This window comes from Micromonospora sp. NPDC050795 (assembly GCF_044456785.1).
GTDB lineage: Bacteria > Actinomycetota > Actinomycetes > Mycobacteriales > Micromonosporaceae > Micromonospora.
The window spans coordinates 1-57,671 of record NZ_JBITGE010000038.1; the positions used below are offsets into that span (position 1 = coordinate 1).

The 57,671-nt window shown below is 70.1% G+C and carries 48 protein-coding genes and 1 pseudogene; 27 read left to right on the plus strand and 22 right to left on the minus strand.

Translation table 11 applies throughout. The annotated features are described in order from the left end of the window. Window positions 1-1,770: 1,770 nt before the first annotated feature. Window positions 1,771-2,043 carry a hypothetical protein gene (locus ACIBEF_RS27030; protein ID WP_396795980.1) on the plus strand — a complete coding sequence of 91 codons (273 nt, stop codon included), beginning with the start codon at window positions 1,771-1,773 and terminating at the stop codon, window positions 2,041-2,043. Between the two features lie 285 nt (window positions 2,044-2,328). Beyond that, window positions 2,329-2,862 carry a hypothetical protein gene (locus tag ACIBEF_RS27035; protein ID WP_396795981.1) on the plus strand — a complete coding sequence of 178 codons (534 nt, stop codon included), beginning with the start codon at window positions 2,329-2,331 and terminating at the stop codon, window positions 2,860-2,862. 21 nt (window positions 2,863-2,883) lie between these two features. Here ACIBEF_RS27035 and ACIBEF_RS27040 read toward each other — a convergent pair whose 3' ends face one another. Both ACIBEF_RS27040 and ACIBEF_RS27045 read right to left on the minus strand, forming a co-directional pair. Continuing rightward, complete coding sequence (locus tag ACIBEF_RS27040) at window positions 2,884-3,537, minus strand: prepilin peptidase (protein ID WP_396795982.1); 654 nt, start codon at window positions 3,535-3,537, stop codon at window positions 2,884-2,886. A gap of 10 nt (window positions 3,538-3,547) precedes the next feature. Continuing rightward, window positions 3,548-4,576, minus strand: coding sequence for an EamA family transporter (locus ACIBEF_RS27045; RefSeq protein ID WP_396795983.1), 1,029 nt, complete (start codon window positions 4,574-4,576; stop codon window positions 3,548-3,550). 390 nt (window positions 4,577-4,966) lie between these two features. On the opposite strand from ACIBEF_RS27045, the pseudogene ACIBEF_RS27050 reads away from it, so the two are divergent. From ACIBEF_RS27050 to ACIBEF_RS27060, 3 genes and pseudogenes are all read left to right on the plus strand, one after another. Then, a pseudogene (locus ACIBEF_RS27050) lies at window positions 4,967-5,452 on the plus strand (hypothetical protein); the annotation flags it as partial. Window positions 5,453-5,985: 533 nt separating this feature from the next. After that, a complete protein-coding gene (locus ACIBEF_RS27055; RefSeq protein ID WP_396796021.1) occupies window positions 5,986-6,435 on the plus strand; it encodes a hypothetical protein in 450 nt (149 codons plus the stop codon). Window positions 6,436-6,580: 145 nt separating this feature from the next. Continuing rightward, a complete protein-coding gene (locus ACIBEF_RS27060; RefSeq protein ID WP_091396677.1) occupies window positions 6,581-7,822 on the plus strand; it encodes an ATP-binding protein in 1,242 nt (413 codons plus the stop codon). Window positions 7,823-7,829: 7 nt separating this feature from the next. On the opposite strand, the gene ACIBEF_RS27065 is transcribed toward ACIBEF_RS27060, so the two are convergent. Continuing rightward, complete coding sequence (locus ACIBEF_RS27065; protein ID WP_396795984.1) at window positions 7,830-8,378, minus strand: GNAT family N-acetyltransferase; 549 nt, start codon at window positions 8,376-8,378, stop codon at window positions 7,830-7,832. Between the two features lie 133 nt (window positions 8,379-8,511). Here ACIBEF_RS27065 and ACIBEF_RS27070 point away from each other — a divergent pair, with 133 nt between their 5' ends. Then, entirely contained in the window at window positions 8,512-9,057 is a 546-nt protein-coding gene (locus ACIBEF_RS27070; protein ID WP_357201811.1) for a DoxX family protein, read from the plus strand. A 215-nt stretch (window positions 9,058-9,272) separates the two neighbouring features. Then, window positions 9,273-10,739, plus strand: a complete 1,467-nt coding sequence (locus tag ACIBEF_RS27075) for a glycosyltransferase 87 family protein (RefSeq protein ID WP_357201814.1) — start codon at window positions 9,273-9,275, stop codon at window positions 10,737-10,739. Between the two features lie 3 nt (window positions 10,740-10,742). Here ACIBEF_RS27075 and ACIBEF_RS27080 read toward each other — a convergent pair whose 3' ends face one another. The 5 genes from ACIBEF_RS27080 to ACIBEF_RS27100 form a co-directional block, all read right to left on the minus strand. Then, window positions 10,743-11,171, minus strand: coding sequence for a molybdenum cofactor biosynthesis protein MoaE (locus ACIBEF_RS27080; RefSeq protein WP_130405760.1), 429 nt, complete (start codon window positions 11,169-11,171; stop codon window positions 10,743-10,745). Beyond that, window positions 11,168-12,427: a molybdopterin molybdotransferase MoeA gene (locus ACIBEF_RS27085; RefSeq protein ID WP_396795987.1), complete on the minus strand. Its 1,260-nt coding sequence runs from the start codon at window positions 12,425-12,427 to the stop codon at window positions 11,168-11,170. Before ACIBEF_RS27085 ends, ACIBEF_RS27080 begins: the two co-directional genes overlap by 4 nt. Window positions 12,428-12,526: 99 nt before the next feature. Next, window positions 12,527-12,997, minus strand: a complete 471-nt coding sequence (locus ACIBEF_RS27090; RefSeq protein ID WP_393218764.1) for a molybdenum cofactor biosynthesis protein B — start codon at window positions 12,995-12,997, stop codon at window positions 12,527-12,529. Next, window positions 12,994-13,485 carry a cyclic pyranopterin monophosphate synthase MoaC gene (moaC, locus tag ACIBEF_RS27095; protein ID WP_088987073.1) on the minus strand — a complete coding sequence of 164 codons (492 nt, stop codon included), beginning with the start codon at window positions 13,483-13,485 and terminating at the stop codon, window positions 12,994-12,996. The genes ACIBEF_RS27090 and moaC overlap by 4 nt, the downstream gene beginning before the upstream one ends. A gap of 262 nt (window positions 13,486-13,747) precedes the next feature. Further along, window positions 13,748-16,843, minus strand: coding sequence for a BTAD domain-containing putative transcriptional regulator (locus ACIBEF_RS27100; RefSeq protein WP_396795989.1), 3,096 nt, complete (start codon window positions 16,841-16,843; stop codon window positions 13,748-13,750). Window positions 16,844-17,550: 707 nt separating this feature from the next. Here ACIBEF_RS27100 and ACIBEF_RS27105 point away from each other — a divergent pair. From ACIBEF_RS27105 to ACIBEF_RS27125, 5 genes are all read left to right on the plus strand, one after another. Beyond that, the gene (locus ACIBEF_RS27105; RefSeq protein WP_396795991.1) at window positions 17,551-20,082 is read left to right on the plus strand and encodes a putative bifunctional diguanylate cyclase/phosphodiesterase; all 2,532 of its coding nucleotides are present in this window, start codon (window positions 17,551-17,553) and stop codon (window positions 20,080-20,082) included. Between the two features lie 50 nt (window positions 20,083-20,132). Next, complete coding sequence (locus ACIBEF_RS27110; RefSeq protein ID WP_396795992.1) at window positions 20,133-21,512, plus strand: glycosyltransferase 87 family protein; 1,380 nt, start codon at window positions 20,133-20,135, stop codon at window positions 21,510-21,512. A 41-nt stretch (window positions 21,513-21,553) separates the two neighbouring features. Beyond that, window positions 21,554-22,186, plus strand: a complete 633-nt coding sequence (locus ACIBEF_RS27115; RefSeq protein ID WP_357227162.1) for a phosphoribosyltransferase — start codon at window positions 21,554-21,556, stop codon at window positions 22,184-22,186. Between the two features lie 22 nt (window positions 22,187-22,208). Next, on the plus strand, window positions 22,209-22,592 hold the full coding sequence (locus ACIBEF_RS27120; protein WP_396795995.1) for a zf-TFIIB domain-containing protein: 384 nt from the start codon (window positions 22,209-22,211) through the stop codon (window positions 22,590-22,592). A 104-nt stretch (window positions 22,593-22,696) separates the two neighbouring features. Continuing rightward, window positions 22,697-23,374 (plus strand): maleylpyruvate isomerase N-terminal domain-containing protein, encoded by a 678-nt coding sequence (locus ACIBEF_RS27125; protein WP_396795996.1) that lies wholly within the window; start codon window positions 22,697-22,699, stop codon window positions 23,372-23,374. Between the two features lie 23 nt (window positions 23,375-23,397). Here the strand turns inward: ACIBEF_RS27125 and ACIBEF_RS27130 are convergent, their stop codons facing one another. Continuing rightward, the gene (locus ACIBEF_RS27130; RefSeq protein ID WP_396795998.1) at window positions 23,398-26,094 is read right to left on the minus strand and encodes a replicative DNA helicase; all 2,697 of its coding nucleotides are present in this window, start codon (window positions 26,092-26,094) and stop codon (window positions 23,398-23,400) included. Between the two features lie 381 nt (window positions 26,095-26,475). On the opposite strand from ACIBEF_RS27130, the gene ACIBEF_RS27135 reads away from it, so the two are divergent. Further along, entirely contained in the window at window positions 26,476-28,026 is a 1,551-nt protein-coding gene (locus ACIBEF_RS27135; protein WP_396796000.1) for a hypothetical protein, read from the plus strand. A gap of 116 nt (window positions 28,027-28,142) precedes the next feature. On the opposite strand, the gene rplI is transcribed toward ACIBEF_RS27135, so the two are convergent. The 4 genes from rplI to rpsF form a co-directional block, all read right to left on the minus strand. Beyond that, window positions 28,143-28,589, minus strand: coding sequence for a 50S ribosomal protein L9 (gene rplI, locus ACIBEF_RS27140; protein ID WP_396796001.1), 447 nt, complete (start codon window positions 28,587-28,589; stop codon window positions 28,143-28,145). A gap of 14 nt (window positions 28,590-28,603) precedes the next feature. Further along, entirely contained in the window at window positions 28,604-28,885 is a 282-nt protein-coding gene (rpsR, locus tag ACIBEF_RS27145; protein WP_051723758.1) for a 30S ribosomal protein S18, read from the minus strand. Further along, entirely contained in the window at window positions 28,885-29,421 is a 537-nt protein-coding gene (locus ACIBEF_RS27150) for a single-stranded DNA-binding protein (RefSeq protein WP_181518404.1), read from the minus strand. Before ACIBEF_RS27150 ends, rpsR begins: the two co-directional genes overlap by 1 nt. Window positions 29,422-29,502: 81 nt before the next feature. After that, window positions 29,503-29,793, minus strand: coding sequence for a 30S ribosomal protein S6 (rpsF, locus tag ACIBEF_RS27155; protein WP_036391391.1), 291 nt, complete (start codon window positions 29,791-29,793; stop codon window positions 29,503-29,505). A gap of 628 nt (window positions 29,794-30,421) precedes the next feature. On the opposite strand from rpsF, the gene ACIBEF_RS27160 reads away from it, so the two are divergent. Together ACIBEF_RS27160 and ACIBEF_RS27165 are read left to right on the plus strand one after the other, a co-directional pair. Then, complete coding sequence (locus ACIBEF_RS27160) at window positions 30,422-31,213, plus strand: deoxyribonuclease IV (protein ID WP_357201849.1); 792 nt, start codon at window positions 30,422-30,424, stop codon at window positions 31,211-31,213. Continuing rightward, entirely contained in the window at window positions 31,210-33,519 is a 2,310-nt protein-coding gene (locus ACIBEF_RS27165) for a hypothetical protein (protein WP_396796003.1), read from the plus strand. Before ACIBEF_RS27160 ends, ACIBEF_RS27165 begins: the two co-directional genes overlap by 4 nt. A 120-nt stretch (window positions 33,520-33,639) precedes the next feature. On the opposite strand, the gene ACIBEF_RS27170 is transcribed toward ACIBEF_RS27165, so the two are convergent. After that, entirely contained in the window at window positions 33,640-35,142 is a 1,503-nt protein-coding gene (locus tag ACIBEF_RS27170) for a glycosyltransferase family 87 protein (RefSeq protein ID WP_396796004.1), read from the minus strand. A gap of 126 nt (window positions 35,143-35,268) precedes the next feature. Beyond that, window positions 35,269-37,578, minus strand: a complete 2,310-nt coding sequence (locus tag ACIBEF_RS27175) for a transglycosylase domain-containing protein (protein ID WP_396796006.1) — start codon at window positions 37,576-37,578, stop codon at window positions 35,269-35,271. On the opposite strand from ACIBEF_RS27175, the gene ACIBEF_RS27180 reads away from it, so the two are divergent. Continuing rightward, the gene (locus ACIBEF_RS27180; RefSeq protein WP_396796008.1) at window positions 37,541-38,281 is read left to right on the plus strand and encodes a hypothetical protein; all 741 of its coding nucleotides are present in this window, start codon (window positions 37,541-37,543) and stop codon (window positions 38,279-38,281) included. The genes ACIBEF_RS27175 and ACIBEF_RS27180 overlap by 38 nt on opposite strands. Window positions 38,282-38,420: 139 nt before the next feature. Here ACIBEF_RS27180 and ACIBEF_RS27185 read toward each other — a convergent pair whose 3' ends face one another. Further along, window positions 38,421-38,870, minus strand: a complete 450-nt coding sequence (locus ACIBEF_RS27185) for a DUF5318 domain-containing protein (RefSeq protein WP_355004535.1) — start codon at window positions 38,868-38,870, stop codon at window positions 38,421-38,423. Window positions 38,871-39,045: 175 nt separating this feature from the next. Here ACIBEF_RS27185 and ACIBEF_RS27190 point away from each other — a divergent pair, with 175 nt between their 5' ends. Both ACIBEF_RS27190 and ACIBEF_RS27195 read left to right on the plus strand, forming a co-directional pair. Continuing rightward, window positions 39,046-39,684 (plus strand): PadR family transcriptional regulator, encoded by a 639-nt coding sequence (locus ACIBEF_RS27190; RefSeq protein WP_030331823.1) that lies wholly within the window; start codon window positions 39,046-39,048, stop codon window positions 39,682-39,684. Between the two features lie 23 nt (window positions 39,685-39,707). Beyond that, window positions 39,708-40,787, plus strand: coding sequence for an inositol-3-phosphate synthase (locus tag ACIBEF_RS27195; RefSeq protein ID WP_091396616.1), 1,080 nt, complete (start codon window positions 39,708-39,710; stop codon window positions 40,785-40,787). A gap of 62 nt (window positions 40,788-40,849) precedes the next feature. On the opposite strand, the gene ACIBEF_RS27200 is transcribed toward ACIBEF_RS27195, so the two are convergent. The 3 genes from ACIBEF_RS27200 to ACIBEF_RS27210 form a co-directional block, all read right to left on the minus strand. Then, complete coding sequence (locus tag ACIBEF_RS27200) at window positions 40,850-41,236, minus strand: hypothetical protein (RefSeq protein WP_357208243.1); 387 nt, start codon at window positions 41,234-41,236, stop codon at window positions 40,850-40,852. Further along, entirely contained in the window at window positions 41,233-41,439 is a 207-nt protein-coding gene (locus tag ACIBEF_RS27205) for a ribbon-helix-helix protein, CopG family (protein ID WP_088987059.1), read from the minus strand. The genes ACIBEF_RS27200 and ACIBEF_RS27205 overlap by 4 nt, the downstream gene beginning before the upstream one ends. A 202-nt stretch (window positions 41,440-41,641) precedes the next feature. Continuing rightward, a complete protein-coding gene (locus ACIBEF_RS27210; protein ID WP_396796010.1) occupies window positions 41,642-42,121 on the minus strand; it encodes a methylated-DNA--[protein]-cysteine S-methyltransferase in 480 nt (159 codons plus the stop codon). 98 nt (window positions 42,122-42,219) lie between these two features. On the opposite strand from ACIBEF_RS27210, the gene ACIBEF_RS27215 reads away from it, so the two are divergent. Together ACIBEF_RS27215 and ACIBEF_RS27220 are read left to right on the plus strand one after the other, a co-directional pair. Then, window positions 42,220-42,777, plus strand: a complete 558-nt coding sequence (locus tag ACIBEF_RS27215; protein ID WP_396796022.1) for a hypothetical protein — start codon at window positions 42,220-42,222, stop codon at window positions 42,775-42,777. A 28-nt stretch (window positions 42,778-42,805) separates the two neighbouring features. Then, window positions 42,806-44,329: a flotillin family protein gene (locus ACIBEF_RS27220; protein ID WP_396796011.1), complete on the plus strand. Its 1,524-nt coding sequence runs from the start codon at window positions 42,806-42,808 to the stop codon at window positions 44,327-44,329. Window positions 44,330-44,454: 125 nt separating this feature from the next. On the opposite strand, the gene ACIBEF_RS27225 is transcribed toward ACIBEF_RS27220, so the two are convergent. Together ACIBEF_RS27225 and ACIBEF_RS27230 are read right to left on the minus strand one after the other, a co-directional pair. Beyond that, entirely contained in the window at window positions 44,455-46,533 is a 2,079-nt protein-coding gene (locus tag ACIBEF_RS27225; protein ID WP_396796012.1) for a S8 family serine peptidase, read from the minus strand. A gap of 233 nt (window positions 46,534-46,766) precedes the next feature. Beyond that, window positions 46,767-48,227 carry a CCA tRNA nucleotidyltransferase gene (locus ACIBEF_RS27230; protein ID WP_396796014.1) on the minus strand — a complete coding sequence of 487 codons (1,461 nt, stop codon included), beginning with the start codon at window positions 48,225-48,227 and terminating at the stop codon, window positions 46,767-46,769. Window positions 48,228-48,352: 125 nt separating this feature from the next. Between ACIBEF_RS27230 and murJ the strand changes: the two genes are divergently transcribed. The 7 genes from murJ to ACIBEF_RS27265 all read left to right on the plus strand — a co-directional run bounded on the left by murJ (window position 48,353) and on the right by ACIBEF_RS27265 (window position 56,713). After that, window positions 48,353-50,092, plus strand: a complete 1,740-nt coding sequence (gene murJ / locus ACIBEF_RS27235; protein WP_396796015.1) for a murein biosynthesis integral membrane protein MurJ — start codon at window positions 48,353-48,355, stop codon at window positions 50,090-50,092. A 445-nt stretch (window positions 50,093-50,537) separates the two neighbouring features. Beyond that, window positions 50,538-52,145 (plus strand): protein kinase family protein, encoded by a 1,608-nt coding sequence (locus ACIBEF_RS27240; protein ID WP_396796016.1) that lies wholly within the window; start codon window positions 50,538-50,540, stop codon window positions 52,143-52,145. A gap of 43 nt (window positions 52,146-52,188) precedes the next feature. After that, complete coding sequence (gene sigM, locus ACIBEF_RS27245) at window positions 52,189-52,905, plus strand: RNA polymerase sigma factor SigM (protein WP_357205160.1); 717 nt, start codon at window positions 52,189-52,191, stop codon at window positions 52,903-52,905. Continuing rightward, on the plus strand, window positions 52,902-53,888 hold the full coding sequence (locus ACIBEF_RS27250) for a hypothetical protein (RefSeq protein ID WP_396796017.1): 987 nt from the start codon (window positions 52,902-52,904) through the stop codon (window positions 53,886-53,888). Before sigM ends, ACIBEF_RS27250 begins: the two co-directional genes overlap by 4 nt. A 183-nt stretch (window positions 53,889-54,071) precedes the next feature. Continuing rightward, window positions 54,072-55,022, plus strand: coding sequence for a thioredoxin-disulfide reductase (trxB, locus tag ACIBEF_RS27255; protein WP_396796018.1), 951 nt, complete (start codon window positions 54,072-54,074; stop codon window positions 55,020-55,022). 31 nt (window positions 55,023-55,053) lie between these two features. Continuing rightward, window positions 55,054-55,377 carry a thioredoxin gene (trxA, locus tag ACIBEF_RS27260; protein ID WP_030331849.1) on the plus strand — a complete coding sequence of 108 codons (324 nt, stop codon included), beginning with the start codon at window positions 55,054-55,056 and terminating at the stop codon, window positions 55,375-55,377. A gap of 172 nt (window positions 55,378-55,549) precedes the next feature. Further along, the gene (locus ACIBEF_RS27265; protein WP_396796020.1) at window positions 55,550-56,713 is read left to right on the plus strand and encodes an N-acetylmuramoyl-L-alanine amidase; all 1,164 of its coding nucleotides are present in this window, start codon (window positions 55,550-55,552) and stop codon (window positions 56,711-56,713) included. An 11-nt stretch (window positions 56,714-56,724) separates the two neighbouring features. Here the strand turns inward: ACIBEF_RS27265 and ACIBEF_RS27270 are convergent, their stop codons facing one another. After that, window positions 56,725-57,390: a GNAT family N-acetyltransferase gene (locus tag ACIBEF_RS27270; protein ID WP_355004547.1), complete on the minus strand. Its 666-nt coding sequence runs from the start codon at window positions 57,388-57,390 to the stop codon at window positions 56,725-56,727. Between the last annotated feature and the right edge of the window lie 281 nt (window positions 57,391-57,671).

Here is a 57,671-nt window from a genome sequence, read left to right on the forward strand (position 1 = left end):
GAAGACCACTCCCGCGTCCGCACCCGCTCCGGACCACGCGTACTGGCCTCGCTACGCAACCTCGCGATCAACGCCCTGCGCCAAGCCGGCCGCACCAACCTCACCGAAGCCACCCGATGAGCCAACCGCGACATGAACAGGCCATCCACCATCCTCGGCCTTACCGGATGATGTTGAAACGGCCGCGGTCGGTGGGGTCGGTGCTTCGTCGCTGTGGCCGGGGCGAAGTGCGTGAAGAGGCGTTCGTGGTGCGCGGGATGAACCGAACCGGCGACCAGCCGAGCTGACCCCGCACCGTCATCCCAGTTGGGCGCACCGGCAGGAATGGGCCGGGGCGCCCGCACGCGCGCCGGCTGATGTCCGGACGGTCCTCCCGACAGTAAACGGCCCAAAGACAACGACAACGCTGGTCAGAGCCGCCGCGCTACGCCGGATCCACTGCCGATAGCCCACCAGGGACCGCGTCGATCACGCGATGCGCCGGCTGGGGCAGGCGCTCGGCGACGTCGTCGACCACCAGGACGCGCCTGCCGGCGCGGCTCCGCGCGCCCGAACCGCGCCAACAGATCATCCAACCCTGCCCGCCAGCCCACCATCTCATCGATCAACATAAGCGCCCGCAGTCCGGCGGCCCTTCGCTGTTGGACCGCATCCTAAGGCTGGGTGAACCGGGAAGCGTATAACGCGTAGAACAGAGGTCCACCGCAGTGGCCTCGGCCCAAGGCGGGACTCGACAAGACGAGGGAGGCGCGGTGGCCGACACTGACGCGGATAAAGCCCGAGCGTTAGACGACTACTACGCAGAACATGGGGCCGCTGCCCCCCCGCCGAAAAGACAAGAGGAGAGGAACGTCAGGACTGGTGCCCTACCCGTGCTACTCGGTGCATACCTGAGCAGGTTACGGCACAATCCGGCGCTGTTGGATCCGCGTTCGCAGTTCGCCGCGCGGCTACAGGCACATGGGCTACTCACTCATCCTCCACAAAAGATCAGGGTCCTTACGCCCGATGAGTGGTGGGCGCCCAAGCTCGCTGCGGCACTGGACCTCTACTTGCAGCAGCACGGGCCGCGCGCGGCCCCGCCGATGGGTGCGGAATCGGTGCTCGTCGACGGCACCTCGGTCCCCCTCGGCAGAAGGATTAACATGCTGCGGCAATATCCCGAGTTGGATCCGGATTCGCCGTTCACCGAGCGGTTGCAGGCACATGAGATGACTGCCCCTACTCCGCAGGGGGGGCTTAGGCTGCTCAAACATGGCGAGTGGAAGGCCTCCGTGGCGGTAGCCGCAGCCGCAGAATCGACTGCCCTGCCTGGCCCTTCCAAAGCAAGCCAGCCAACCACCTCGCAGTCGCGGGAAACCCCGAACCGAACTCACCAAACCGTGGACGCCGCCTCTCTGAAAACTCTCCTGGCCGCCGCGTCGTCGGTGGAGAATTCTGCAGCAGCCCCACCCACCACCAGTGCCATCATGACCGGCGCATACCTGCCCTCCCTGCTGAACCAGTCAACATCGAATCCAGCGCACAACTTAGGGATCTCACCAGGACAAGCCGCAGCCCCAAACAACCACCCGACACCAACCAGCACCACGAAAATCGCGCAAGCGGCAGCGTTGCGCACCCCCCGCGACACCGCCCCTACCCACGCCCCCCGCACCCCCGAGGACCGACGCCGTTCCGCCTCCCCACCCTCGTTGTCGGCTCCCCGCACCCACCGCGCCAGATCCCCTCGCTGACCACCAACCTTTCTTAGCCTGAAGCCTGCCCCGGGTGGCCGCCACGCTGGGCGCGGCGCTGAGTCGGGACTGGACGGCCGAGATGCTGGACGCCTGGGTGCGGCGGACGCCTGGCGGCCGCGGGCTGCTGGACGCCCCCGACCACCCGTGCGGCTACCTCAAGTGGCTACTCGACGAGGCGCTCGCCGGTGACGTGACGCCGCCGATCCCGGCCCGCCGGCACGCCGAGCACCGCCGCCTGGTCGCCACGGCGGTCGCCGGCGAGGCCGCTCGGGCGGCTGGCCACCGCCCGAGCGGGATGGGATGACCGCGACCGGCGCGCCCTGCAGGAGCGCGCCGGGCGCGGGTCCGCCCGGCGCACGGCGCTCGCCGTCGCCGCGGCGGCCGCGCGCGGCGAGCACGCGCCCGCACGGGCGATGTTCGCCCACGTGGAGGACTGGCCCGAGGTGGCACAGCCCGGCGGGGGTCTGCCGCCGGACCAGGTGGACACGTAGCACCTGTCGCACACCGCCCCGGGCAGGTTGCTTAGGCGTCGGCCAGGCGGAGCCGGCGGTGAGCGGCGCTGGCCGCCAGGAGCACGTCACCGCCCGCGGTGCGGACCACGCCCGCGTTTTACGACTGGGCCTGGCTGGATGAGGTCACCACCGACGCCGATCCCGACGACGGCGGCAATCACAGCCTGCTGATCCGCCGCAACAACACCACCGGTGAGCTGGCCTTCTACCGCTGCTGGACCCCACGCCCGGCTACCCTGGCCCACCTCGTGCGGGTCGCGGGCATCCGCTGGACGGTCGAGGAGAGCTTCCAGGCCGCCAAGGGTCAGGTCGGCCTCGACCAGCACCAGGTTCGCCGCTGGGACTCCTGGCACCGGTTCACCACCCTCGCCCTGGCCGCTCTCGCCGTCCTGGCGATCTGCGCCGCCGACGCCGCCAACGACAACCCGGCCGACACCGGACTGATCAAGCTGACGGTCAACGAGATCCGCCGCCTGATCAACACCCTCGTCCTCAAGCCGATCCGCAACCTCACCCACCGTCTGCGCTGGTCAGACTGGAGCCGCCAGCATCAAGCCCGAGCCCGACAAGCCCACCACACCCGACGCCTTAACCTTGAACTCCAGCCATGATCCCGAATGGCGGCTGCCGTATTAGGGGAGGAGGGTGGCTAGCCAGGTGCCCGCCAGCAGGGCCGGGCCGAGGGGTAGCAGGGTGGTCCGGTGCACCTTTCGGGTGACGAGCAGGGCGAGCACCAGACCGCCGTGCAGCACGTGCGGCAGGAGCAGCCCGGTCAGCAGGGCGTCCCACCCCAACCAGCCGAGCGGCAGGCCGAGGACGGCGGCGAGTTTCACGTCCCCGAAACCCAGCCGTGAGCCGGGCAGCAGGGCCAACAGCACGTGCGCCGCTCCCGCGACGACCGCACCTGCCAGCGCGCCGAGCAGCCGGCCGGGAGCGCCGGACAGCAGTGCCGCTGTGGTCAGCCCCCCGATGGCCAGCAGCCCGGCGACGAGGACCAGCGGGTCGGGCAGCCGCAGGCAGGCCAGGTCGACCCGCGCCAGCACCAGACCGACCGCCGCGACCGCGAGGAAGGCCGGGAGCGCCGGGTCGTCACCCACGGCGACGGCAAGGCCGGCGAAGACGCCGGCCGCCACCACCGAGTCGACCCGGGGCCGCCGGACCGGCTGCGGCAGTGGAAACGCCGGTGGCCGCGCGGCCGCGGTGACGAAGCACCGCGACACCAGGGGTACGACGAGGCCGACCATCGCGCCGAGCAGCGCGATCGACACCAGCGCGGCGGCCGACACGGGCCGGACGTTACTGGCGGTCGCGCGCCGGTGTGTCCCCCGATCGTGATGCCGGCGTGTCCCCCGATCGTGATCCCGTGCCCGCCCGACGCGGCCGTTCGGTGGTCACCACCACGGCGACCCCGGCGACGATGACGGCACCGCCGAGCAGCACCTGCGGGGTGATCGGCTCGGCCACCAGCAGCGCGCCGAGCGCCACCGCGACCGCCGGGTTCACGTAGGCGTACGTCGACACCAGCGAGATCGGCGCGTTGTGCAGCAGCCAGACGTACGCGGTGAAGGCCACCAGCGAGCCGGCCACCATGAGGTAGCCCAACGCCAACCAGGACCGGGTGCTCACCGCCGCCGGGTGGAAGTCGGCCAGTTCGCCCCGACCGGCGACGAGGGCCAGCAGCACCAGCGCGCCGGCCAACATCTCGTACACCGTGGCCACGAACGGGTCGGCGGGCATCCGGATCCGTCCGGACAGGAACGACCCGACCGACCAGGAGGTGGCCGCCGCCACCACCGTCAACGCCCCGACCAGGGGCACCGCTGCCGAACTGCCGCTCGGCAGCACCAGCAGGACGAGGCCGGCGAAGCCCACTGTGACCCCGGCGAACGTCAAGATCGGCGGCCGGTCCCCGGTGGCCGAGCGCAACAGCACAACCAGCAGCGGCACCGTGGCCACCAGCAGCGCGGCGATACCGGAGGGCAGCGCCACTCCCGGCGGCCCTGATTCGGCGAGCACCACCAGGCCGTTGCCGGCGGTGAGCAGGAGCACCCCGACCAAGGCGGCCGAGCCGAGTTGCCGTCGGTCCACCCGCAGCGCGCCGGGGCCTCGACGCAGTCGCAGCACCACCGCCAAGACCACGCCGGCCACGGCGAAGCGGAGCGCGGCCGACAGCAGCGGAGGCATCGTCTCCACTGTGATCCGGATGGCCAGATAGGTCGACCCCCAAAGCACGTAGACCACGATCAACGCGGTCCAGATCAGGGTCGGTGTGCTGTTGGCACGACGGCCGGAGAGGGCCGTGGCGCTCGGTGGAGGTGAGCTCATCAGTGGACCACGCTACGGTGACCCCGGAGCCCGCGTCGCGCTTTGGTGGCCGGCCTCTCACCACTCGTGCAGGAGGGCGGCATGACGAACTACGGACAACCGGGGAGCGGCCACCCGGGGCCGTGGCGTGGGCAAAGGCCCGACGAGACGCCCGGTCGACCGCCGCAGCAGCCCTACCCGCCCGCGGCGGAGCCCTACCCGCCGGCGGTCCCGTCGTACCCGCCCGCACCGCAGGGACGACCCGGGGCGTACGGCGGCCCACCCACCCCGCCCTACGGTGCGACGCCCGACGCGCCCTACGGCGGCGGCACGGCTCCGCCCTACGGCCACGAGCCCCGCCCGCCGTACGGCGGCCCGTACCAGCCGACCCCGACGTACGGCGGGCAGCCGTACCGGCCCGACGACCCGTACGGCGATGATCCGGCACCGAGCCGGCGCAGTCGGGGGCCACTGATCGCGGTACTGGCCGTCGTGCTGCTGGTGGTGGCCGCCGCCGGGGCGTTCTGGTTGCGCAGGGGGCAGAGCGACCCGGTGCCGGCAGCCGCGCCGAGCAACTCGGCCGTTGCCGGTGAGCCCAGCGCGGACGCGGTCGAGCCCGCGCCGAGCGCGGCCGCGCCGGAGTCGTCGGCCGATCCCCGGTTCGCGAAGGTCGGCCAGTGCGTCCGCAACGACGGCACCGCCGGTGGCAAGCCGAAGCTGCTGATCAGCGGCTGTGCTGCGAAGTCGTACGAGGTGCTGAGCCGGATCGACGGCCCGACCAGCGGCGAGCGGGACGCCGAGGCCAAGTGCGCCAAGGTCGAGGGCTACACCAACTGGTATTTCTTCGACAGTGAGCTGGACACTCTCGACTTCGTCCTCTGCCTCAAGCAACGCTGAGACCACCCACCCCCGGGGATGACATGACGACCTACGGACCTGCGGGTTCCGACCAGCCGGACGATCCGTACCAGCGCCCGCCCGCCGGGCCTGACAGCTCACCACCAGTCGATGAGACGGTGCCCCTGCGCAGCACCCCGCCGCCGCCCGCGGACGACCCGACCCGGCAGCAGTGGGGTCCGCCACCGGCTGGCGCGGAGCCACCGACGGCACCCATGTGGGCTCCACCGCCCACCGATCCGGAGCCGCCGACCACGCCGATGTGGGCGCCGCCGCCCACCTCGGGCCCGGGTTACCCACCGCCCGGTCCGTACCCGCCAGCGGGTCCGACACCGCCGTCCGGCCCGTATCCACCCGCCGGCTCGACACCGCCAGCGGGGCCGTTCCCACCGGCCGGGCCGTTCCCACCGGCCGGGCCGTTCCCACCGGCCGGGCCGTACCCACCGGCGGGTCCGATGCCCGGTCAGCCGGCCGGGCCGGCACCGGGGCAGCCACCCGCGCCCTGGGGTCAGCAGCCTCCCGGCGGCTACGGGATGCCGCCCGTGGCGCCCGCGAAGAAGACCGGCCGCAACGTTGCTCTGATCATTACCGTGGTGGTGCTGCTCGTGCTCTGTCCGTGCCTCGGCCTGGCCGGATGGGCGGTCTGGAAGGTGGCCGACGCTGGCAGTGACGCGGCGCGTACCCCGTCGACGAGTGCCCCGGGCGTTCCACCCGCGCTGCCCAGCGACGCTCCGACGTCGGCCGCCCCGACTCCGGGCCCGGAGTTCGCCAGGGGTGACTGCGTGGTGAACGACGGCACTGAGAGCGACGCGGAGCTCCGCAAGGTGCCCTGCGGCCCGAACACCTATCAGGTGCTGCTGCGGATTCCGGCGACCACCGACGGCGACCGGTGCGAGATGCTCGCGCCGCAGGCGACCGCGAACTATGTGCACGACAACTCGGTCGACCTGTTCGACTACGTGCTCTGTCTGAAGGAGCGCTGAGGCCTGTTGGTCCGATTGCCAAAACTAGGGCTGTCTAGCGTGGACGCTAGACAGCCCTAGTTTGTGGTCGACGGTCTCGACACGCCGGTAGCCCCATCTATCCATGTCTAGCCTCGCAGCTAGACGGCCCGATAATCTGCGATGCGTGGATCCGGTCCGCAACCCGTACGCGCCGGGCGCCGGTCAGCGTCCGCCCGAACTTGCCGGGCGGGGGCGAGAGCTGGACGTCTTCGACATCGTGCTCGAGCGCATTGCCAGGGGCCGACCCGAGCGCAGCCTCATGCTCACCGGGCTGCGGGGCGTCGGCAAGACGGTTCTGCTCAACACGCTCCGGTCACAGGCGATCAACCGGCTCTGGGGCAGCGGCAAGATCGAGGCCAGACCGGACCAGTCGTTGCGCAGACCCGTCGCCGCCGCACTGCACATGGCAGTCCGGGAGCTGGCCCCCCGACACCGCGCACCGGACCGCATCGACGCGTTCCTCGGCGTCCTCAAGGCGTTCGCCCAGCGGTCCAACCCGACCGGCCGGGCCGGTGCCGCCACCAAGCTGCGCGACCGGTGGCAGCCCGGCATCGACGTGCCGGCCGCCAGCGGTCGGGCCGACTCCGGCGACATCGAGATCGACCTGGTCGAGTTGTTCAGTGACGCCGCCGCCGTGGCCAGCGACGTCGGCACCGGCATCGCCATCTTCATCGACGAGATGCAGGATCTCGGCCCGGAGGACGTGTCCGCGCTCTGCGCCGCCTGCCACGAGCTGTCCCAGCTCGGCGCTCCGCTGATCGTCGTCGGCGCCGGTCTTCCGCACCTGCCGGCGGTGCTCAGCGCCGCCAAGTCGTACTCCGAACGGTTGTTCCGTTATCAACGCATCGACCGGCTCGACCGGATCGCCGCCGACCGGGCGCTCTGCGCGCCCGCCGAGCGCGAGGAGGTCGAGTACGAGCAGAAGGCGCTCGACCTGCTCTACGAGAAGTCCGGCGGCTATCCCTACTTCGTCCAGGCGTACGGCAAGGCCACCTGGGACCACGCGCCACGCTCGCCGATCACCGCCGCCGACGTGCGGGTGGCCGCTCCCGAGGCGGAGGCCGAGCTGGCGGTCGGGTTCTTCGGTTCCCGGTTCGAACGGGCCACTCCCGCCGAACGCGAGTACATGCGGGCGATGGCCATGATGTCCGCGGTCGAGGGCGAGCCCGGCGCGGTCGTCCGCGACGACATGGACGCCGCGGTGCCCACCGCGGAGATCGCCCGTGCCCTCGGCCGCAAGCCGGCCAGTCTGTCTCCGGCCCGGGATGCGCTGATCAAGAAGGGGCTCATCTACTCCGGTGAGCGGGGCACTGTCGCCTTCACCGTCCCGCACTTCGGCCGGTACCTGCGGACGCAGCCAGCCTGAGGCCCGGTCAGACCTTTGACCAGGGGGCCGGGAAAAGCACCTCACCGCGAGGCGGGGGGCCCTCCTCGCTGGTGGACGGCGGCAGCACCAGCGCCTGCCAGGGCTCACCGAGGCCGGCCCAAGGGCTGGTCAGGCCCAGTTCACTCGCCGGGCCGAACCCGAACCTGCGGTAGAAGACCGGGGCACCGAGGACGACGACGAGCCGCTCACCCAACTCGGTGGAGGCATCCAGGACAGCCTGCACGACCGCCGCGCCGTGCCCGACACGCTGTCGGTGCGGCGCGACCGCCACCGGGCCGAGGGCCAGAACCGGCACGTCCGAGCCTCGCTCCGGCCGCAGCCGCACTCGGGTGAGCAGCGCGTAGCCGACCACCTCACCGCCGTACTCGGCGACCATGGCCAACTCCGGCAACCAGGCGGTGGTGTCGCGCAGCTCGTCGACCAGGCTGACCTCCGGCGGCGTCGTGACGTCCGGACGAGCGAAGGCGGCGGCCAGTACGCGGCGGACCGGGCCGGCATCGGCCGGGTCCTCGGGGCGTAGCCGCAGCGTGGTCACCCGCGCGACGTTACCCGCCAGCGCCCGTCCATCCGTGACGGTCGCTGGATTCGGCGTGGCGTACGTGTACGAACACCAATCCGATCCTGCGGTTGACGGGGTAGCAAACGTCGCGAGGGGGTATGACTGATCCATGACGCCCGTACGTTCCCTCGCCCGCGCCATGCTGAGCGGCATCTTCGTGGTCAGCGGGTATCGCAACTTACGCGACCCCGGCCGGCTCGCGGTGGCCGCCAAACCGGTGACCGACAAGGTCGCGCCGATGCTGAAGAAGGCACACCCGAGCTTCCCCACCGAGACCGAGACGTTGATCCGGCTCAACGCGGCTGTGCAGGTCGGTGCCGGTCTGATGCTGGCCACCGGCCGGTTCAGCCGACCCGCTGCGCTGGTTCTGGCCGGCACGCTGGTGCCGGTGACCGTCGCCGGGCATCCCTTCTGGAACAACGACGACCCGATCGCCAAGAACAACAACCAGATTCATGCCCTGAAGAACCTCGGGCTCCTCGGCGGTCTGCTCCTCGCCGCCGCGGACACCGGCGGCAAGCCGGGTCTGCGGTGGCGGACGGGCCATCGCATCGGCCACTCTCGACGTTCCATGCAACGCGCCGTCCGAACCGCCCGCCGCGAGGCCCGGATCGCCGTCCGCTCCGCGTCCACCGCACGTCGACTCCCCGGCTGACCTGCGTCGATCCGTCTCCGTCCCACCCCCACCCCTCGCTAAGGCCGCGAATTACCTGAACCACCCGGTAGGCGTTAACGCGGTGGAAATGTCAAAAACATGTGTGGGATCGGACACGGTCGCATAACGCGGGAGGCACTGACGTGAGGCGCCGTTCTAGGCTCCGTGCAGGACCTGGACGGGTAGGACGACCTTGGTACGGGGGTGGCCACGCCATGCCGACGGATGTCGGTAGACGGGCGGACCGCCTCGCCCCAATCCAACGTGTGACACGCGGGATCGACCGCGTGGCTCGCGGGATCGATCGCAGGAACGTCGTACGGGGCGCCATAGTGGCCGCCGTCGCCTATGCCGCATGGCTTGCCATCGGTGCCTTCGGGCGGCCGTACAACTTCTTCGACATGAAGATCTACCACGGTGCCGTGGTGTGGTGGGCGAGCGGTCACGAGCTCTACGAGTTCATCGCGCCCGAAACCACACTCGGGTTCACCTACCCGCCCTTCGCCGGGCTGGTCATGCTGCCGATGGCGCAGCTGCCGATCGGTGCGGCCGGCCTGGTCAACGCCGCTGCCAGCATCGCCGCCCTGGCGCTGGTGCTGGCCGGGCTGCTCCGACCCATCGTGGACCGACTGGGATGGCCACTGTGGTTCACGGTGGCCCTGGCGGTGCCGCTCGCGGTCGCCATCGAGCCAGGTCGGGAGACGCTCGGCTACGGCCAGGTCAACATCCTGCTGTTCGCCTTGATCATGGCTGATCTGATCGGTCTTCGCTGGCGGTCCCGCCGGGGCACCCACTACGCCGCCACCGACGGGCCGCTGCTGCGCTTCATCTACGGCGGCGCCTGGGCGGGAGCCGGTATCGGCCTCGCCACGGCGGTCAAGCTCACCCCGGCGCTGTTCATCGCCTACCTGCTGATCACCCGTCAGTGGCGGGTGGCGGCCACCGCCATCGGCACGACCATCGGCGTGACGTTGGGGACCTTCGCGATCGTCGGGGACGAGTCGCGGACCTATTTCGGCAGTGTGCTGTGGCAGACCGAACGCGTCGGCGCGGCGGACATGACGCCCAACCAGTCCCTCGCCGGCCTACTCGCCCGGCTGTACGACTCGATCGAGACCCCGGGGCTGCTGTGGCTCGCCTTCTCGGTGCTGGTCCTGGCGCTGGGCCTGTCCCGGGCGGCCAGTTCCCGCGCCGACGGTGACGAGTTGACCGCCTTCACGTTGGTGGGTCTCACCGCGAACGTGATCAGCCCGATCTCCTGGACGCACCACCTGGTCTGGGTGATCCCGGCGATCATCGTGCTGGCCGACGCCGCCGTGCGTCGCCGCGAGGCGAGCCGCGGGATGCCGCAGCGCACCGGCCAGGGGCCGGTGTTCGGCGGACTACCCGGTGTCAACGGGCTGCGCCCGCCGATCTGGTACCCGACGCTGACCGGGCTCCGCCACGGCTTCGCCGCGATCGGGCTCTACCTGCTCTTCCTGATCTCCCCGATCTGGCCGTACGAACACCAACTGCCGGAGATGTCGCACTACCAGGACGGTCTGTTCGGGGCGCTGATGGAGAATTCGCTCGCGCTCGCGCTGATCGTCCTGGTCGCCGCGCTGCCCTGGCGCCCCGGCGCGGAACCGGCGTTCTACGGCGACCGGCTCGCCCGCGCCGTGGTGGTCAACGGCCGCCGCTGAACGTCAGGGGCAGTTGACCCATTCCTCGGTGCCGTCGGTGAAGACCTGCCGCTTCCAGATCGGCAGTCGCGCCTTGACCTCGTCGACCAGCCGGGCGCATGCCGCGAAGGCCGCCGCCCGGTGCGCGGTGCTCACCGCGGCGACGAGCGCGACGTCACCGATCGCCAGGGGGCCCACCCGGTGCGAGACCGCCACCGCGTAGACGTCGGGCTCTGCGGCGATCTCGGCGGCCACCTCGCGCAGCACCTGCGCGGCGCTCGGGTGGCCCTCGTACTCCAGGCTGGTGACCTGGCGACCGTGGTCGTGGTCGCGGACCACGCCCTGGAACGACACCACGGCGCCGGCCCGCCGGTCGGCGACCGCCGCCTCGTGCGTGGCGAGATCGAGCGGCTGGTCGGTGACCTCGCCGAAGGTGATCGCTGGTGCGGTCACGACGCACGCTCCCCGGGAAACAACGGCAGTGGCACGATCGGCACCCGGTCGCCCGGCTCACCGCGGGTGCCGGGTCGGATGACCGCGAACCCGTCCGCGCCGGCCAGGCCCCGCAGCATCGCCGAGCCGACGTGACGGACCGGGAACGCGACGCCGGCGGACCGGTCCAGTCGGACCAACGCCAGGTGGGTGTGGTCACCTCGACCGGGCACCGCCTCGGCCAACGTGACCTGCGGCAACACCGGCATCGACCGGCCCTGGAGGCCGGCGAGCAGCGGGGCGACCAGCGACACCAGCGCAACGATGGCGGACTGCGGGTTGCCCGGCAGCCCGGCCACGAACCGGGCTCGCCCGTCGGGTCCGGTCAGCCGGGCCAGCAGCATCGGGAAGCCCGGGCGAACCGCCACCGTGTTGACGACGTAGTCGGCGCCGAGCGCCTCCAGGGTCGGGTGCAGGTGGTCGACCGGACCGTTCATCGTGCCGCCGGTGGTGCAGACCAGATCGGCGTGGCCAAGCGCCGAGCGTAGGGCCGCCACGTGCGCGGGCAGCGTGTCGGCCACCGGGCCGACCACGTCGGACGAGCGGACCTGGCAGCCGTAGCGCCGCAGCCAGGCCGGCACCGCAGGGCCCAGCGCGTCCCGGATGCGACCGGCCGCGGGCGGACCCGCCGTCAGCAGCTCATCGCCGAAGACCAGCAGCGCGGCGCGCGGCACCCGCCGGACCCGCAGCGTGTCGTGCCCGCAGGCGGCGGCCAGGCCGATCACCGCCGGGTCGACCGGCGTGCCGACCGGCAACAACTCCTCATCGGCGTACGCCTCCTCGCCGGGCTTGCGCCACTCGGGCGTCTCCCGGGGAACGCCGCTGACCAGGCCGGTGGTGGATACGGCGGACTCCTCGACGCGGAGCACGGCGGTGGCGCCCTCGGGCACCATCGCGCCGGTCGCGATCTCGACAGTGGTGTCGTCCTCGGTGAGCGGAGCGGGGGTGCTGCCGGCCAGGACCCGGCCGACGACGCGCCACGGCCCACGGCCGCGCACGGCCCAGCCGTCCACGCTGGAGGTCGGGAACGCCGGCAGGTCGGTGCGGGTGGTCAACGGCTCGGCCAGTGTCGACCCGTCGGTGTCGGCAAGTGGTCGGGCGGCGGCGGGCAGCGCGGCGGCCAGACCGACCGCGTAGACCCGCGAACGGGCTTCTTCCCACCCGGCTGGCGGGGGTGCGGTGACCCGATCCGCGGTGGGTGCGGTTTCCGTGCTCACCGACCGAGCCTATCGGCCCGGACCGACACCCGCCCGGGCCTGGCGCGCACCGGTCAGTGCTCGCCGCGGAGCGGTCAGTGGTCCCGTCGTGCGGAGCGGTCAGTGGTCTCCGCCACGGAGCTGGTCGACGGTGTGGCCGAGGATCGGCCCGAGAACGGCCAGGCCATCCCGGGCACCGCCGGTCGAGCCGGGCAGATTGACCACCAGCATCCGACCGATGACCCCGGCCAGGCCCCGGGACAGCACCGACGTCGGCACGCGATCACGGCTGTGCGCCCGGATCGCCTCGGCGACGCCAGGGATCTCGTAATCCAGCAGGCCGCGCGTCACGTCCGGGGTCCGATCCGTCGGGGTCACTCCGGTGCCGCCGCTGGTCAGCACCACGTCGACACCGTCAGCGCGGGCGGCCCGCAGAGCGTCGCCGACCGGCTCGCCGTCGGGCACCACCACCGGGTCGTCGACCTGGCAGCCCAGCTCACGCAACCCGGCGACGAGCAGCGGGCCGCTGGTGTCGGCGTAGACACCGGCCGCAGCCCGGTTGGAGGCGACGATCACCCGAGCCCGGATCACGGCCGGTCCTCCGGCCGAACCCACTCGCCGGTCTTGCCGCCCTCCTTGCGCAGCACCCGGACCGCCTCCACCGAGGCCGCCGGGTCGACCGCCTTGACCATGTCGACCAGGGCGAGACCGGCGACAGCAACCGCGGTCAGTGCCTCCATCTCCACCCCCGTCCGGTCCGCCGTGCGGGCGGTGGCCGTGATCTCCACGGTGTCGGCGGTCAGCCGCAGGTCGACGGTGACGCCGTGCAGCGCGATCGGGTGGCAGAGCGGAATCAGGTCAGGAGTGCGCTTGGCCCCCATGATCCCGGCCAGCCGTCCGACGGCCAACGCGTCACCCTTGGGCAGCCCGTCGCGATGCAACAGGTCGATGACCTCGGGCGTGGTCCGCAGACGGCCGGCCGCCACGGCCAACCGACCCGTCACCGCCTTGGCGGAGACGTCGACCATGCGGGCCGCGCCGGCGCGATCGACGTGGCTGAGCTGCGCGGGTTCGGTCACGGTCGTGAGCCTATCGGTGCGGTAAGACGGCGGCCGGAAGGAGCGGCGTCACGCTGGCGACCGCACCGGGTGCTGACGGCGCAACGGCCCCGACGCCGCTCCTCCCTCACCAGCCCGCCGCCGAGGTCGCTGGGGGGACCCGGCAGCGGGCGTGTGCCGACGACCCGGTTCTGCCCAGGGGCAGAACCTCCCCCGTTCGTCGATACGGCCGGTAAGTTACCGGGCCTGCCGATAAGAAATCGATAAACGCCGTTCAGGCTGGTCAGCGCTCCGCGGACACTGCCGCCCCGGTCAACTCGGCGAGGCGACGTCCGGCTTCGAAGCGCTCCGGCACTCCCATCCGCCGGAAGATCGCCAACGCCCGCTCCCAGTGACGTCGCGCCTCGGCCGGGTCGGTGCGGGCGAAGTGTTCGGCGAGCCCGGCCAACGCCCGACCCTGCTCGTGGGGATGTGCGATCCGAGTAGCCAGCCGCAACGCCTCCTGGTGCACCTCGAACGCCTCGCCGCCCCGCCCCTGCGCCAGCAGGGTACGGCCGAGTTCGTTGAGCGCAGCCGCCTCGACGTGTCGCTCCCCCGAACCGATCGACAGCTTCCGAGCCAACTCGTGCTCCTGTTGGGCCTCCACCAGTCGACCCAGACCCCGATAGGCGATCCCGAGGTCGTTGCGCACCTCAGCCTCGGCGTACCGGTGGCCGGTGCGATCGCGGAGGGCCAAGGAGGCCAGGAGAATGCGGATCGCCTGCGGAAGGTCACCCATTCGGAGGCGTACGGCGCCGATGTGGCTGAGGGCGTTGAGTGTGTGGAAGACGTCGGAGTTCGTCCGGGCCCAGGCCAGGTGCAGGCGATGCAGGCGCAACGCCTCCTCGTAGCGCCCCAGCGAGGTGAGTGCCATGCCGAGGTTCGGCAGCGCCATCGGCACCTTGGCTTTGCCGTATCCCTTGTAGTCACGCAGGCGCTCAAAACCGACCCTAACCGCTCCAGTCAGGTTGCCGCTCCAGTAATAGACAGCAGCGAGATTGGCGCGGTACCGCGCGGTCCTGAGCACGTCCCGCGAGTCTTCGGAGAGGGCGACAGCGCGGGTCAGATGGTGCAGTGCTTCCCGGTTGTCGCCAGTCCGGATATATCCGGAAGCGAGGTAGTTGTTCATCAATGCCGATGCACCGACGTCCCCGGATGCGTCCGCTGCGGTCAGCGCCTGCCGGTGGGTCGTGATGATGTCCTCGAAGTATCCGCGGATGTAACAGAATCGCCAGAGGGCACGGGCCAGCCGCCACGAATGCTCGTGGAAGCCCTCATCGAGCGCTGCCCCCACCATCGTCACCAGGTCCGTCCGCTCCGCTTCCAACCAGTCAGCAGTGGGCTCCCCGATAGCGTCGACCAACTCAGGTCGCCCGAGCGGGAGATGTGTGACGCGAGATTCCAGGTCGTTGAGCTCCAGCGTCTTGGCGACCCTCAACGCCACCGCCAGAGTGAAGTCGAACAGGTGAGCCAGCCCGGCCTTTCGGTCGCTCGCGGAGTCGGTACGCGAACACAGCTCGATGGAATACTGCCGCATGAGGTCGTGCAGTCGGTATCGCGTCGAGTCCAGGTCCTCGACCAGGTTCCGGTCCACGAGGTCGTCGAGCGCCGCGCGAGCTTCCGCGATCGTCAAATCGGTGAGTGCGGCGACCGCCGGCACGCCGAAGCGGCTGCCGGGGTACAGGCCCAGGAATCGGAACACCCGCTTGGTCGGAGGTGCAAGCGGTTCATAGGAGGCAGCGAAGGCCCCGGTGACAGTGCTCTCCTCCTGAGCGAGATGGTGCAGCACCGGAGCGTCGCCAGCCATCTGCTCGACCAGGTCCGCCAACCGCCAGCCGCGCCGATGCGCCAGTCTCGCCCCGGCCAACCGAATTGCCAGTGGGAGATACCCGCACCGGCGTACCACCTCGGCGGCGGCATCCGGCTCGGCATCGACCCGGTCCCGACCGACGCTCAGGCGGAGCAGATCCACGCTCTCCTGCGGGCTCATCACCGGCAACGTCCGCGACGGCCCGGCATCCGGGTGGGACAGCCGCCGTCGCGAGGTGACCAACACAACGGTGGTCGGCTCTGCCGGCAGCAGGGGCATGATCTGCTCGCTGCTCGCGGCGTTGTCGAGGATCACCACTGCCCGGCGCCGGGCCAACTCCTGTCGCCACAACTTCACCCTGTCGTCGAACTCCACCGGAACCCGGTCGGCCGGTACCCCGAGCTGTCGGAGCAGGGTGAACAAAGCACCCGCCGGCTCGATCCGGTTCTTGTCACCGTGCCCGCCCAGGTCGATGAACAAGGCGGCGTCCGGGTACCAGGCGGACAACCGACGGGCGAGGTGCACGGCGAGGGCCGTCTTCCCGCTGCCCGCCATGCCGTCGATGATGTGTACGGCCGGCACCCGCTCCTCGACCCGCCGGGTCTCCGTGAGAATCCGCACCACCACGTCCGCTCGCCCGACGAAGTCGGTGACAGCTCGGGGAAGGTGATCCACCGGGTTGAGCTGAGCCGCCGGCTCCGCTGCCGCGCTGACCGCCACGCCCGCTGGCGGGCGCGCCCGGTCAGGTCCGCCAAGCCGTACGGCGGTACGCGCCGAACCGGGGCGTGACATGGCCGTGACGATGGAACGGCGCAACTCCTCGAGATTGCCCCCGGGGCCGACACCCAACTCCGTGGTCAGCGTTGATCGAATCTCGTCGTACACCGCCAGCGCCCCCGCGTTGTCCCCGCGCTCGTGCAGTGCACGCATGAGCAGGACGTAGGCCGGCTCGCGCAGAGGATGGCGAGCCACCACCTCCCGCAACAGGGCAATTGCCAGGTGGTCGCGGCCCGATCTCAGTTGTACGTCGGCAAGAAGTTCCACTGTCAACAGCCTCTCCTCCTCGGCTGCAACAGTTCGGGAGGTGAGGACGGGCCCGAGCGGTACGCCGGCGAGCATCGGTCCCCGCCACCGAGCCAGGGCGCGCCCCAGCAGTTCACGGGCATGGTCGAGGTGGCCCCCGGTCAGCGCTTCCCGACCCGCGTTCCGCTCCAACTCGAAGCGGAAGACGTCGACCCGTTCCGGGGCGACCACGAGCCGATAGCCGCTGCGCTGGCGCTCGATGGCACCGCGCCCGGCCGGGAAAGCCTCGAAAGCCCGGCGCAGGTTGGCGGCGTAGGTGCGCACATTAGCTACTGCCGATCGCGGTGGGCGATCGGCCCATAGCTCATCGACGAGGTCGTCCACTGTCACAAGGCGTTCGGGCGCAACGGTGAGCATCGCGAGGATTGTCTGCTGTTTGGGTGTGCCAAGGCGCAGCGTGTGGGTGGAGAGTTGCACCGAAAGGCCGCCCAGAACCCGAATCTCCACCCGCCCCCGCCAGCCCTATCAGGTATTCAGCCGATCACGCAACGGAGTGTACGACCCCGTGGCGTGGTGTTCCGCTCACGGGGCGATACGAGCGACCGTGGGGTGTCCAAGAGTGACGCGCGGAGCGGTGCGAATGCCGGTCCGCGACGGGCACGGTGCCGGCCGCAAGTTGCATCCCAGCCTGCTGAAACGCGATTATCCACCTGTCGCCAACGACCGTGGCGAAGGCTGTCACCCATTACCTGCCCTCGCTGGGCGTCTACGACCGCGCCAACTCTGCCCATGCCGCCCTTACGCCTGACCAAACTCCGGATGAAGCAACTCCTCAAAGAGCCTCAGACTCAAGGAATAACGCGTCCCATAACCTCGTCGGATACCGTCCGCAGTTGCAAGGTGCCACTTGAATCCATCGCCGGCAAGCTCGACCGCACTCCGTTCAGTAACGATGGACAGAACGTAATAAACGGGCTTCAACTTGGCTAATGTTGCGCATACCGACATATAATTCTTCTAGCCTGCCCTTCCGACTCTTAAGCTGCCTTTCGGAGGAAGACCTCCCCATCGGGGACAGGTACTCCCATTGACGCAGCGGGAGAAGGGGGCAACGCGATGCGTGGCACCGACTGGAACTGACAAGTTCGACACAGGACTTCTAAGGGCCCGAGCAGTAGGCTGCGAGAACGCGCAGGCAGTCCTCCGGGAGCGGCATGACCCTTCCTCAACGACGAGAGATTGAGACCGATCGGCGGTTGTTGCTGCTCGTCGGTCTCGTCGTCGTTGTTGCCGCCGTCATCGTCGCCACGTCATTCCCGGCCGCGTTGAGTTCGGCGAAGCCGGAGACGGTGAACGACGCTGCGGTCCTGGTCATGCTTACGCTCATGATCGCGTTGGGCACGCTGGTCAAGGCCCGTGTACGGATCCGGTCGACGACCCAGTCGATCAGCTGGAACGAGACAGCGATCATCGTCGGTGCAGCCATCGCGCCAACGTCGGTAGTCGTGCTCTGCACCGCTGTCGGGATCGCCCTCGCCTCGATTCGCCTCACACCGATAAAGCTGGCTTTCGGTATCGGCAAGAACGTCATCGTGGCTTGGGGCGCCGGCACGGCACTCGCGATGACGACCTGGACCTGGCCGCCCACGGAAACGGGCCCCCTGATGCTGCTGGGGCCGTTGGCCCTCGCCTACCTGGTCGCGGCACTCCTGGACGACGTGCTCGCCATCCCAGTCATCGCGCTCGCCTCTCAGACCAGGATCGCGAAGCACTTCCGCAGCAACCTCGACCTTCGGCTCGCTGGCTTCGCCGTGCGGTTCGCCGTCGCGGCCTGCACGCTGCTGATCATCCGGATCGACCCGCGGCTCCTGCTCGCCGTGCCACCCCTGGTCCTGAGCCTGCACCTCGCCTACTCCGCGCGCATCCGAGGCCGCACCGAGCAACAGGCGTGGCAGCGGCTCGCCCGCACCACCGACGCGCTCAACGTGGTCGACCTCGACGACGTCCTCACCACCGCCGTCACCCAGGCCGCCGAGCTGTTCTCCGCCGACGAGGTCGAGATCGAGTTGAGCGACGGCAGCCGCACCGTACGCGGCGGCACCGGCGGCATCACCTTCGACGGCCCCCCCGGCACGCCCACCGACGTGAACGGCACGATCGTCCTGGCACCGCTGGAAGGCCATGACCGGACGGTCGACGTCGGCATGCTTCGACTGCGTTTCCGCGGCCCGGTGCAGCTCTCCGAACGGGAGCAGTACACCCTGCGCACCTTCGCCTCCGCTCTCTGCACCGCCGTCCGCAACGCCCAGGCGTACGCCGAACTGGCCCGGGTCGCCGGAGAGCACGCGTACGCGGCCTCGCACGACGCACTGACCGGCCTGGCCAACCGCCGGCACCTCCTCGACGAGGGCACCGAACAGTTGAGCACCCGCCATGCCGAAGGGGTGACCGCGCTGGTGCTGATCGACCTCAACCATTTCAAGGAGGTCAACGACACGCTCGGGCACGCCGCCGGCGATCAGGTGCTGGTGCAGGTGGCCGACCGGTTGCGGGCTGCTGCCCAGCCGAGCGACCTGGTGGCCCGCCTCGGCGGCGACGAGTTCGCCGTACTCATGCGCGGTCTGCCGGCCCCGGCGGTCGCCGCGCACCGGGCCGAGACGCTGCTCGCCGCCCTGCACGAGCCGTTCGAGTTGGACGGCATGCGCATCAGCGTCGAAGCCAGCGGCGGTATCTCCGCCGCCCCGTCCAACGGCGGCATGGCCGAGTTGCTGCGCCGCGCCGACGTGGCCATGTACCAGGCGAAGCGAGCCGGGCAGCGGATCTCCACGTACGCCCCGACCCGCGACACCGCCGACCTCGGGCGCCTCACCCTCGGCGGTGACCTACCGCGCGCGGTCGCCGACCACGAGTTCGTCGTCAACTTCCAACCCATCGTCGACCTGGGCACCGGTGAGGTGACCAGCGCCGAGGCCCTGGCCCGCTGGCACCACCCCACCCACGGCCTGATCGACCCACTGCGGTTCCTGGAGGCGGTGGAACGGTCGGGCCTGCTACCGGCCTTCGCCGAAGCGATCCTCGACCAGGCGCTGATCGCGGCGGTGAGTTGGCACGACGCCGGCTTCGACGTACCGGTCGCGGTCAACGTGTCCCCGCGCAGCCTGCTCGACGCGCGGTTCCCCGGCTCGGTGCTGGCCCGCCTCCGCGCCCACGACCTACCACCGGACCGGCTGATCCTGGAGTTGACCGAGACGCTGACCCTCAGCCAACTCGACGTGGTCGACCGGGTGCTCAGCCGACTGCGCGACGAGGGCGTCCGGTTGGCGTTGGACGACTTCGGCACCGGCTACTCCTCACTCTCGCTGCTCTCCCGAATCCCGGTTCACGAGCTGAAGATCGACCGGAGCTTCGTGACGACGATGGAGAGTTCGGCGGAGGCCGCCGCCGTCATCCGCTCCACCCTCGACCTGGGTCGCAGCCTCGACCTGGACGTGGTGGCCGAGGGGGTGGAGAGCGAGCCGCAGCGGCGGGCCCTCTGGGAGTTGGGCTGCGTCGCCGGCCAGGGGCATCTGTTCGCCCGGCCGATGCCGTCCGGCACCCTGCTCGCGGCGATGCAACGCGGCTCGGGCGGCCGACCGGGCACTCTCGCCGCGCCGCTGCACGACACCGGGGCGGTGATCCGGTTGAGCCAGAACCGCCGCCAGGCCGGCCGCTCCAGGCCCGACCGCCAGCCACACCTGCCCGCCTGAGCAGGCATCGGCCCGCTGCGCGGGCAGCCCGGTCTGCCAGACTGTCGCGCGTGATCGTCGACGACCCGACCGTCCACCGCAGTCGCTGGCACTGGCGCTCTGTCGACAACGCCGCCGGCGGGCTCGCCCTCGACCTGGGCCTCTACGCCGTGTCGGCCACGTTCGCGGCGATCACAGCTGTCACGTCCACCCTGCTGCCGCACCGCGCCTGGGGCGCGGTCGCCGCCGTCGGCTACCTGCTCGCGACGCTGACGGTGATCGCCCAGCTTCTGCTGCGTCAACGCTCTCCAACCTCCCGGCTGACCGGTCTGCCAGCCCGCTGGGCGGTCACCGGTCTCGCCTGGGCCACCACCACACTGCTGCCCCTGACCTGGCAGAGCATCGACCGGGCCGGTGGGCGCACCGACCGGGCCCAGGAGGAGGTGCTGGTCGTGGAGCAGGCCGGCAGCCGCCTCCTGGAACACGGCACGCCGTACCTCGGACCGGACGCCATCGCCGCCCTGCCACCGGGCGAGCAACTGATGGGCTACACCCCGTACCAGCCCGGCATGGCGATGTTCGGCCTGCCCAGGGCGCTGCTCGACACCTGGTGGACCGACTCCCGGGTCTGGTTCGCGGTCGGCACCGCGCTGGCGCTCGCCCTGGCCGTGGCCGCCCTGCGCCGAACACCGGCCACCACGGGCGAAGCCACCGCCGGCCAGGCCACCACCAGCGAGGCCACCAACGCCGCGACCCGCCGACGGGACGCCGCCCTGCTGCGCGGTGTGCAGGCCGCCACCGTACTGCCGATCTGCGCCCTCACCCTCGCCACCGGCGGGGACGACCTACCCGTACTCGCGCTCTGCCTGCTGGCCCTCGCGTTCGCCGCCGCCGACCGGCCCGGCCGGGCCGGCGTCGCGGTCGGACTCGCCGGCGCGCTGAAGTTGTTCGCCTGGCCGGTCGCCCTGGTCCTGATCGTCTGGGGCCTGACCCGACGCGCCGGCACCCGGGTCGCCGTCGGCGCGATCGGCCTGCCCATCGCCGCACTACTGCCGGCGCTGCTGGTGGACCGCGACGCCCTCACCGAGAACGTGCTGCGCTTCCCCCTCGGCCACGGGCTGGTCACCAGCCCCGCGCAGTCCCCGTTCCCCGGCTACCTGATCGCCAACGCGCTACCCGCGGGCCGGCTGGTCGCCGCCGGGCTGCTGATCGCCGCCGGACTGGCCATCGCCGTCCGGCTCGCCCGCCGCCCGCCCCGCACCGCCGTCGCCACCGCGCTGATCTGCGCGTACGGGCTGCTCGCCGCCATCGCCCTCATGCCGACCACCCGCTTCGGCTACCTGCTGTACCCGTTGGCCCTGCTGACCTGGGCCCCCGCCCTGCACCGCCCGGTCGACACACCGGCCGCCACCGTTGCCGACGAACCCTCCGGTCGGAGCACTTCGACCTAACTTCCGGGCGGAACGGCACGTCAGGGCGTAGACCTGAAGGCATGACCACGTACCGCGACCGGGCCGACGCCGGCCGGGTGCTCTCCGAACGGCTCACCGCGCTCATCGGCGAACCGGACGTCGTCGTCCTCGGCCTCGTCCGGGGCGGCCTGCCGGTCGCCCGGGTCGTCGCCGAACGGCTCGGCGCACCACTCGACGTGCTTGTCGTCCGCAAGCTCGGCGTGCCGTGGGCCCGGGAGGTCGCCTTCGGCGCACTCGGTCCGGGCGGTGTCCAGGTGCTCAACGACCCGGTGGCCAGCCGACTCAGCAACGACGACATCGCCGAGGTCCGTCACCGGGAGCAGGCCGAACTGGAGCGCCGGGAACGGCTCTACCGGGGCGACCGCCCACAGGTGGACCTCACCGGGCGGACCGCCGTGATCGTCGACGACGGCCTCGCCACCGGCGCGACCGCCCGCGTCGCCGTCGAGGTCGTCCGCCAACTCGGGGCACACCGCGTCGTGGTCGCGGTCCCGGTCGGCGCGCAGGAGGCGTACGAACTACTCTCCGCCGAGGCCGACCAGGTCGTCTGCGCCCAACGCCCCGCGGACTTCGGCGCGGTCAGCGCCTACTACGACGACTTCCACGAGGTGACCGACGAAGAAGTCACCGAGGCGCTCACAGCAACTGCATAGGTACACCAGGTACCGTCGGGCGATGAGTAGCCTTACCTGCCCTAAATGTCGCGGAGAAATGCGCCAGTACGAACGCAGTGGCGTCGTCATCGACCAGTGCGGGGAGTGCCGAGGCATCTTCCTGGACCGCGGCGAGCTGGAGAAGCTGTTCGAGGCGGAGGCCAACTGGAGCCGCCAACAGACCGGAGGCGCGCCTGGGCAGCCCGCGCAACAGCCGGCCGGCTACCCACCCCCGCCGCCCCCGCCGCACCAGCCCGGTTACGGCACCGTCCCGCCGCCCCCGCCGCCCGCCCACGGCTACCCGCCGCAGCCGGCCTACGGCCACCAGCAGCAGCAGCACCACGGCTACCACGGCCACTACCGGCAGAAGAAGCGCAAGGGCTTCCTCGACGACATGTTCGGCTGACCCCGGGCCGACCTTCCGCCCGGGTCGATCACGCGTCGACCCGGGCACACCGCCCGCGCCATTGATCGTTGGCGCGCGCCACGCTTCGTGCGAGGCTCAATCGCATGACCGCGATCCGACCGGATGAGGCGCTGGCCCAGGCGTACGACGGCATCACAGCGGTGGTCGGTCGCCTCGACGACTCCGGCCTGCAACAGGCCACCCGCTGCCGGGGCTGGCTCGTCGCCGACCTGCTCCTGCACGTGCTCGGCGACGCCCAGCGGGCACTCGTCACCCTGGCCAGCCCCGTCGACGGCCCTGCCGATGTCGACGACGTGAGCTACTGGCGCGACTTTCCCGGCGGCGACGACGAGGCCGCCCGCCATGCCTGGTGGGTCCGCCGCTCGGCTGCCGCCTTCGACCGCCCGACCAGGATCGTCGACCTCTGGCGGGACACCGCCCCGGCCGCGGTCCGCGCCGCCGCGTCAGCCAACCCCGACGGGTACGTGACCACCCAGGGACACGTGCTGCGCGTACCGGATTTCCTCGCCACCCTGACCACCGAGGCCGCCGTCCACCACCTGGACCTGACGCTGGAACTGCCCGACGCCCCGCCGCCCGGCCCACTGGCCGTACAGGTCGCGGTAGCGACAATGGACGGCCTACTCAGCGACGACACCGTTCGACCCGCCGCGTGGGACGACAACGACTTTCTACTGAAGGCCACCGGGCGCGTACCGCTGACCGACCGGGACCGGCTGGAGCTGGGTGAGTCGGCAGGCTGGTTCCCACTGCTCGGCTGACCGACGACAGGCGGGCGCGTCGCTCAGCCGATGGCCATGTCGACGAAGCGGGACAGGTGCAGCTGAGCCGCGACGGTCACCGTGTCGGTGGGTCCATTTCGATGCTTGGCAACAATAAAATCCGCCTCCCCGGCCCGCGGCGACTCCTTGTCGTAGTAGTCGTCGCGGTGCAGCAGGATGACGACGTCGGCATCCTGCTCGATCGAGTTGTGGGTGGCGATGCCGTTGGCGATGAAGTTGTGCTTTCCAAGCACAGTTGCGTCGAACACTTCTTGCTCACCCAGCGACTCGATGGACACGATCGAGTCCCAGAAGATGTCGTTGGTCGCGTGCAGGTCAAGGTCGGCCGCGTCGAGGACGGTGGCGATCGCCGCCAGCCGGGAGCGGCTGGGCGCATGCTTCCAGAGGGTGCTGCCGCAGAACTGGGTGCCGATGGCCTTCGCGAACTCACGGTGCGTCATGCCCTGCTCGACCAGAATTTCCTTGACTCTGGTCCACACCTCGCGCGGCACGGTGTCAACGTTGGTGTTGCTCTCCGTCGACTCCAGAGCAGCAAGCAGAGCAGCGCAGCCCTCCGAGCGTTGCCCGTAGACGCCAATCTCGCGCAGGAACCTCAACTGGTCGTCCCGACCGGAGATGTCGAGCGTGTACTGAGGGCGATGTCCTACGACTGGTACGGCCCGCAGCCGGGCTGTGATGCCGTACCTGAGGAGCAGTCGAGAGATGTCCTCAAGCATTCGACGGCTCGTGGAAGCGAAATATACGCGCCCTCCGCGGCCTGTGCCGTTGACGGTCACCGAACCGTCCGTGGCCCAGAGATGCCGCAGGAAGCTGGTGATCTGTTCCTTGGGCAGGCTGAAGACAGCAGAAGGAAGGAACTTTTCGTGTGACCTCAAACCGAAGAGACCCAGCTCGTCCAGCCAAGACGCGATCGGGTTACGCCGACCGCGAGCCAGGCGATAAGGCCCCGGCAGGCGGAGGGTTGTCACACTCGCAGCCGCATAGTCGTCGCGCACGGCGGCGATCCCGAAGTGCTTCGCTGCTTCCGCCACGGCCTGTAGGTTCAGCTCATCACAACTTGCGTACCGGATGGGTTGGTGCCGCACGAAGGACCCGTCGCCCAACAGGTGCGCCAACATGACCACCTCGGCGTCGACCCACGGGCGGGTGACCATGGGAGGCGGTAGGTGTCTGGGCGTAGCAATGCGATCTCCGGGCGACAGCTCACCGAGCGGCAACCAGCCGGTGAACGCTAGGAACGGATGGTTCGCTGTTGCGTCGATCTGCTTGCCCGACGCGAGGGTCAGCCGGAACACCTCGCGAGTGCCGCTCGGGAAGACGTGGGTCATGGTGCGAGGCGTATAGCGAAGGCTCTCGTCCAACGCCCAGACCGGGATGTCCTTTGCGCCGCTGGACAACAGCTCACCGAGCGTGATCTCGGTATTGTCATCCGCTCGAACCACGCGGGTCTCCGCCGTGAGGCAGCCTGATTCACGCAGGTCGGACAGCTGGGGTCGCTTGTCGGTGCGCTGCTCCGGGCCACGGTTCAGCTGACTGACCGCGATCACCGGGCACTCGACCTCCTTGGCCAACAGCTTCAGGCCACGGGACAGGTCGGCGACCTCCTGCTGGCGGCTCTCGGTGCGCTTCGGTGAGGTCATCAGCTGGAGATAGTCGACGACGATCATCTTGAGGTCGTGCCGCTGCTTGAGCCGCCGGGCCTTGGCCCGGATCTCCATCAGGTTCATGCTCGGCGTGTCGTCGACGAAGAGTGGGGCCTCGCTGATCTCGCCCATGCACCGGGCCAGCTTGGTCCAGTCGTCGTCGGAGAGCTGACCGCTGCGCAGCACGTGCAGCGGCACCCGCGCCTCGGCGGAGAGCAGCCGCATGACGATCTCGACCTTGCTCATTTCCAGCGAGAAGATGGCCGCGGCCTGGTTGGCGCGAATAGCTGCATTTCGGGCAAAGTCCATACTTGCCGTAGATTTACCCAAACCAGGCCTGCCTGCCACGATGATCAACTGTCCGGCGTGCAGGCCGTTGAGCAGCCGGTCCAGGTCGCTGAAGCCGGTCGGCACGCCGGTCATCATGCCGCCGGTCGCGCCCACCGCCTCGATCTCGTCCAACGTCGGCTGCAACATGTCCGCGAGGATCGCGAAGTCCTCGCTGACCCGCCGTTCGGTGACGTCGTACACGGCCTGCTGGGCGAGGTCGACGACGTCGTCCACGTCGCGGCTGCCGCCGCTGGCGGTGCCGTAGCCGAGCTGCACGATCTTCGTGCCGGCCTCGACCAGTCGGCGTAGCACCGCCCGCTCGCTGACGATGCGGGCGTAGTACGCGGCGTTGGCGGCGGTGGGCACGCTGGCGATGAGTGTGTGCAGGTACGGCGCGCCACCGATGCGTACCAGATCACCGGAGTCGGCGAGGGCCGCCGCGACGGTGATCGAGTCGGCCGGCTCACCCCTGCCGTAGATGTCGAGGATGATGTCGAAGATGGTGGCGTGCACCGGCCGGTAGAAGTCGTTGGTCTTGAGGATCTCGACGACGTCGGCGATGGCGTCCTTGGAGAGCAGCATGCCGCCGAGGACGCACTGCTCGGCGGCGACGTCCTGGGGCGGGGTCTTGTCGAACTGGCCATCCCGCTGGGCGGGTGGCTGGCCTCCGCCGGAGCGTGGCTCTGCCCGCATGTCGTCGGTGACCGACACGGGTCCCCCCTCCACTGCGCCGGATCCAACCCCAGCTCTACTGCTGGGGTGCGACACTTCTCCTCCGACCGGGCCGGTCGATCGGGGGCCATCGCCGGCGGTCGAGGGCCAACCATACGGACCCCGAGGTCAGAGACTCAACAACGCCGGTGGACGAGCCTCGGGACAACCTGTGGATCCCGGTGGACAGCATGTGCGCAGCGTGTGCACAGCCTGTGGATAACCATTGGGGAATTCTCGGCCATAAGTCGTTGACCTGCTAAGACATACTCCCCAGCCTGTGGAGGAGAATATTTCGGTCGGGCCTGTGACACGATCGTCCCGTACTATCTCCAGCGAACGGCTACACCTGGACAGCGGATTCCGCTTTCGGTTCAGAAGGGTCACACTCCGGCCGTGAATTACCGGGACTGGGGACGCGGCGATGGCAGCCCGCGCGAGCGCCAGCCAACCGCCTCGTGGAGTGAGCGCGCGGCGTCTGTTCCGGTTGATCCGTACGACGAGGACGGGCGCTACCGCACCTCCAGCCGTCGACGTGCGTTGGAACGCGGCCAGGACGAGCCTGTCGACGCCTACCTGCCCCGGTGGGCGCTGGAGTCAGGGGTCCGGCACGCGGACGGCGCTGGTCGGCACGCGGCACCGGACGACGACGAGGACGAGCCCGAGCGGCCGATCTCCGGGGCGGGCCGACGGTCCGCCGAGTCGTCGGGTGGTCGGCGGCGGGGCAGCGAGCCGCGTCGACGGGAGCAGGCAGCGATCGGCCCGGCACCGGACTCGGACCACACCCGGGAGTGGACACTCGACCGTCCGCAGGACCAGGGTTATTCCGGCCGCCGACGGGCCGACGCCGGGGAGGACGAGCCGATCTCTGGTGCTGTCTCGGAACGGCGTCCCCGCCGCGCGCCGGTTGGCCGTCCGCAGGTGATCTGGTCGGGCGGGGAGCCGGAGTCCCCCCCGAGCGAGCAGGTCCCGGACCAGGAGCCGAGCCGTCCCACCCGGCGTAGCCGTCGTGCGGCGGAGGAGTCCTGGTCCCGTCCGGCGGCCGACCCGTGCGTCCGCAGTTCGGAGCAGGTGTCGGAGCCGGATCCGTCGTACCCGCCTGCTGTGGACCCGTGGGATGCCTCGGGCGTGCACGCGTGGCCGCCGGCGGACAGCGGGGACCTCAGCGGGCAGTGGTCGGCGGTGGAGAGCGTCGGTGGCTGGGAACGGTCGGACCGCACCGGCCAGTGGGAGCGGTCCGCGATCGAGGACGACCAGTGGGACCGTACGATGGCGCCGCGCTCCGATCGACCGGCGGCTGCCGAGGGGTGGCCGAGCCGGGAGGACGGGTTCTGGTCCGGCACCCGGTTGGCTGATGACGACCCGCGTTGGATGGACCCGACGACGTCGGCGCCCCGGTCTCCGGTGGTGGGATACACCGCCCCACGGCCGCGCAGCGCGCCTGCGCCTGCGCCGCGTACGGGCACGCCGCGTCCGGGTACGCCCCGGCGGAGGGCGGACCGGCCGGCGGTGGGAACGGCGTCGGTACGTCGGCGGGTCGAGTCGGCGGCCACGGGTGCCTGGGCGCGGCGCCTGGAGGACGACCTGCTCGACCCGGATCCGGGTGGATCGGTCCGGCCTCTGCTGTATACGGCGGCCTGTTACCTGGTGCCGGCGATGCTGATCTTCGTTTGGCTGTTGACGTTGGACAGTCAGGCGCCGGCTGGTTGTGTGACCGACATCAGCGGAGGCGGGTGTGAGTCCGCCCGGTCCCGCGCGCTGGAGTCACTCCTGGCCGGTACGCCGCGCTTCGGTCTGGCTCTGGTGAGCAGCCTGGTGGTGGCGGCGCTGCTGCGGCGGGTGGGTACGACCTGGCGCTCGGCGACCATCGCGGTGGCCGCCGCGGTGGTGGGCGGCGGCCTCTCCACGGTGTTGATCAGCGCGGTGACGGGCCAGCCCATCGGGTGACCCGTCGTCGGGTCGGGGGACGCCCGGCCGTGGCCCGGGTTGCCGCGTTGGACGACGTACGCACGAGAGCCCGCACCGATCGCTCGGTGCGGGCTCTCGTGGTGGTGTTGCGGACGTCAGCCCTGAACGACGTTCAGGTTGAACGACGCGGTCACCTCGGGGTGCAGCTTGATCTTCACCGGGTAGGTGCCGGTCGACTTGATGTGACCGGGCACCTCCAGCCGACGCCGGTCGAGGACCGGGCCGCTGGCCGTCTTGACGGCGTCGACGATCTCGGCCGGGGTGACCGAGCCGAAGAGCCGTCCGCCGTCGCCGGCGCGGACCTTCAGGTTGACCTTGAGACCCTCGAGCTGAGCCTTGACCTCGTTGGCGTGGTCGAGGTCGCGGATCTCGCGAGCCCCACGGGCCCGCTTGATAACCGTGACCTGCTTTTCCGCGCCCTTGGTCCAGACGATCGCGAAGCCCTGCGGCAGCAGGTAGTTACGGCCGTAGCCGTTCTTGACCTCGACGATGTCGCCCGGGGCACCGAGGCCGGACACTTCCTGAGTCAGGATGATCTTCATATCGGTGCCTCCTCTCAGCGGGTGGTGGCCGTGTACGGCAGGAGCGCCATCTCACGGGCGTTCTTGACCGCACGGGCGATCTGCCTCTGCTGCTGCGAGGTCACGCCGGTCACCCGACGAGCGCGGATCTTGCCGCGATCGGAGATGAACTTGCGCAGCAGAGCGGTGTCCTTGTAATCGATGTAGGCGATCCCGTCCTTGTCGAGCGGGTTCACCTTCTTCTTCGGCTTGCGCAGTGCCGCAGCCTTGGCCGTTGCACGTGCTCCTGGTTTGCGATCGCGAGCGCTAGGCGCCATTAGAACGGTGGCTCCTCGTCAAAATTGGCGCCCGAACCGGCACGCGCGGGAGAGGGAGCGGCCGAAGCCCAGGGGTCGTCGAAGTTGCCTCCGCCGCCGCCCTGGTTGCCACCACCACCGCCGCCACCGAAGCCGCCGCCACCGCCGCCGGAGCGGGACATCTTCTGCACCTTTGCCGTGGCGTAGCGCAGCGACGGGCCGATCTCGTCGACCTCAAGCTCGATGACTGTGCGCTTCTCACCCTCGCGGGTCTCGTACGACCGCTGACGCAGCCGGCCCGACACGATCACCCGGGCGCCACGCTGCAGCGACTCGGCGACGTGCTCGGCGGCCTGCCGCCACACGGTGCATGCGAGGAACAGCGGCTCGCCGTCCTTCCATTCGTTCGACGCCTTGTCCATGAAACGGGGCGTCGAAGCGACTCGGAACTTGGCGACCGCAGCCCCGGAGGGGGTGAACCGCAACTCGGGGTCATCGGTCAGATTGCCGATGACCGTGATGGTGGTGTCTCCTGCCATGACCATCTCCTCGCGCACTCAGCGTCTCGTCGTACAGGCTCTCAGAGCCCTCCGACAGAGTCGCGGAGGCTGATCCGGACGAACCGGGGGTTGGAAGGCTTAGCGCATTTCCGGTCGGATGACCTTGGTGCGCAGCACGGACTCGTTGAGCCGGAGCTGACGGTCCAGCTCGGCCACCGCAGCAGGCGTGGCCTGCAGGTCGATGACGGCGTAGATGCCCTCGGCCTTTTTGTTGATCTCGTACGCGAGGCGCCGGCGGCCCCACACGTCGGTCTTCTCAACCGAGCCACCCGCGGTCCGAATCACGTTCAGGTACGTGTCGAGCGACGGTGCGACGGTGCGCTCCTCGAGGCTGGAGTCGAGGATGACCATCAGTTCGTAGTGACGCAAGACGTGCTCACCTCCTGTGGGCTAAGCGGCCACGGTCCTTCCGTGGCAGGAGGTCTTGTGTCGCTGCCCGCACGCGCCGAGGGAACCCGGCCGGACGCGGACAACCTGACCAGGATACCCGGTCCGAACGATCATGCCCGGGGTGGTCGGGTCCGGACCTGGACGAGCCGGCGGGGGCCCACCGTCCGACCGTCAAGCGGTCGGTGGTGAACCCCCGTCTACGAGGCCGCGGGGCGTCCGGTCCGCATTCCTTGGGTGGGACCTGGGGAGGAACGACCACACCGATGAGGTTGGACCGAAGACGCCCCGCGGAGCTTTATCGTGTTGTTATCTGACGATACAACAGCACTCGTACCTTGTAGGGGGGAAAAGCACAATTTTCCGAGATCTGTCGTTGCTCGGTACCCGTTGTGCGATGGGTCGCCCCCGCTGCGCCGGGCCGCGCCGCGGGGGTGACCTCGCTGTCGGCCGTCGACCGCCGGTCGCCGTGTGCGACGCTCGCGCCGCTGGCGGCACCGGGACGCTGGTCGCCGGTTCACACCCATCAACGATCGTCGGTCCCTCCGGTGACGCGACACCGCCCCGGCCGTCGCCCCGGCGGTCGGGGGCGCGACGTAGGCTCGCTCGCATGCGTATCGGAGCCCACGTCGACTCGACCGACCCGCTGGCGGAGGCGGCCGCCCGGTCCGCCGAGACCGTGCAGTTCTTCCTCGCCGACCCACAGGGTTGGAAGGCACCCAAGCCTCGCGAAGACGCCGATCGGCTGCGCGCCGCCGAGGTCGACCTCTACGTGCACGCGCCGTACGTCATCAACGTGGCCACACTCAACAACCGCATCCGGATCCCGAGCCGCAAGCTGCTGCTCGGGCACGCCAACGCGGCCACCGCCATCGGCGCCAAGGGCCTGATCGTCCACGGTGGGCACGTCAACGCCGGCGACGACCTGGCCGTGGGCTTCGACAACTGGCGCAAGACCTTCGCGTACGCGGCGGACTCCGGCGGTTTCGGCGTACCGGTCCTAATCGAGAACACCGCGGGCGGCGACAACGCCTGCGCCCGACGGCTGGACGCTCTCGCCCGACTCTGGGACGCCATCGGCGACTACGAGGTCGGCTTCTGCCTGGACACCTGCCACGCGTACGCGGGCGGCGAGGAGCTGCTCGGCCTGGTCGACAGGGTCAAGGCGATCACCGGGCGGATCGACCTGGTGCACGCCAACAACTCCAAGGGCGCGTTCAACTCCGGCCAGGACCGACACGACAACCTGGGCGGCGGGACGATCGACCCGGAGCTGGTGGTGGCGGTGATCCGGGCGGCCGGCGCGCCGGTGGTCGTCGAGACACCGGGCGGCGTGACCGGCCAGGCCGCCGACATCGACTTTCTGCGTGAGCAGCTCGGAGCGGAGAGCCCGGCGGCATGACGAGCGGACAGCCCGGGACCGGCAACGCCCGGCCCACCCCCACCGGCGCGGCCGGCGAGAGTCAACCCGCCACCACTGCCGCGGCCGGAACCCCCACCCAGCCGGCTCGCACCTCCGACAAGGCCCCCGCCGGGACCACCGCGGACCAGTCCCCGCCTGTCGGCGGCGACACGACCGGAGCCACCCCGAAGGGCGACGCCGGGGCAGAGCGCGCGACGAATGGTGCCGCCAGCAAGGACGCGGTCCGGCACGGCGACAAGCAGGGCAACTCGGCCGAGAAAGACAACGCGGCCGAGAAAGACAACGCGGCCGAGAAAGACAACGCGGCCAAGAAGGACGACACGGCCAAGCAGGACGCTGGCCAGGGCGGCACCGCAACCGGCGACAGCACCGCCACTGGCACCGACGCATCCAAGAACAGCGGCACGACCAAGGACAGCAAACCGGCCAAGGACAGCGACCCGGCCAAGGACGCGAAGGCGGACGGCGCCGACGCTACGGACAAGGCCGACAGCGAGGCGAAGCCGGTCGGCCCGGAGCGTTGGGAGGCGTTCGCCTCCGCACCGGAGCCACGGCCCTCCATCTTCAGTCGGGCGGGCCGGGCGGTCGGGCGGTTCCTGATCCACGAGTGGACCCTGGCCGCCCTCGGCGCGTTGGCACTGGCCGTGCTGATGACCTGGCCGACGCTGCGCTATCCGCGCTACACCCTTCCGCAGGACTACTGGGACCCGAGCCTGCAAGCCTGGCAGATGGCCTGGTCCGGGCACATCCTGCTGGCCGAGCCGGCGCGGCTGTGGCAGTCCAACACGTTCTTCCCCGAGCTGTGGAGCTTCGCGTTCTCCGACACGCTTCTCGGGTACGCCCCAGCCGGGATGCTCGGCAGCGGTCCCGAGGACGCCGTGCTGCGCTACAACATCATGTTCGTGCTGGCGCACGCGCTCGCCACGCTCGGGGCGTACGCGCTGGCCCGACAGCTCGGGGCCGGCCGGATCGGCGCGGCCGTCGCGGGCGTGAGCTACACCTACGCGCCGTGGCTGCTGGCCCAGGCCGGGCATCTGCACGTGCTGTCCAACGGGGGCATTCCGCTGGCGCTGGCGATGTTGGCGCGCGGGCACGGGTGGTCGCTGCGACACGGCTACCGGCCGGAGCGCCGGCACGACGGTTGGGTCTACGCGGGTTGGCTGGTGGCGGCCTGGCAACTCAGCCTCGGCTTCGGCATCGGGCTGCCATTCGCGTACTTCCTGGCCGGTGCGGTGCTGGTCACTGCCGTCTTCTTCTTCGCGCGGCGGCTGCGCACCGGGCAGGCCGTTCCGTTCGGTCGCCGGTTGTTCGCCGCCGACGTGCTCGGTGGGGTGTTGTTCGCCGGTGTCGGTCTGCTGATGGCGTTCCCGTTCTTCAAGGTGACCGAGCTGCACCCGTACGCCGAGCGCACCATCGGCGACATCAGCCTCTTCTCGCCACCGGCGTCGGGCTTCGTGACAGCGCCCGGTGAGTCGCGGATCTGGGGTGGGCTGCACGAGGGGGCCCGGGCGGCGCTGCCGTGGCACCCGGAGATGACCCTGCTGCCGGGCTTCGTGCTCTACGCGCTCGCCGCAGGCGGGTTGTTCTTCTCGGTCTGGCGGTTGCGGCACCGACTGCTGCTGCTCGCCGGGGTGGTGCTGACGATGGTCTTCGCGATGGGCACCCGTTTCTTCGACGGCACCTTCACCTACGTTCCCCTCTTCGAGCACCTGCCGGGCTGGAGCGCGTTGCGTACCCCCGGGCGGTTGATGCTCTGGACCACGTTGTTGCTCGGCCTGCTCGCGGCGGGCGCGGTCACCGCGCTCACCGACCGGGTCCGCGAGTTGACCGCGCAGCGGATTCCGTCGTGGCCGGGGCCGTGGCTGCGGATGGCCACCCTGCTGCCGTTGCTGCTGGTCGCCGTCGAGGGCCTGAACACCACCCCGCACCCGGTGGTGCCGACCCAGCCGGCGGCGATGCGTTCGGCGGAGGGTCCGCTGCTGGTGCTGCCCAGCAACCAGAGCCTGGACCAGCACGTGATGCTCTGGTCGACCAGTGGGTTCCCCGACGTGGTCAACGGCGGGAGCGGCTTCACACCGCGCCAGCTCGACGATGTTCGTCGGGTGAGCCAGTCGTTCCCGGACCAGACGAGCATCGACTACCTGCGCACGCTCGGCGTTTGCAGTGTGGTGCTGCTGCGCGGCCAGGTGGCTGGCACGCCGTGGGAAATCACCATCGACGCGCCGGTCGAGTCGCTCGGCATCAGTCGGCAGGAGGTCGGGGAGGCCGTCGTCTACCGCCTCTGAGGCTTCAGGGCGGGTTTTCGGGGGAGCCCGCCCGGCTCCGGGCGGTCAGGCTTGATCCCTGCGCCGGGCGGGCTCCCCCGAAAACCTGACCTGGTCCGGGCCGCGTTCGGCCTGAAGGGGTCAGGTGGTGATGGGTTCCACGGAGGGTTCGCTTCTCGCGGGGCGGCGCCAGCGGTCTATCCAGGGGGCGTCCGGGGCGCCGTCGAGAACGCCGCCGTCCGGGTCGTCCGGGTAGGTGGCCCGCACCGCGTCCTGCTCAGGGTGCAGGATCTCCTTGACGACGAACACGCAGAGCACCACCACAGTGGCCAGTCGGAACGTCGAGGCCAGCACGAACACCCCCTCCGGGAAGACAGGCTTGCTGGTTGCCGCGCCGAGCAGTTCCCCGTAGAAGGCGACGAAGTAGCAGACCTCGGCGATCTGCCAGGCCAGGAACGCGCCCCACTTCGGCCGGGCGAGCACCACGAGCGGGAGCATCCAGAGCACGAACTGCTGCGACCAGACCTTGCTGAAGATCAGGAACGCGGCGACCACCAGGAAGGCGAGCTGACCCAGCCGGGGTCGGCGCGGTGCCCGCAGCGCCAGCACGGCGATGCCGAGGCAGGCCAGCCCGAACAGCGCGTACGAGACGGTGTTGAGGGTCGGGATGTTGGCGTTGAGCCACTCGAACGGGCCGAGGCTGGCGGGGTCGTTGCCGACCTTGCCGTCAAGGTAGCGCCCGATGTACCAGAGCGTGCCCCAGTCGATCGGCCGGGTGGTGTTCAGCTCGAAGAACCGGTCCCAGTTCTCCGGGTACGCCCGCGCGGCCGGCAGGTTCACCAGGACCACCGCCGCGACAGCCGTCCCGATGGCGATGAGCGCGGCCCGAACCCGGTCGGCCCGTAGCGCCAGGATGAGGATCGGCCCGAGCAGGAACAGCGGCCAGAGCTTCGCCGCGCCGGCCAGACCGAGCAGCACGCCCGCCACCGCCGGTCGTTTTCGGGCCCAGGCGAGCAGGCCGAAGGCTGCCAGCCCGATGGCCAGCAGGTCCCAGTTGACGGTGGCGGTGAGCACCAGAGCCGGGGCGAGTGCGAACATCGCGGCGTCCCAGGGTCGTCGTCGGCGCAACGACAGGATCACCGCCACCGTGGCCACCGCGAGCGCGCCCAGCACCAGCGCGTTGAGGTTGTAGAACCACTGGCCCTGGTTGATGCTCGGGTCGCCGTCGCCGATGGCGTGCACCGGCAGACCCAGCGCGCCCATGAAGTAGCCGGTCAGCACCGGGTACTCGACCGGGTGGTCGCGGTAGGGCACCTTGCCTTCGTTGAGCCCTTCGGCGTAGTAGAGGGCGAGGACGTCGGTGTAGCAGAACCGCGTGTACTGGACGTTGTTCTGCCAGGCGCCGTTCTGGCAGGGCGATTTCTGCACCCAGTGCAACGCGAGCGTGAGACATACCAGCGCCAGCACGATCCGCGCGGCCGTCCAGAAGCGATGCTCCCGACCGGCCGGCCGGTTCAGCGTTGTCGCGTGGTCGCCGAGCGGCCCGCCGATGACGCTGGACATGCCGCGGACGAACCCGTCGGAGCGGGACGGGTGATCGGTGGTTCCGGCGTCGTCGATGCCGGGCGTCGACTGGGTGCTCATGAAGAGGCATCCTGCCGTACGACAGGGGTGCCCGTCCCATCCCGGCGCGGAGTTCCGGGTACGAAAACGCCGCCGCCGGCCGGGACGTGTCGTCCGGCCGGCGGCGGCGTCGTGTGCTGGTGCGGGTCACTCCCGGTTGGGTGGCAGGCTGGGCAACAGCCCGCCGCCACCACCACCTGTGCCGCCGCCACCCGGATTACCGCCGGGGTTACCGCCAGGGTTGCCACCGGGGTTACCGCCTGGATTGCCCCCAGGGTTACCGCCGCCGGGGTTGTTGCCGCCAGGGTTGCAGAGAATGTCGATCAGCGGGTTACAGGGTTGTCCCTGGCCGGGCTGACCCCCCGGGTTCGGCGGTGGCGGCGGGGGCGGCGGCGCTTCGCCGTTTCCGGAGTCCTTGTCGCCGATGTTCGCCGCCGGCGGGAAGTCCACCTTCGGTTTGCCCTTCAACGCCTCGTTCATGAACCGCTCCCAGATGTCGCCCGGGAGGTTGCCACCACTGACCTTGCGCTTGTCCTTGAGGATGAGTGGCTTCCGGTTCCCCACGTTGCCCACCCACACCGCGGTGGCCAACTGTGGCGTGTAACCGATCATCCAGGCGTCGCCGTTATCCTCGCTGCCGCCCTTGAGTTCCCAGGTGCCGGTCTTGGAGGCCGCCTTGCGACCGTCGTCGAGCCGGTGGTTGACAGCGGCCGGGTAGTCCTTCAGGACGGACGTCACATCGTCCACCACGCTCTTCTCGATTCTCCGCTTCGAGTCGAGCTTCTCGCTGTAGACCTTGTCCCACTTACCGGTGTTCGGGTTCTGCTTCTCCACCGAGTAGAGGAAGTGGGCCTTGTTGTAGACGCCCCCGTTGGCGAAGGTGGCGACGCCGTTCGCGTGGTCCAGCACGGTGATCGGATACTGGCCATAGCCGACCACGTTGAAGAACGGCTCCGGGGTGATGTCCTTCGGGTCGGTCTTGGTCAGGTCGTAGGACTTCGCCGGGTTGGTGTCGGTACGCCACATGGTGGTGACGCCCGCCTGCTTGGCCATGTCCACGACCTTGTCCGCGCCGATCTCCTCCGTGACGTAGTAGAACGGCACGTTCAGGGACTTGAGCGTGGACACCCGCAGTGTGCAGGAGTTACCGCAGTCGGGGTTGTCGTCGCCCGCGTTGCTGACCTTGAACTCGGTGCCTTCCGGCTTGAATGCCTTGCCCTTCCAGCGAGACTCGAGCGCCTTCTTCTCCTTGAGCGCCGCCGCCAACGTGTAGATCTTGAAGCTTGATCCGGGCGAGTGACCGCCGCTGATCGCCCCGGTGGAGTCGGTGTTCTTGCCGGCGTAGTCGGTGCCGGTGCCGTTGTCACCGCCGTAGTACGCGACGACCCGACCGTTGGTGGGGTCGATCGAGACCACCGCGGCCATGAGGTTGGACGGCTGACCGGCCAACTCGGAGCCCTTGGACTTGCGCTGGGCCGTCTCGACCGCCGCCGCCTGCATCTTCGTGTCCATTGTGGTGCGGATCCGGTAACCGCCGGACATCAGCGCCTGGGAGCACGACGGCTTGGCATCTGTCACCTCCGTGTCCTTTTCGACACAGATACCCCTGTCCCGCATCTCCTGCCGGACGTAGTTGATGACGTTGCCGTATGGCGTGTCGACGCCGAAGTCGACGCCGATGCCGCCCTTCTTCGGGGCCTTGATGGCCTTGATCGGGTACTCAGCAGGACGCGGCTCCATGCCGGGCACACCCAGCCAGCCCTCCTTGACCATGCCGTCGATCACGTAGTTCCAGCGATCCTGGGCCGCGGTCGGGTTGATGGCCGGGTCGTACCCCTGGTGCGTGGAGCTGGGTTCCGGCTGCTTGATCAGAGCCGCGAGGACGGCACCCTCGGCCGGGTTGAGCTTGCTCACCGACTTGCCGAAGTAGGTCTGCGCTGCGGCCTCGATGCCGTAGGCGCCCCGGCCGAAGTAGATCACGTTGAGGTAGTGCTGCATGATCTGCGGCTTCGTGTACTCGTCGTTGAGCTTGGAGGCGAAGATCGCCTCCTTCACCTTCCGGGCGTACGTGTCGTCCTTCAGGTTGTCGTAGGCGTTGCGCGCGTACTGCTGGGTGATGGTGGAGGCACCCTGCTTGTCGCCGCCGGAGAGGTTGTTCCAGCCGGCCCGGGCGATGCCCTTGTAGTCCACACCCGAGTGTCGGTAGAAGTTCCGGTCCTCGGCCGCGGCCACCGCCTTCTGCACGAAGTCCGGAATCTGGTCGATGGTGACCAGGGTCCGGTTCTGATCGCCCACCTTCGCGATGATCGTCTTGTTGTCGAAGGCGTACAGGGTGGTCGCCTGCGGCGGAGTGATCTCGTCCGGAAGCACCACGTTCGTCGAGTAGTAGGTGAACCCGACCACGCCGATGCCGGCGAGCATGACGAAGACGGCGAACCCGGCGATCAGCAGGTTCATCCGCTTGCGCTTCTTCGCCCGCGCCGCGGCGCCCGAGTCGCCCGGACCACGGCCGCCCCGACCGGGACCACCCGGGCCGCCCGGCCCACCGGGACCCCCAGGGCCGCCCGGCCCACCGGAGACCGGTGAGACGCTCGCGCGCGCGACCGCCGCACGACCACCGACCGACGCGGATCCGACGCTGGCCCGGCCCGCCGAGGCGGTGCCGACCGAGGCCGCACCGACGGCGGCGGCACCGACTGCGGCCCTACCTGCGGGCGCGCCCGGCGCCGGGGAGACGGGCACCGAGGCCCGACCGGCACCCGCGCGGCCAGCTGCCGCACCCGGTGCCGGCGACACCGGCACCGAGGCTCGACCGGCCCGGCCGGTCGCTGCCGAACCCACCGACGCGGACCCGGCGGCCGCGCTGCCACGCGGCGGCACCGAGGCGGAGCCACCGACCGTGGCGCGGCCACCGGCAGCCCGGGGCGTCACCGAGGCGCGGCCCGGGGTGGCCGCGCCGCCCTCCGAGGCTGACCAGCCGCTCCCGCCAGATTCACCGCCGGGTCGGCGGTACGCGTCGTCCGCGCCCGGTCCGGGGTCACCGTCCGGACCCGAGTACTGGGCCCGCCCGCGCGCAGAACTGGGATCACCGTACGAGTTCATTCCTCACACCCTGCCGGTCGCGGTGGGGCGCGGCTGCGCCGCCACCGGGTTGCCGTGAGTTGCTTCACCCGGGACGCCGGCACGGGGGTGCCGGCCGACCGGGATCATTGCCGTATCAATCGGGCCAATCGGGCGACCAAGCGGTCGGCCGTCCCGGGTTTCGTCTGCCACTCCGGGGCCGGTCCAACCAACTGATGTCACCGTTGCGCCTCTCGCCTCCGCCGACCGGCGCCTTCGGCGCCCGCCGCGTCCTGCTCGCTCGTGCCGTCGCTGTCGCCGGTCAGACCGTCCCGGCCGAGCAGGTACTGCTCGACGAGATGGTTCCAGTCACAACCGAGGCACACCTCCACGACGAAGACCTGGAACTCACGCAGCGTCATCGCCAGCACGGGCAACTCGGCAAGTGTCCGAGCCTGGCCGGCGGACTGCTTGAGTTCGTCACCGTAAATGTAGTGGACCAGCGTCAGGTTTTCGCTGCGGCAGATCGGGCAGCGCCGGTCCGTCGGCTCTCCGTGGAACCGAGCGGCGTTCTTCAGGTACGGCGACGCGTCGCAGACGTCGTACGTGCCGACCCGGCCGGCCAGGAGCTCACGCAGCACTGCTCGCTTCTGAAGCGAGTAGTCGACGACCTGGCGCTGCGTACGCATGCGGAGAAGGGTACGCGGTCCGACCGGAGCAGGCGACCACGCTCACAATCCGTGACGACGACATCTCGGAACGGGGGTTTGCCCTGGCCCACGCGACCCGCTAACGTGCGATGTATCGGTCCGATACATCGCGGCGGTTACCACTCCACGCCGGAGGGTAAAGAGAGGGTGGCCAGTGCTTGAGTTCGCCATCCTCGGCCTCCTGCAGGAGTCTCCGATGCACGGCTATGAGCTGCGCAAGGAGCTGACCGCCAAACTCGGCGCGATCCGGGCGGCGATCAGCTACGGCTCGCTCTATCCCACGCTACGCAGGCTGCAGGCGGCGGGATGGATCACCGAAGCTGCTGAGACACCCGCCACTGCCGAGGAGGTTCCCGCGCTGACCAGCCGACGAGGTCGGGTGGTCTACAAAATCACCGCGGAAGGCAAGGAACGCTTCGCCCAGCTGATCGCACAGGCCGGACCCGAGACGTACGACGACACGGGCTTCGGAGTGCACTTCGCGTTCTTCGCCCGGACCGACCAGGCGACCCGACTACGCATTCTGGAGGGTCGCCGCCGCAAGATCGAGGAGCGTCGCGAAGGGCTTCGTGACGTGCTGGGCCGGGCGGCCGAGCGCCTCGACGCTTACACGCTGGAACTGCAGCGCCACGGCCTTGATGCCTGTGAGCGCGAGGTCCGCTGGCTGGAGGAGCTCATCGCCAACGAGCGCTCCGGCCGAGCCCCGACGGTCCCGAACATAGGGACAGCCGGCGGCCGACGAGAAGACAACAGCCCGCCTCCGCCTGGAGAGACCAGGAATGAGCGGCCGTGACAGAAAAGAAGGAGGCAGACGCTATGGGCTCCGTCCGCGTCGCCATCGTCGGTGTGGGTAACTGCGCCTCGTCCCTGGTTCAGGGCGTCGAGTACTACCGGAACGCCAACCCGAACGACCGCGTCCCGGGTCTCATGCACGTCGCCTTCGGCGATTATCACGTCAACGCCGTGGAGTTCGTCGCGGCATTCGACGTGGACGCCAAGAAGGTGGGCATGGACCTCGCGGAGGCGATCGTCGCCAGCGAGAACAACACCATCAAGCTCTGCGACGTGCCGCCGACCGGCGTCAGCGTGCAGCGCGGCCCGACCTTCGACGGTCTGGGCCAGTACTACCGCGAGATCGTCGAGGAGTCGGACGCCACCCCCGTCGACGTGGCGCAGGCGCTGCGCGACGCGCAGGTCGACGTGGTCGTCTGCTACCTGCCGGTCGGCTCCGAGCAGGCCGCCAAGTTCTACGCCCAGGCCGCGATCGACGCCGGCTGCGCGTTCGTCAACGCCCTGCCGGTCTTCATCGCCTCCGACCCCGAGTGGGCCAAGAAGTTCGAGGACGCGGGCCTGCCGATCGTCGGTGACGACATCAAGAGCCAGGTCGGCGCCACCATCGTGCACCGTGCCCTCGCGAAGCTCTTCGAGGACCGCGGCGTCGAGCTGCTGCGCACGTACCAGCTCAACTTCGGCGGCAACATGGACTTCATGAACATGCTGGAGCGCAAGCGCCTGGTCTCGAAGAAGATCTCGAAGACCCAGTCGGTCACCTCGCAGATCCCGCACGAGATGAGCAAGAGCGACGTGCACATCGGCCCGTCGGACCACGTGCCGTGGTTGGACGACCGCAAGTGGGCGTACATCCGCCTGGAGGGCCGCTCGTTCGGTGACACCCCCCTCAACGCCGAGCTCAAGCTCGAGGTGTGGGACTCTCCGAACTCGGCCGGTGTCATCATCGACGCGGTCCGGGCTGCGAAGATCGCCCTGGACCGGAAGATCGGCGGCCCGATCCTGTCGGCCTCGTCGTACTTCATGAAGTCTCCGCCGGTGCAGTACGCCGACCACGACGCCCACCAGGCCGTCGAGGAGTTCATCGCCGGTGAGGTCACGCGCTGACGCGCTGAGTCATCACGCACGTGGAAGGGCCGGGTCCGTGCGGACCCGGCCCTTCGCCGCGTTCAGCTCGACATCTCCAGGTACGGCGACAGCCGCAGCGCCAGCTCGTCGACCGAATCGATCTCACCACTGGCCAACGCGTCGGTGAGCGCCATCCGCTCCTTGGCCGGCATGTGTAGCACCACGCCGCAACGGACCAGGAAGATCCGCATCGCTGCCCAGGCGAGGCCGGCGTTCCACATGTCGAGCGGCCGCCAGATCATCAATCCGTGCATCAACGCCGCCGCCCTCTCCAGCACGGTCGGGTAGACGGCCCGCCCCAGCATCCGGGCGTGTGGGCGGGCCGCCGCTGCGACGAGGATGCCGCCGTCCCTGACCCGGCTGTGCTGGCCCGTGTGCTCGGACAGGAGAATCAACAGGTCTTCCGGCTCGGGCCACGGTTGATTCACCGGTCCCCCAACATCTCGAAGAACTCGGCGTCTTCCTCCAGGACCCGCCGGGCGGCCTGGCGGGTCCACTCGTTGCGCTCCTGACGCTCGAGGTATTCCTGGATCGCCACCTCGACGGTCTTGTGCATCGAACGGTGTTCCGCCTCGGCCAGCTCCCGAAGGCGCTGCTCGACCTCGGGCTTGAGCGTCAGGGTGAAGGCCATACCGTTTTTGTATAACTCTTCCGGGGGTACGTCAACCAGACTCGACACCATCTCTTGCCTCCATCTCCGCAGCCAGCACGTTCGCGTTTCGACCAACGCACATGCAGAGACCGAGGTACGGAGACAAAGGGTCAAAATGTGTAGCGATCGTCACGTGTTCATCTCCGGCGCGGCGGCCAGGCGTGACGGGATCGGTCGAAGGTCAGGACCACGCGTGTCGCAGCGCGACAGCGGCCTCCAACTCCAGCAGCTTGACCTTGCGCGGCAAGCCTCCACCGAAGCCGACAAGCTTGCCGCCCGCCCCAACGATCCGGTGACACGGCACGATGACCGGGACCGGGTTGCGGTTGCAGGCCATTCCCACCGCCCGCGCCGCCCCCGCATCGCCGACCAGCCGCGCCACCGCGCCGTACGTCAGCGTCTCCCCGTACGGGATTCGGGTCATCTCCCGCCACACGGCGCGCTCGAAGTCGGAGCCCCGGGGCATCGACACCGGGATGCCGAACGCGGTCAGCTCACCGGCGAAGTACGCCCGCAGTTCGTCGACGGCCTGCTGGGACAACGCGTCGCCGGGCTCGTCGACCGCTGCCTCGACCCGGCCGAAGGCGGCGCCGCAGACGTTCGTGCCGTCGGTGGCGACGGAGAACTCGCCGATCGGCGAGTCGAGCACGGTCCAGCGCATCCACCTATTCTCCCCGACGCGGACCATCTCGCCGGCCCGGCCTCCGGCAGCGGGTCGAGCGCCACTCCCGACCCGCACCGCTAGATCATCTTCGCGTCCTGCCAGGCCGTTCTGCGTTGCGCGGCGTCGATACCGTCAAGGTCGTGGCAACGGGGACGCTCATCTTTCTGATCATCGGCGGGGCGGGCATCGGTGTGCTCGCGCTCGCGCTGCTCGGCACCGAGCTGCTCCACTTCGGGCACGCCGACGTGGACGGGCCGATCTCGGTCGAGACGGTCGCCGGCTTCGCCGGGGCTTTCGGGTTCGGCGCGGCCATCGTCAACGAGCTGCTCGGTGCGCGTACACCTGGCATGGTCGTCGGGGCGGTGGCCGGCGGCGTGCTCGCGGCCGTGCCCACCGGCTGGTTGGCATCCCGGCTGAGTCGGGCGGCGCGGAACATGCGCACCGACCCCACCCCCACCCGCGACGACCTGGTCGGCGCGCTCGGCCTGGTCGTCACCCCGGTGCCGGCCAACGGGTACGGCGAGGTCCGCATCCGCCTCGCCGGCCAACCGGTCAAGCTCAGCGCCCGCGCGGACCAGCCGATCCCGATCGGCGCTCAGATCTTCGTCGTGCAGGCGCTCAGCGAGACCAGCGTGCACGTAGAGACCTACTGATCTCCCCCTCACAGACGGGACTCTTTATATGGCCCTACTCATCGCCATCGGTGGCGCGGTCCTCCTCGTGCTCATCCTGGTGCTCTTCGTGCTCTCCCGGATCAAGGTCGCCGGTCCGAACGAGGCGTTCATCGTCACCGGTCGCAAGGGCCGCACCACCCAGACCGCCGACGGCGGGCGGTCCACCGACACCTCCGGTCAGAAGGTCGTGCTGGGCGCCTCGGTGTTCGTGCTGCCAGTGGTGCAGAAGCTCCAGTCGCTCGACCTGTCCAGCCGGCGGATCGACGTCGGCATCCGGGGCGCGGTCAGCAAGCAGGGCATCCGCGCCGACCTGCACGGCGTGGCGATCGTCAAGGTCGGCGGGACCGAGGACGCGATCCGGGCCGCCGCCCAGCGGTTCCTGCACCAGCAGGACGAGATCGACAACTTCACTCGGGAGGTGCTGGCCGGCGCGCTGCGCTCGATCGTCGGCCGGCTCAACGTCGAGGAGGTCATCCGGGACCGGGCGGCGTTTGCCAGCGCCGTGGCCGAAGAGGCCGAGCACTCGATGACCAACCAGGGTCTGGTGCTGGACACCTTCCAGCTCCAGGACATCCTCGCCGAGGGCTCCTACCTGCAGGACCTGGGTCGACCCGAGGCCGCCCGGGTGCTCAAGGACGCGGCGATCGCCGAGGCGCGGGCCCGCCAGCAGGCCGAGCAGGAGCGCCTGCTCGCCGAGGAGGCCATCGCCGAGGCAAACCGGAACCTGGCCCTCAAGCAGGCCGGCATCCAGGCCGAGATCGACGCGGCGAAGGCGAAGTCCGCGGCGGCCGGACCGCTCGCCCAGGCCGAGCGGGACCAGGCGATCCTCTCCGAGCAGCAGAAGGTGGCCGAGCGCAACGCCGAACTCAAGCAGCGCCAACTCGACACCGAGGTTCGCAAGCCGGCCGATGCCGCCCGGTACAAGGTGGAGCAGGAGGCCGAGGCTTCCCGCAACGCGGCGGTGCTGCACGCCGACGCGCAGCGCCAGGCCGTCATCGCCGCGGCGCAGGCCTCCGCCGAGCAGGCCCGCCTCACCGGTGAGGGTGAGCGGGCCCGCCGGGCCGCGCTCGCCGAGGCCAACGCCATCGAGGGCGCCAAGGAGGGTGAGGCCGAGCAGCGGCGACGCTCCGCCATCGCCGAGGCGGTGGAGCGGGAGGGCCAGGCCGAGGCCGCGGCCATCCTCGCCAAGGGTGAGGCCGAGGCCGACGCGATGGCGCGCAAGGCCGAGGCGTTCGCCGCGTACGGAGAGGCGGCCGTGCTCGACCTGCTGGTCAAGGTGCTGCCGCAGGTCGTCGAGGCGGCCAGCGCGCCGATCGGGGCGATCGACAAGATGACCGTGATTTCCACCGACGGCGCGTCGTCGCTCACCAGGTCGGTGGCCGGCAACGTGGCCCAGGGCCTCCAGCTCGGCAGCGATCTCACCGGGATCGACCTGCCCGGCCTGCTGGCACGGCTCGGTGCCGGACGGGGCGACGCCACCGCGCCGGTCACCGGGGGCGGGACTGTGGACGGCAGCACCGTCTCGCGCTGAGCGCGCAGAACCGGCCGACAGTCAGGGCTCTGCCCGGCACGGATCTACCCACCAACGGCCGGCGCCCGCCGGCACCGCCTCCCGAGGGAGAGGTGCCGGCGGGCGCCGGTGATTCGGTGGCTGATTCAGGCGAGGCCCAGGACGAAGCGCTCGCCCGCCGAAAGGCCGAAGTCCTCGCTCCAGAAGTCGAAGTCCTTGTTCGGGACCAGCTGGCTGGTGCCGGCACTGCCGGCGCTGACCGCCTGCCCGTCGACGTTCGCGTAGATCCAGCCCGACCCGTCCGTGGCCCCGACACCCCGGTGCCAGAAGGTGAAGGCCTCCCAGGCATTGATTCCGGCGGCCGAGGCAACCATCGGCTTCGATCCAGCGGAGGTCGCCGAGACGAACTTGCCGTTGGCCAGCGAACGCAGGCCGAAGTAGCCGTAGTAGTCCAGGTCGTACAGTTCGAACTTCTCCCAGGTGCTGACCTTCGTGGCCACCGGGATCAGCGGCTTGCTGCCGGCACCGTCAGCGGAGACGTACTTGCCGCTGGCGGAGGACTTGAAGCTGACGATCAGGTTCGTCTCGAGGTCGAACTTCTCCCAGGTGCTGGCGTTCGTCGCGCTGGCAATCAGCGGACCACCGTTGCTGGGGGCACTGACGTACTTGTTGTTGACAGTGGCCCTCAGGCTCACGGTGCCGTCGATGTTGTGAACAAGCTGGAACCTCTCCCAGGTGCTCACCGATGCGGCAGCGGCGATCAGTGGCTTGCTGCCGGCACCGTTGGCGCTGACGTACTTACCGTTGACGTTCGCCCGCAGTGCGACCAGGCCGTTGCCGGCGTCGACGATGTCGAGCTTCTCCCAGCCGCCCAGCACCGGGCCGGCGGCGGCCAGAGGCTTGCTGCCCGCACCGTCAGCCGAGACGAAATAGCCGTTGGAACGCGCCAGCAGACCGTGCGCGGTGCGCGCGGGAGTTAGGGCCGACGCGACGTTGAGCAGACGGTCCACCCCGCCCTGCGGGTTCAACACCGCGCCAGCGAGCCCCCGGGTCACGATCGCGTTGCGCACCTGCGTCGGGGACCACGTCGGGTTCGACTGAAGCAGCAGCGCAGCGGCGCCGGCCACGTGCGGAGACGCCATCGAGGTCCCGCTGAAGGCCACCGATCCGTTGGTGGTCCCGCTTGCCGCCGAGACGATGTCCACGCCCGGAGCCCAGACGTCGACACACGGACCGTAGTTCGAATCGAAGTACTCGGTCGAGGCCCGACGGTCGAACCTGTCGGTGGCTCCGACGGTGATCGCCGCCGACACCTGGGCAGGGGTGTAGTAGCAGGCATCGTCCGCTTCGTTGCCGGCGGCCACCGCGTAGGTGAGACCGGTGGCGATGGAGTTGCTGACCGCCATGGAGATCGCCGGGTAGTCCGGGTTCTCCGGCCCGCCGAGGCTCATGTTGACCACGGCTGGCTTCTGCGCGTTGGCGGTCACCCAGTCGATCCCGGCCACGACTTCCTCGGTGGTGCCAGCACCATCGCAGTCGAGGACCCGGACGGCGACCAGGCTCACGTCCTTGGCCACGCCGTACTTCGTGCCGCCGACGGTGCCCGCCACGTGCGTGCCGTGACCGTGGCAGTCCTGCGCCACATTGTCCCGCTCGATCGCGTCGTAGCCGTTGGAGGCACGGCCACCGAAATCGCTGTGACTGATGTCGATGCCGGTGTCGACGATGTACGCCTTCACCCCGGCACCGGTGTTGGGGTACGTGTAGCTGCCATTCGGCTTGGGCGAGACCTGATCGATCCGGTCCAGGCCCCAGGAGGGAGGCGAGCTCTGCGTTCCGCTCGTGTGCACGCGGGTCACCGGCTCCACGGATGCGACATCCGGGTCGGCGGCCAGCCGGCCGGCCTGCTTCGCGGTCATGGCGGCGGAGTAGCCGTTGACGGCGCTGCCGTACAGCCGGCGGACGCTGCCGCCGTTCTCCTTGGCCAGAGCCGAAGCAGCGGCCTTGATCTTGGCGGGCGTGGTCTTCTTGCCCTTGAGGACCACGATGTAGCGACCCGGTACGACCTCCGCGGGCTTGGCCTTGGCCAACCGGCCGTCCGCCTTGGGGGCGGTCAACTTGCTGGCGGGCTTCGGGGCCAACGGAGCGGTCGGTTCGGCCATGGCGGCCCCACCGGTCGCAGCGGTGACGATGATGGTTGCGGAGGCGAGAGCAACGCTCGCCACCGCCGAGCGGCGTATTACGCCACGGCGTTTCACTAGGTGTTCTCCCCGTTTGATCGTCGCCCGTCCAATCCGGACGGCCGGACGGGCGGTGGGGTCGGCGGCGGTGTCGATGCACCGGTAGCCGACGGACGCCCAGACATCATGGACGACGATGAAAGCGCTACACCTCAGCCATTCGGTCGATCCGCTCGCGTTTCGTCGTCGACCGGACAGCTGCGCATCCGTGGAGCGCGTTAGCCGAGGATGCCCTCGGCGCGGGCCCAGCGCAGCAGCTCCGCCTCGGCGGCGTCGCGGTCCAGCGGACCCTGCTCGAGGCGTTGCTCCTTGAGGTGCTTCCAGGCCCGCCCGACCACCGGCCCCGGCGGTACGCCGAGCAGCTCCATGATCGCGTTGCCGTCCAGGTCGGGTCGAACCCGCGCCAGGTCCTCCTCGGCCGCGATCCGCGCGATCCGATCCTCCAGCGCGTCGTAGTCCGCCGCGAGCTGCGCGGCCTTGCGCCGGTTGCGGGTCGTGCAGTCGGAGCGGGTCAGCTTGTGCAGTCGGGGCAGCAGGTCACCGGCGTCGGCGACGTATCGGCGCACCGCCGAGTCGGTCCACTCGCCCCGCCCGTACCCGTAGAAGCGCAGGTGCAGCGCGACCAGCGCGGTCACCTGCGCGGTGACGTCCTTGGGGTAGCGCATCGCCTTCATCCGGGCCTTGGTCAGCCGGGCGCCGACCACCTCGTGGTGGTGGAAGCTGACCCGGCCGTCGGACCCGACCGCCTTCGTCGCCGGCTTGCCCACGTCGTGTAGGAGGGCGGCCATCCGCAGGATGAAGTCGCAGCCCTCCTCCTCGTAGGAGACCGCGTTCTCGACGACGGTCAACGTGTGCTCGTAGACGTCCTTGTGCTGGGCGTGCTCGTCGATCTCCAGCTTCAGCCCGGTCAGCTCCGGCAGGAACTGCTCGGCCAGCCCGGTGTCGACCAGCAGCCGCAGCCCGGTGATCGGGTCCGCGCCGCAGAGCAGCTTGGTGAACTCGTCGCGGATCCGCTCGGCGGTGATCCGGTCCAGGTCGGCGGCCATCTCGGTCATCGCCAGGTGCACGTCCGGGTGCACGGCGAAACGCAGCTGGGCGGCGAACCGGGCGGCCCGCAGCATCCGCAGCGGGTCGTCGCCGAACGACTCACCAGGCGTGCTCGGAGTACGGATCACCTTCGCCGAGAGATCGTCCAGCCCACCGTGCGGGTCGGTGAACCGGTGGTCCGGCAGGCTGACCGCCATCGCGTTGATCGTGAAGTCGCGCCGCTTCAGGTCCTCGTCGAGGCTGGTGCCGTACACGACCACGGGGTTGCGGCTGACCTGGTCGTACGACTCGGCGCGGAAGGTGGTGATCTCCAGTCGGAGGCCGTCGCGCTGAGCGCCGATGGTGCCGAACTCCCGACCGGTCTCCCAGATCGACTCGGCCCAGCCCTTGATGATCCGCAGGGTCTCGTCGGGGTGCGCGTCGGTGCAGAAGTCGAGGTCGTCCCCGAGTCGACCGAGCAGGGCATCTCGTACCGAACCGCCCACCAGGTGCAACTCGTGACCGGCGCGGACGAAGCGGCGGCCCAACTCGTCGGCGACCGGAGACACCCGGAGCAGTTCGGCGACGGCGTTGCGCTGCGCGGCGGTGAGTTCGCGGCGGTCGGCGGCGTGAGGAGCGGAGGCTTCGGACATGGGATCGCCAGCTTATCGGGCCCAGGTGTGATCCGATCCGCCGGGCGCGGGTAACGGGTGGGGGTTGACTATGGTCTTGGCGTGCGGGTCGGTGTCCGACCCGACGTACCCCTGGGAGGCTGGAGATGAGCGGCGGGCTCTACCGCAGCGCCAACGCCACGCCGGACGGTAACGTGCCGCCGGCTGACGGGGCGGTCTTCATCTCCGCGGAGCCGCTGAACCAGCCTGCGGTGGAGGCGACGGCACCCCCACCCGAGGTCGTCGGCGAGACCAGCGCCGCCGCTAACAGCGCGATCATGGCCGTGGGCAGTCTGGTGAGCCGGGGCACCGGCTTCATCCGGAACCTGATGATCGGCGCCGCCCTCGGCAACCTGATCGGCAACGCCTACACGACCGCCATCTTCCTCCCCAACCAGGTGTACGAGTTCCTGCTCGGCGGCGTGCTGACCAGTGTGCTGATCCCGGTGCTGGTCCGTCGGCGCAAGAGCGACGCGGACCGGGGCGAGGCGTACGCCCAACGGTTGCTCAGCCTCGCGGTGCTGGCGCTGGCGGTGGCGGCCCTGATCGCCGTGGCGTCGGCGTCCTGGCTGACAGCCATCTACGCCAGCGGCAAGGACGAGGCCTACACCACACTGATCACACGCCTGTCGTGGCTGATCCTGCCGATGCTGTTCTTCACCGGCGTCAGCGCGTTGATCGCAGCGGTGCTGAACACCAGGGGTCACTTCGCCGCGCCGATGTGGGCGCCCATCCTCAACAACCTGGTCGTGATCGGCGTCTTCGGTCTCTACATCCTGGTCTACGGGGCGAAGGGGCTGCAGCCGTCGGAGGTGGGCACCGGTCGGATCCTGCTGGTCGGTGGCGGTACCCTGCTCGGCGTGGCGGTGCAGACCGCCGGTCTCCTGCCGGCGCTGCGCAAGGTCGGCTTCCGGTGGCGGTGGCGGTTCGACTTCCGCGAGCTGGGGCTGCGCGAGCTGGCCAAGCTCGGGGCCTGGATGTTCTGCTACGTGGCGGTCAACCAGCTCGGCCTCTTCGTGGTGGTCAATCTCCTCACCCGGGCCGCGGGCACGGACCAGGCCGGCATCCTGATCTACAACAACGTCTTCCTGCTGCTGATGATGGCCCACGGCATCATCGCCGTCTCGATCATCACCGCGCTGATGCCCCGGATGGCAGCCGCCGCAGCCGACGGGCGGTTCCACGACGTCACCGCAGACCTTTCCCGGGGTGTCCGGATGGTGTCGGCGGTGCTCGCGCCGATCGCGGTCTGCTACGCGGTGCTGTCCATCCCGATCTCGGTGGTCGTCTTCCGGTACGGCGCGTTCAGCGCCGAGAACGCGTCAGCCACGTCCACCGTGCTGCTGTTCGCCGCGATCGCCCTGGTGCCGTTCGCGATCAGCCAGCTCTTCACCTTTGCCTTCTACGCCCTGCCGGACACCCGCACCCCGGCCCTGATCAACATTCCGGTGGTGGCGCTGCGGGTCGGCGTACAGATCGTGCTCTTCGCCGCGTTCGCCGCGCACTTCGCGGCGGCCGGGATGATGATCGGCAACGCGGTCTCCTACGTGGCGGCGGCGGTCGCGTCCGCCTGGTTGCTCCGGCCCCGGGTCGGCCGGATCGGCCTGGGCGTCATCATGCGTACCCTCGGCCGGGTCGTGGTCGCCGCACTCGGCGCGGCGCTGGTCGGGTGGTTGGTGACCACACTGCTGCCCGGCGGCGACGAGCCGAGCTGGTTCGAGGCGGCAACCCAACTCGTGGTCGGCGGCGTGGTGATCGGCGCGACCTATCTGGGTCTGGCCATGCTGCTCCGGATCGGGGAGATCACCGAGGTGGTCGGTATGGTTCGCCGCCGCCTTGGTCGCTGAAAGTCCGCATCCGATTACAACAAGTTGGCACTCATACGGAATGTGACTACGGATCACCAGGCTGGGGATGCGCCTGTGGATAACTCCGCGATTCGCCGGTCAACAGCCGCTTCGGCCTGTGGATAACCAACCGTACGGCTGAGGGTGGCAACCCGATCGGTGGGAACGTACGGGGCAACGCGAGCGCCACGCCAGCCCAGCCCCGGCGTCGGTCACTTGCGGTGAAGCCGTAGATTAGCTAGTACATGTGCCAGCAACGTGGCTAACAACGGTCGTAACCGGACGAGCTCTTCGACAGCCGGAACCCCGCCAGGTACGGCGGGAAGATGACATGTCGGAGAGACGGGCAACCCGGGTAAGGTCGCTCACGACGGGTACGGCAGGGGCCGACGCTGGGCGTCGACACCGGTCGGCCGGTTCCTTCAACGGCAGAGCGGGAAGCCACATGCCCAGCAGTTCGGGTTCATCGATCGACACGATCACCGAGGGAGGACGGGTGACCCAGGTCGGCGAGGGTCAGGAGGCAGACGAAAGCGCTCCTCCGGTCATGACCTTCGGTGCTCCCACGGCCGGTGAAGTCCTCGCCGAGCGGTACGAACTGGTTGAGCACATCAACAACGACAGCGCGGGTCGGCTGGTCTGGCGCGGGGTCGATGTCATCCTGCGCCGTCCCGTTGCCGTCGTGCTGCGTTACCCGGGTGGCGACTCCGCCACCGAGATGCTTCAGGCCGCCGTCGCGGCCAGCCGGGTCATCCACCCCAACCTGGTCGGCGTCTACGACGCGATCGACGAGGCCGACCGGGCGTACGTGGTGCGCGAGTGGGTCGACGGGCAGTCCCTGCGGGACCTGGCGACCGACGGCCCCCTGGACCCGGCTCGGGCCACCGCGATCGGCAACGCCGTCGCGAGCGCCCTCGCCGCGGTGCACGCCACCGGCATGGTGCACGGCAACGTCCACCCCGGCACCGTCATGATCAGCGACGAGGGTCGGGTGGTCCTGGCCGACGCACGCACCGACGGCGCCGACAGCCAGGAGAACGACATCCGGGCGGTCGGCGGGGTCCTCTACTTCGCGCTGACCGGCTCCTGGCCGCACGCCGAGGCGCCACTGAACGGCGCCACCGCCGGCCACGGCCGCGCCGCCATCCCGGATGCTGTTCGGGACGCCGGGGGTGCCATCGCGGCACCGCGCCAGGTCCGGGCGGGCGTTCCGGCGTACCTGGACGACCTGACCATGGACCTGCTCGACGCCGAGATCGCGCCGCCGTCCTCCGACGTGCTCGCCGCGGAGCTGGCGCGACTGGACGTGCCGGCCGAGGATGAGCACTACCTCGACAACAGCGGGCCGCTGCGGTTCGCCGCCGAAACCGGGGAAGAGCCGTCGCCGCTGGCCGCGGCCGGGGGTCGCAAGGTCGCCGTCGGCATCGCTGGTCTGCTGGCCGTCGCCCTGGTCGGTCTGCTCATCGGGATCATCGCGTTGGGCGGCGACGACGAGGACCCGCAGTCCAACCCGGTCGCCGCGCCGACCTCCAGTGCCCCGGCCGGCGACGCCACCCCGGCCGCCGCGGCGACGCGCAAGCTGACGGTGAAGGACGTCCGGATCATCGACCCGGACAGCAAGGACCGCAGCGAGGTCAAGGGCGCCGAGAAGGTCATCGACGGTGACGAGGACAAGGGCTGGGAGACGGAGACGTACGTCAACAAGCCCAACTTCGGCAACCTGAAGAAGGGCATGGGCGTCTGGATCGATCTCGGCGAGCCGCACACCGTCAAGTCGGTGCAGGCAGTGTTGTCGGCCACCAACGCGTCCGCTCAACTGCTCGCCGGCACGACGAACCCGCCGTCCAGCTCCAGCGGTGACAAGCAGTTGATCGCGAGCTACAAGACCCCCATCGGCCAGCCGTTCGAGGACCACGACGGCACCACGATGACGTTCAACGGCTTCGACGCCGACACGAAATACCAGTACCTGCTGTTCTGGATCACCGAATTGGCTCCGGTCGAGGGTGGGTTCAAGCTGGGGGTGCAGGAGATTACGGTCCAGGGGTCGTGAGCCGGGCGCCACGATCCGGGCATCGCACGCACTGGACGTGGTGATGGACGGGCGCGCGGCCGCGAGTGACCTGGAGCTGCTGCGCGCGCACGTCGCCGGAGATCGGGACGCCTTCGCCGAGTTGTTCCGCCGGCACCGGGACCGACTGTGGGCGGTGGCCCTGCGGACGCTCGGCGACCGCGAGGAGGCAGCCGACGCGCTCCAGGACGCCCTACTGTCGGCGCATCGGGCAGCGGCCCGGTTCCGTGGTGACTCAGCCGTCACCACCTGGCTGCACCGGATCGTGGTCAACGCCTGCCTGGACCGGATCCGACGTCGGCAGGCGCACCCCACAGTGCCGCTGCCGGACGGCAACCGGGCCGACGGCGGATCGGGCACCGGCGGGCTCGAACCGGCGGCGCCGGCCGCGGACCACGACACCGCGCTCGTGGTCCGCGAGGCGCTCGCCGCACTGCCCCTTGAGCAACGCGCCGCGCTGGTGCTCGTCGACGTCCAGGGTTATCCGGTCGCCGAGGTGGCACGCATCCTCGGCGTCGCCGAGGGGACGGTGAAGAGCCGGTGTGCCCGGGGCCGGGCCCGGCTGGCCGTGCTGCTCGGGCATCTCCGCCCCGCCGTCGTGGCGACGCCTTCGCACCGGCCGGACCCCACCGGCCCGAGCACAAGCGTGCCCGGCGTCACGCCGGGGAACCCAGGCCCGGTGGAGGGCGTCGGATCGGGGTCAGGCCGATACCGGCGGGACGCCAACCAGGAGGACACGTGACGACCGAGGGGTTCCGGGAGGTCGACGCCGACCTTCTCGCTGACTACCTCGGCGGGGCGTTGGACGGCACCCCGCAGCAGGACGAGGTCGCCCTCATGGTCTCCACCGACCCGTCCTGGGCCGAGGCGTACGCGCTGTTGGCCCCCGCCGTGGCCGAGGTGCGGACGGATCTGAGCCGCTGGGCCGAGCCGTCCCCGGAGATGCCGTCGGAGATCACCGACCGCCTCCTGGCCGCGTTGGCCGCCGCGAAGCCGACCAGCGACACCTCGACCGGGCAGACCGGCGATCCGGGCGTCGACACAGCCACGCCGTTCGTCGTACCGGCGCAGGGTGGAGTGGGTCGCCGACCGTCCGCTCCGACGCCCGCGGGGCGCTGGGCGTCCACCGGTCCGGGCCGCCGACGGCGCGGCTGGGCCCGCCGTGGCGCACCCGTGGCCGCCGCCGCGATCGCCGTCGTCGCCGTCGCGCTGGGCCTCAACCAGCTCTCGATGCGGGCGTCGGACGACTCCGGCGGCACCGCCATGAACCAGCCGGCCAGCGCGCCGGAGGGCGTCGCGGGGGCCGGGACGGCCCGCACCACCGGCCCGGCACTGCGCAGTGGTACGAACTACACCCCGCAGACCCTCGGGGACGCCCACGGCCCGGATGCTCCGGCTGCCAGCCGGGCGACCGGCAACACCCCGGGCGGGCAGCCGCACGTGGATGCCGAGGGCGGACGCCGTCCGTCTCCCGACGGGTCGGACCAGCTCGCCCGGCTCACCGACGAGGCCGCGCTGACCAGCTGCCTGGCCAGCGTCGCGGCGGAACACGGATCGGCCCCCCTGGTGGTCGAGGTGATCGACTACGCGCGGTTCCAGGGCGATCAGGCACTGGTCATCCACTTCACCGATGCGAACGGGGCCCGGTGGGCCTGGGTGAGCGGCCCGGAGTGCGGCGTGCCCGGGTCCGGCTCGGACAGCCGGTATTCGGCGCGGGTAGGGTGAATCCACGGTCGATGGCACGATGACCCCCCACGTGACCTGACCCACCGGATGCCCGGCTCGGGAATCCCCGGTTCGTACGATGACGTTCTGGAAGTCAGCTGCCGGCCCCACCCAGGCGTCGGCGACTCGGATCAGCATCGGTGCTCGCGCCGACGCCGAACACACACAACTCGGGAGACGGCAGTGGACGAGGTCCGCAACCTGATCATCATCGGCTCCGGGCCGGCCGGCTACACAGCGGCGGTCTACGCCGCACGTGCCAACCTGAAGCCGCTGATCATTGAGGGCGTGCAGTCCGGTGGCGCGCTGATGACCACGACCGAGGTGGAAAACTTCCCCGGCTTCGCCGACGGCATCCTCGGCCCCGAGCTGATGGACAACATGCGCAAGCAGGCCGAGCGGTTCGGCGCCGAGTTCCTCACCGACGACGTGACCCGAGTCGAACTGGTGGACACCGGCGACGCCGGCTCCGGCGCGGTGAGCACCGTCTGGGTTGGCGAGACCGCCTACCGGGCGCGATCCATCATCCTCTCCACCGGTTCGGCCTGGCGTCCGCTGGGCGTGCCCGGTGAGCAGGAATTCCTGGGCCACGGCGTCTCCGCGTGTGCCACCTGTGACGGCTTCTTCTTCCGCAACCAGCAGATCGTGGTGGTCGGCGGCGGCGACTCGGCGATGGAGGAGGCCACCTTCCTCACCCGCTTCGCGGAGTCGGTGACCATCATCCACCGCCGCGACTCGTTCCGGGCCAGCAAGATCATGGCCGACCGGGCGCTGAGCAACGAGAAGATCAAGGTCGAGTGGAACAGCACCGTCGAGGAGATCCTCGGCGACGACGGCAAGGTCACCGGCGTACGCGTCCGTAACGTGCACACCGGCGAGACAAAGGTGATGGACGTGACAGGCGTCTTCGTCGCCATCGGTCACGACCCTCGCAGCGAGCTGTTCCAGGGCCAGGTCGAGCTGGACGACGAGGGCTACGTGAAGGTCCACGCCCCGAGCACCCGCACCAACGTGCCAGGTGTCTTCGCCGCCGGCGACGTGGTCGACCACACCTACCGTCAGGCGATCACCGCGGCCGGCACCGGTTGTGCCGCAGCGCTCGACGCCGAGCGGTTCATCGCGACGCTCAGCTGAAACAAGGAACACATCCCGGAGGAGGGGCATAGTGGGAACAACCAAGGCGGTCACCGACAAGAGCTTCGTCGCTGACGTGCTGCAGGCCGACAAGCCGGTGCTTGTGGACTTCTGGGCGGAGTGGTGCGGGCCGTGCCGCAAGGTGTCGCCGCTGCTCGAGGAGATCGCCCGGGAGATGGGTGACCAGGTCACCATCGTCAAGCTCAACATCGACGAGAACCCGGAGACCGCCCGGGCCTACCGGGTGATGTCGGTGCCGACCCTCACCGTCTTCAAGAACGGTCAGCCGGTGCAGTCGATCGCTGGCGCCAAGCCGAAGGGCGAGCTGGTCCGGCTCATCGAATCGGCCCTCTGAGCAGCAGAAACATCAACCGAACCCCGTACCCGCTCGTCGGGTGCGGGGTTCGGTGTCTTCCCAGGCCGTACCGTCGACGTATTTCCCGGCCCCAGCCACCTCGCCGCCCCGGAGCGCATAGCCTCAAGCCTGGGCCGCCCGGCCAGCGAGTGTCGTGCAGAGGGGGTCGTGCGTGCGTCCGATCCGACCCGGTGACCGGGGACCCGCGGTCACGGAGATCCGTACCATCCTGACCGGCCTCGACCTGCTGGCCGCCGCCGACCCGCACACCGACGAGTTCGACCTCGACACCGAGCGGGCGGTCCGCGCGTTCCAGCAGTCGCGGGGGCTCAGCGTGGACGGCCGGGTCGGCGCGGAAACCTGGCGCGCCCTGGATGCCGCCCGTTGGCGGCTCGGCGCCCGCACCCTCTACCACGCGGTTCCCGAACCGCTCACCGGCGAGGACGTCCGGTCGCTCCAGGAGCGACTGCTGGAGATGGGGTACGACACGGGCCGCGCGGACGCCATCTACGGTGTCCGGACGTCGCGGGCGCTGGCCCAGTTCCAGCGTGAGGTCGGGCTCACCCCCGACGGCTCCTGCGGCCCGCACACGATGAACGCGCTTCGCCGGATCGGCCGCAAGGTGGTCGGTGGCCGACCGCAGTGGCTCCGCGAATCCGACGCGATCCGTCAGTCCGGGCCGGCGCTGGTCGGCAAGACTGTCGTCATCGACCCGGGGCACGGGGGCACCGACCCCGGGATGGTGGTGCCTGACGGCTCACTGCGCTGGACCGAGGCGGACCTTGTGCACGACCTGGCCAGCCGACTGGAGGGACGCCTCGCCGCTACCGGGGTGCGGGTGCAGCTCACCCGGGGACCATCGCCCGACAGTTGCCTGCCGGACACCGACCGGGCCCTGCTCGCCAACTCGCTCGGCGCCGACGTGTTCATCTCGCTGCACCTGGACGGGCACGCCAACCCGGATGCGGAGGGCGTGGCGACCTACCATTACGGCACCGACAACGGGGTGACCTCGGCGACCGGTGAGCGCCTGGCCGGGCTCGTGCAGCGGGAGATCGTCGCCCGCACCGGGCTGCGGGACTGCCGCACCCACGCCAAGACGTGGGAGTTGCTACGACTGACGCGGATGCCCGCCGTCCGGGTCGAGGTCGGCTATCTCACCTCTCCGACGGACCGCGCCCACCTCGTCGACCCCCGGTTCCGGGATCGGGTGGTGGAGGCGATCGTGGCCGCTGTGCAGCGGATGTACTACCCGATCGAACGAGACGTCCCGACCGGATCGCTCGACGTCAGCGAACTGCGTGCCGTGGTGACCGCCGGCACCGTGGTGGACTGATCAGCCGGACGTCAGCCGTTGGTGGAGCGGGTGGCCGGGGCGGGACGGACCGGCCGGAGCAGGGTTTCCGGGCTCATCGACCCGAGCAACTTCTCCAGCGCGTACTCGACGTCGGACTTCCAGCTCAGCGCCGTACGCAGCTCAAGACGCAACCGGGGGAAGCGCGGATGCGGACGCACGGTCTTGAAGCCCACGGAGAGGAAGAAGTCGACGGGGGCCACGCAACCGCCGGCCGGGTCGTCCGCGTCGCCGAACTTGGCGTCGCCGAACGCCTCGATCGCCTTGATCCCACGCTTGGTGAGATCCCGGGCGACACCCTGCACCAGCATCCGACCCAGCCCGCCGCCCGAGAACGCGGCGACCACGTTGGCGGTCATCAACAGTGCCGCGTCCGCGGAGACCGGTGAGGTCGGGAACGCCATCGAACGGGGCACGTAGGCGGGCGGGGCGTACATCACGAAGCCGGCCGGCATGCCGTCGACGTACGCGAGCTTGCCGCAGGAGCCCCACTCCAGCAGCGTCTGGGAGACCCACGCCTCCTTCTCCAGGCCCGGATCGCCAGCGGCGCAGGCGCGCTCCGCGGAGACCGGATCGAGCTCCCAGTAGACGCACTGCCGGCACGGGCGCGGGAGGTCTTCCAACGTGTCGAGGGTCAGGCTGACCAGACGTCGCGACATATGGCGCATCCCCACAATAGGCTCGGTGGTGAGACCGGCATGGAACGACAGCGCCGCCTTCCTGCCCCCGACGAGCGATCGTACGCCGCCGATCGACGATACGGGAGGGGACGCGCGAATGCCCACCGCGACGGGGGACGCCGAGGACGGTCCGCGATGTGGTCGATCTGCTGCGGTACGGCGGCAGCACGACCCCGGCGGACTAGGATCGACAATCGGTGTGCCCGCCGCCATGGTCAGCGGTGTGCCGGGTACCCGGGGCGGGAGCCACTCGAGCAGCG

Bases quoted from the DNA above. Each gene is read 5' to 3' on its own strand.
- rplI (WP_396796001.1), bottom strand. From the start codon at position 28,589: ATGAAGATCATCCTGACTCAGGAAGTGTCCGGCCTCGGTGCCCCGGGC.
- ACIBEF_RS27180 (WP_396796008.1), top strand. From the start codon at position 37,541: ATGACGAAGACGGCGAACCCGGCGATCAGCAGGTTCATCCGCTTGCGC.
- sigM (WP_357205160.1), top strand. From the start codon at position 52,189: ATGGACGGGCGCGCGGCCGCGAGTGACCTGGAGCTGCTGCGCGCGCAC.
- ACIBEF_RS27170 (WP_396796004.1), bottom strand. From the start codon at position 35,142: ATGAGCACCCAGTCGACGCCCGGCATCGACGACGCCGGAACCACCGAT.
- ACIBEF_RS27115 (WP_357227162.1), top strand. From the start codon at position 21,554: ATGACCACGTACCGCGACCGGGCCGACGCCGGCCGGGTGCTCTCCGAA.
- ACIBEF_RS27210 (WP_396796010.1), bottom strand. From the start codon at position 42,121: ATGCGCTGGACCGTGCTCGACTCGCCGATCGGCGAGTTCTCCGTCGCC.
- ACIBEF_RS27270 (WP_355004547.1), bottom strand. From the start codon at position 57,390: ATGTCGCGACGTCTGGTCAGCCTGACCCTCGACACGTTGGAAGACCTC.
- ACIBEF_RS27045 (WP_396795983.1), bottom strand. From the start codon at position 4,576: ATGAGCTCACCTCCACCGAGCGCCACGGCCCTCTCCGGCCGTCGTGCC.
- ACIBEF_RS27120 (WP_396795995.1), top strand. From the start codon at position 22,209: ATGAGTAGCCTTACCTGCCCTAAATGTCGCGGAGAAATGCGCCAGTAC.
- rpsR (WP_051723758.1), bottom strand. From the start codon at position 28,885: ATGGCGCCTAGCGCTCGCGATCGCAAACCAGGAGCACGTGCAACGGCC.
- ACIBEF_RS27070 (WP_357201811.1), top strand. From the start codon at position 8,512: ATGACGCCCGTACGTTCCCTCGCCCGCGCCATGCTGAGCGGCATCTTC.
- ACIBEF_RS27230 (WP_396796014.1), bottom strand. From the start codon at position 48,227: ATGTCCGAAGCCTCCGCTCCTCACGCCGCCGACCGCCGCGAACTCACC.
- ACIBEF_RS27105 (WP_396795991.1), top strand. From the start codon at position 17,551: ATGACCCTTCCTCAACGACGAGAGATTGAGACCGATCGGCGGTTGTTG.
- murJ (WP_396796015.1), top strand. From the start codon at position 48,353: ATGAGCGGCGGGCTCTACCGCAGCGCCAACGCCACGCCGGACGGTAAC.
- ACIBEF_RS27220 (WP_396796011.1), top strand. From the start codon at position 42,806: ATGGCCCTACTCATCGCCATCGGTGGCGCGGTCCTCCTCGTGCTCATC.
- ACIBEF_RS27205 (WP_088987059.1), bottom strand. From the start codon at position 41,439: ATGGCCTTCACCCTGACGCTCAAGCCCGAGGTCGAGCAGCGCCTTCGG.
- ACIBEF_RS27185 (WP_355004535.1), bottom strand. From the start codon at position 38,870: ATGCGTACGCAGCGCCAGGTCGTCGACTACTCGCTTCAGAAGCGAGCA.
- ACIBEF_RS27075 (WP_357201814.1), top strand. From the start codon at position 9,273: ATGCCGACGGATGTCGGTAGACGGGCGGACCGCCTCGCCCCAATCCAA.
- ACIBEF_RS27160 (WP_357201849.1), top strand. From the start codon at position 30,422: ATGCGTATCGGAGCCCACGTCGACTCGACCGACCCGCTGGCGGAGGCG.
- ACIBEF_RS27165 (WP_396796003.1), top strand. From the start codon at position 31,210: ATGACGAGCGGACAGCCCGGGACCGGCAACGCCCGGCCCACCCCCACC.
- ACIBEF_RS27195 (WP_091396616.1), top strand. From the start codon at position 39,708: ATGGGCTCCGTCCGCGTCGCCATCGTCGGTGTGGGTAACTGCGCCTCG.
- ACIBEF_RS27175 (WP_396796006.1), bottom strand. From the start codon at position 37,578: ATGAACCTGCTGATCGCCGGGTTCGCCGTCTTCGTCATGCTCGCCGGC.
- ACIBEF_RS27240 (WP_396796016.1), top strand. From the start codon at position 50,538: ATGCCCAGCAGTTCGGGTTCATCGATCGACACGATCACCGAGGGAGGA.
- ACIBEF_RS27125 (WP_396795996.1), top strand. From the start codon at position 22,697: ATGACCGCGATCCGACCGGATGAGGCGCTGGCCCAGGCGTACGACGGC.
- ACIBEF_RS27055 (WP_396796021.1), top strand. From the start codon at position 5,986: ATGCCGCCCGTGGCGCCCGCGAAGAAGACCGGCCGCAACGTTGCTCTG.